49 protein-coding genes and 1 riboswitch (2 of these 50 running past the window's edge) are annotated in these 56,537 nt (G+C 67.6%); of the genes, 31 read left to right on the forward strand and 18 right to left on the reverse strand.

The window, feature by feature from the left end:
- Positions 1-191: the 3' portion of a peptide deformylase gene (def, locus tag ACSFA0_RS18570; protein ID WP_435451733.1), read on the forward strand. Its footprint begins 346 nt before the window's first position; only the last 191 of its 537 coding nucleotides appear in the window; its start codon lies beyond the left edge, outside the window; the stop codon is at positions 189-191.
- Between the two features lie 49 nt (positions 192-240).
- On the opposite strand, the gene ACSFA0_RS18575 is transcribed toward def, so the two are convergent.
- The 3 genes from ACSFA0_RS18575 to map all read right to left on the reverse strand — a co-directional run bounded on the left by ACSFA0_RS18575 (position 241) and on the right by map (position 4,174).
- Positions 241-645 carry a DoxX family protein gene (locus ACSFA0_RS18575; protein ID WP_435451734.1) on the reverse strand — a complete coding sequence of 135 codons (405 nt, stop codon included), beginning with the start codon at positions 643-645 and terminating at the stop codon, positions 241-243.
- A gap of 81 nt (positions 646-726) precedes the next feature.
- On the reverse strand, positions 727-3,333 hold the full coding sequence (locus ACSFA0_RS18580) for a [protein-PII] uridylyltransferase (protein WP_435451735.1): 2,607 nt from the start codon (positions 3,331-3,333) through the stop codon (positions 727-729).
- Positions 3,334-3,349: 16 nt separating this feature from the next.
- Entirely contained in the window at positions 3,350-4,174 is an 825-nt protein-coding gene (gene map / locus ACSFA0_RS18585; RefSeq protein WP_435451736.1) for a type I methionyl aminopeptidase, read from the reverse strand.
- A gap of 199 nt (positions 4,175-4,373) precedes the next feature.
- On the opposite strand from map, the gene purL reads away from it, so the two are divergent.
- Entirely contained in the window at positions 4,374-8,399 is a 4,026-nt protein-coding gene (gene purL, locus ACSFA0_RS18590; protein ID WP_435451737.1) for a phosphoribosylformylglycinamidine synthase, read from the forward strand.
- Positions 8,400-8,496: 97 nt separating this feature from the next.
- Positions 8,497-9,399 carry a 4,5-DOPA-extradiol-dioxygenase gene (gene ygiD, locus ACSFA0_RS18595; RefSeq protein ID WP_475539782.1) on the forward strand — a complete coding sequence of 301 codons (903 nt, stop codon included), beginning with the start codon at positions 8,497-8,499 and terminating at the stop codon, positions 9,397-9,399.
- A 57-nt stretch (positions 9,400-9,456) separates the two neighbouring features.
- Here ygiD and ACSFA0_RS18600 read toward each other — a convergent pair whose 3' ends face one another.
- The 6 genes from ACSFA0_RS18600 to ACSFA0_RS18625 all read right to left on the reverse strand — a co-directional run bounded on the left by ACSFA0_RS18600 (position 9,457) and on the right by ACSFA0_RS18625 (position 13,622).
- Positions 9,457-9,909 (reverse strand): hypothetical protein, encoded by a 453-nt coding sequence (locus ACSFA0_RS18600; RefSeq protein ID WP_435451738.1) that lies wholly within the window; start codon positions 9,907-9,909, stop codon positions 9,457-9,459.
- 73 nt (positions 9,910-9,982) lie between these two features.
- Positions 9,983-10,768: a foldase protein PrsA gene (locus tag ACSFA0_RS18605; RefSeq protein WP_435451739.1), complete on the reverse strand. Its 786-nt coding sequence runs from the start codon at positions 10,766-10,768 to the stop codon at positions 9,983-9,985.
- Between the two features lie 117 nt (positions 10,769-10,885).
- Entirely contained in the window at positions 10,886-11,149 is a 264-nt protein-coding gene (locus ACSFA0_RS18610) for a BolA family protein (RefSeq protein ID WP_435451740.1), read from the reverse strand.
- Entirely contained in the window at positions 11,146-11,688 is a 543-nt protein-coding gene (locus ACSFA0_RS18615) for a septation protein A (protein ID WP_435451741.1), read from the reverse strand. Before ACSFA0_RS18615 ends, ACSFA0_RS18610 begins: the two co-directional genes overlap by 4 nt.
- A gap of 24 nt (positions 11,689-11,712) precedes the next feature.
- Positions 11,713-12,141: a peptide-methionine (R)-S-oxide reductase MsrB gene (gene msrB / locus ACSFA0_RS18620; RefSeq protein ID WP_435451742.1), complete on the reverse strand. Its 429-nt coding sequence runs from the start codon at positions 12,139-12,141 to the stop codon at positions 11,713-11,715.
- Entirely contained in the window at positions 12,138-13,622 is a 1,485-nt protein-coding gene (locus ACSFA0_RS18625; protein WP_435451743.1) for a protein adenylyltransferase SelO, read from the reverse strand. Before ACSFA0_RS18625 ends, msrB begins: the two co-directional genes overlap by 4 nt.
- Before the next feature lie 161 nt (positions 13,623-13,783).
- On the opposite strand from ACSFA0_RS18625, the gene ACSFA0_RS18630 reads away from it, so the two are divergent.
- The 7 genes from ACSFA0_RS18630 to ACSFA0_RS18660 all read left to right on the forward strand — a co-directional run bounded on the left by ACSFA0_RS18630 (position 13,784) and on the right by ACSFA0_RS18660 (position 22,228).
- The gene (locus tag ACSFA0_RS18630; RefSeq protein ID WP_435451744.1) at positions 13,784-15,427 is read left to right on the forward strand and encodes a 3-(methylthio)propionyl-CoA ligase; all 1,644 of its coding nucleotides are present in this window, start codon (positions 13,784-13,786) and stop codon (positions 15,425-15,427) included.
- A 157-nt stretch (positions 15,428-15,584) separates the two neighbouring features.
- Positions 15,585-16,814 carry a branched-chain amino acid ABC transporter substrate-binding protein gene (locus ACSFA0_RS18635; protein WP_435451745.1) on the forward strand — a complete coding sequence of 410 codons (1,230 nt, stop codon included), beginning with the start codon at positions 15,585-15,587 and terminating at the stop codon, positions 16,812-16,814.
- Between the two features lie 200 nt (positions 16,815-17,014).
- Positions 17,015-18,244 carry a branched-chain amino acid ABC transporter substrate-binding protein gene (locus ACSFA0_RS18640; RefSeq protein ID WP_435451746.1) on the forward strand — a complete coding sequence of 410 codons (1,230 nt, stop codon included), beginning with the start codon at positions 17,015-17,017 and terminating at the stop codon, positions 18,242-18,244.
- 87 nt (positions 18,245-18,331) lie between these two features.
- Positions 18,332-19,285, forward strand: a complete 954-nt coding sequence (locus ACSFA0_RS18645) for a branched-chain amino acid ABC transporter permease (RefSeq protein WP_435451931.1) — start codon at positions 18,332-18,334, stop codon at positions 19,283-19,285.
- A gap of 153 nt (positions 19,286-19,438) precedes the next feature.
- Complete coding sequence (locus ACSFA0_RS18650; RefSeq protein ID WP_435451747.1) at positions 19,439-20,761, forward strand: branched-chain amino acid ABC transporter permease; 1,323 nt, start codon at positions 19,439-19,441, stop codon at positions 20,759-20,761.
- Positions 20,758-21,525 (forward strand): ABC transporter ATP-binding protein, encoded by a 768-nt coding sequence (locus tag ACSFA0_RS18655; protein ID WP_435451748.1) that lies wholly within the window; start codon positions 20,758-20,760, stop codon positions 21,523-21,525. Before ACSFA0_RS18650 ends, ACSFA0_RS18655 begins: the two co-directional genes overlap by 4 nt.
- 1 nt (position 21,526) lies before the next feature.
- Positions 21,527-22,228 carry an ABC transporter ATP-binding protein gene (locus tag ACSFA0_RS18660; RefSeq protein ID WP_435451749.1) on the forward strand — a complete coding sequence of 234 codons (702 nt, stop codon included), beginning with the start codon at positions 21,527-21,529 and terminating at the stop codon, positions 22,226-22,228.
- Between the two features lie 16 nt (positions 22,229-22,244).
- Here the strand turns inward: ACSFA0_RS18660 and ACSFA0_RS18665 are convergent, their stop codons facing one another.
- Complete coding sequence (locus ACSFA0_RS18665) at positions 22,245-23,018, reverse strand: TSUP family transporter (RefSeq protein ID WP_435451750.1); 774 nt, start codon at positions 23,016-23,018, stop codon at positions 22,245-22,247.
- Between the two features lie 268 nt (positions 23,019-23,286).
- Here ACSFA0_RS18665 and ACSFA0_RS18670 point away from each other — a divergent pair, with 268 nt between their 5' ends.
- The 13 genes from ACSFA0_RS18670 (at position 23,287) to ACSFA0_RS18730 (ending at position 37,468) form a co-directional block, all read left to right on the forward strand.
- Entirely contained in the window at positions 23,287-25,392 is a 2,106-nt protein-coding gene (locus tag ACSFA0_RS18670; protein WP_435451751.1) for a 3-hydroxyacyl-CoA dehydrogenase NAD-binding domain-containing protein, read from the forward strand.
- A 40-nt stretch (positions 25,393-25,432) separates the two neighbouring features.
- Positions 25,433-26,608 (forward strand): acetyl-CoA C-acyltransferase, encoded by a 1,176-nt coding sequence (locus ACSFA0_RS18675; protein WP_435451752.1) that lies wholly within the window; start codon positions 25,433-25,435, stop codon positions 26,606-26,608.
- A gap of 144 nt (positions 26,609-26,752) precedes the next feature.
- Entirely contained in the window at positions 26,753-28,585 is a 1,833-nt protein-coding gene (locus ACSFA0_RS18680) for an acyl-CoA dehydrogenase (protein WP_435451753.1), read from the forward strand.
- 19 nt (positions 28,586-28,604) lie between these two features.
- Positions 28,605-28,829, forward strand: coding sequence for a hypothetical protein (locus tag ACSFA0_RS18685; RefSeq protein ID WP_435451754.1), 225 nt, complete (start codon positions 28,605-28,607; stop codon positions 28,827-28,829).
- Positions 28,826-29,104 (forward strand): Dabb family protein, encoded by a 279-nt coding sequence (locus ACSFA0_RS18690; RefSeq protein WP_435451755.1) that lies wholly within the window; start codon positions 28,826-28,828, stop codon positions 29,102-29,104. The genes ACSFA0_RS18685 and ACSFA0_RS18690 overlap by 4 nt, the downstream gene beginning before the upstream one ends.
- A gap of 16 nt (positions 29,105-29,120) precedes the next feature.
- Complete coding sequence (locus ACSFA0_RS18695; protein WP_435451756.1) at positions 29,121-29,912, forward strand: SDR family oxidoreductase; 792 nt, start codon at positions 29,121-29,123, stop codon at positions 29,910-29,912.
- 11 nt (positions 29,913-29,923) lie between these two features.
- Positions 29,924-30,379, forward strand: coding sequence for a PaaI family thioesterase (locus tag ACSFA0_RS18700; protein ID WP_435451757.1), 456 nt, complete (start codon positions 29,924-29,926; stop codon positions 30,377-30,379).
- Positions 30,380-30,395: 16 nt separating this feature from the next.
- Positions 30,396-31,412, forward strand: a complete 1,017-nt coding sequence (locus ACSFA0_RS18705) for an NADP-dependent oxidoreductase (protein WP_435451758.1) — start codon at positions 30,396-30,398, stop codon at positions 31,410-31,412.
- Positions 31,413-31,435: 23 nt separating this feature from the next.
- The gene (locus ACSFA0_RS18710) at positions 31,436-33,076 is read left to right on the forward strand and encodes an isovaleryl-CoA dehydrogenase (RefSeq protein WP_435451759.1); all 1,641 of its coding nucleotides are present in this window, start codon (positions 31,436-31,438) and stop codon (positions 33,074-33,076) included.
- A 29-nt stretch (positions 33,077-33,105) separates the two neighbouring features.
- The gene (locus ACSFA0_RS18715; RefSeq protein ID WP_435451760.1) at positions 33,106-34,050 is read left to right on the forward strand and encodes a glutathione S-transferase family protein; all 945 of its coding nucleotides are present in this window, start codon (positions 33,106-33,108) and stop codon (positions 34,048-34,050) included.
- The gene (locus ACSFA0_RS18720) at positions 34,047-34,949 is read left to right on the forward strand and encodes an SDR family oxidoreductase (RefSeq protein ID WP_435451761.1); all 903 of its coding nucleotides are present in this window, start codon (positions 34,047-34,049) and stop codon (positions 34,947-34,949) included. The genes ACSFA0_RS18715 and ACSFA0_RS18720 overlap by 4 nt, the downstream gene beginning before the upstream one ends.
- A gap of 43 nt (positions 34,950-34,992) precedes the next feature.
- Positions 34,993-35,877 carry a hypothetical protein gene (locus tag ACSFA0_RS18725; RefSeq protein WP_435451762.1) on the forward strand — a complete coding sequence of 295 codons (885 nt, stop codon included), beginning with the start codon at positions 34,993-34,995 and terminating at the stop codon, positions 35,875-35,877.
- Between the two features lie 138 nt (positions 35,878-36,015).
- A riboswitch (glycine riboswitch) is annotated at positions 36,016-36,120 on the forward strand.
- Positions 36,121-36,169: 49 nt separating this feature from the next.
- Positions 36,170-37,468 carry a D-amino acid dehydrogenase gene (locus ACSFA0_RS18730; protein ID WP_435451763.1) on the forward strand — a complete coding sequence of 433 codons (1,299 nt, stop codon included), beginning with the start codon at positions 36,170-36,172 and terminating at the stop codon, positions 37,466-37,468.
- A gap of 47 nt (positions 37,469-37,515) precedes the next feature.
- On the opposite strand, the gene ACSFA0_RS18735 is transcribed toward ACSFA0_RS18730, so the two are convergent.
- The 3 genes from ACSFA0_RS18735 to ACSFA0_RS18745 all read right to left on the reverse strand — a co-directional run bounded on the left by ACSFA0_RS18735 (position 37,516) and on the right by ACSFA0_RS18745 (position 43,201).
- A complete protein-coding gene (locus ACSFA0_RS18735; protein ID WP_435451764.1) occupies positions 37,516-38,094 on the reverse strand; it encodes an OmpA family protein in 579 nt (192 codons plus the stop codon).
- Between the two features lie 44 nt (positions 38,095-38,138).
- Positions 38,139-42,644, reverse strand: a complete 4,506-nt coding sequence (locus ACSFA0_RS18740; protein ID WP_435451765.1) for an autotransporter outer membrane beta-barrel domain-containing protein — start codon at positions 42,642-42,644, stop codon at positions 38,139-38,141.
- Between the two features lie 206 nt (positions 42,645-42,850).
- Complete coding sequence (locus tag ACSFA0_RS18745) at positions 42,851-43,201, reverse strand: alpha/beta hydrolase (RefSeq protein WP_435451766.1); 351 nt, start codon at positions 43,199-43,201, stop codon at positions 42,851-42,853.
- A 218-nt stretch (positions 43,202-43,419) separates the two neighbouring features.
- Here ACSFA0_RS18745 and ACSFA0_RS18750 point away from each other — a divergent pair, with 218 nt between their 5' ends.
- From ACSFA0_RS18750 to ACSFA0_RS18780, 7 genes are all read left to right on the forward strand, one after another.
- Positions 43,420-44,637 (forward strand): multidrug effflux MFS transporter, encoded by a 1,218-nt coding sequence (locus tag ACSFA0_RS18750; RefSeq protein ID WP_435451767.1) that lies wholly within the window; start codon positions 43,420-43,422, stop codon positions 44,635-44,637.
- Positions 44,637-46,079, forward strand: a complete 1,443-nt coding sequence (locus ACSFA0_RS18755; RefSeq protein WP_435451768.1) for an MFS transporter — start codon at positions 44,637-44,639, stop codon at positions 46,077-46,079. Before ACSFA0_RS18750 ends, ACSFA0_RS18755 begins: the two co-directional genes overlap by 1 nt.
- An 11-nt stretch (positions 46,080-46,090) precedes the next feature.
- Complete coding sequence (locus ACSFA0_RS18760; protein WP_435451769.1) at positions 46,091-46,750, forward strand: paraquat-inducible protein A; 660 nt, start codon at positions 46,091-46,093, stop codon at positions 46,748-46,750.
- A complete protein-coding gene (locus tag ACSFA0_RS18765) occupies positions 46,747-47,394 on the forward strand; it encodes a paraquat-inducible protein A (protein ID WP_435451770.1) in 648 nt (215 codons plus the stop codon). The genes ACSFA0_RS18760 and ACSFA0_RS18765 overlap by 4 nt, the downstream gene beginning before the upstream one ends.
- Complete coding sequence (locus ACSFA0_RS18770; protein ID WP_435451771.1) at positions 47,391-49,034, forward strand: PqiB family protein; 1,644 nt, start codon at positions 47,391-47,393, stop codon at positions 49,032-49,034. The genes ACSFA0_RS18765 and ACSFA0_RS18770 overlap by 4 nt, the downstream gene beginning before the upstream one ends.
- On the forward strand, positions 49,034-49,657 hold the full coding sequence (locus ACSFA0_RS18775; protein ID WP_435451772.1) for a PqiC family protein: 624 nt from the start codon (positions 49,034-49,036) through the stop codon (positions 49,655-49,657). Before ACSFA0_RS18770 ends, ACSFA0_RS18775 begins: the two co-directional genes overlap by 1 nt.
- A gap of 419 nt (positions 49,658-50,076) precedes the next feature.
- Positions 50,077-50,475: a helicase SNF2 gene (locus ACSFA0_RS18780; RefSeq protein ID WP_435451773.1), complete on the forward strand. Its 399-nt coding sequence runs from the start codon at positions 50,077-50,079 to the stop codon at positions 50,473-50,475.
- Between the two features lie 57 nt (positions 50,476-50,532).
- On the opposite strand, the gene ACSFA0_RS18785 is transcribed toward ACSFA0_RS18780, so the two are convergent.
- From ACSFA0_RS18785 to mutL, 5 genes are all read right to left on the reverse strand, one after another.
- A complete protein-coding gene (locus ACSFA0_RS18785; RefSeq protein ID WP_435451774.1) occupies positions 50,533-51,195 on the reverse strand; it encodes an ABC transporter ATP-binding protein in 663 nt (220 codons plus the stop codon).
- Positions 51,192-52,136, reverse strand: a complete 945-nt coding sequence (gene miaA, locus ACSFA0_RS18790) for a tRNA (adenosine(37)-N6)-dimethylallyltransferase MiaA (protein ID WP_435451775.1) — start codon at positions 52,134-52,136, stop codon at positions 51,192-51,194. Before miaA ends, ACSFA0_RS18785 begins: the two co-directional genes overlap by 4 nt.
- The gene (locus ACSFA0_RS18795; protein ID WP_435451776.1) at positions 52,129-53,361 is read right to left on the reverse strand and encodes a multidrug effflux MFS transporter; all 1,233 of its coding nucleotides are present in this window, start codon (positions 53,359-53,361) and stop codon (positions 52,129-52,131) included. The genes miaA and ACSFA0_RS18795 overlap by 8 nt, the downstream gene beginning before the upstream one ends.
- A 47-nt stretch (positions 53,362-53,408) precedes the next feature.
- Positions 53,409-54,299, reverse strand: a complete 891-nt coding sequence (locus ACSFA0_RS18800) for an alpha/beta hydrolase (protein WP_435451777.1) — start codon at positions 54,297-54,299, stop codon at positions 53,409-53,411.
- Positions 54,300-54,406: 107 nt separating this feature from the next.
- Positions 54,407-56,284 (reverse strand): DNA mismatch repair endonuclease MutL, encoded by a 1,878-nt coding sequence (gene mutL, locus ACSFA0_RS18805; RefSeq protein WP_435451778.1) that lies wholly within the window; start codon positions 56,282-56,284, stop codon positions 54,407-54,409.
- 39 nt (positions 56,285-56,323) lie between these two features.
- On the opposite strand from mutL, the gene ACSFA0_RS18810 reads away from it, so the two are divergent.
- Positions 56,324-56,537, forward strand: partial view of a DedA family protein gene (locus ACSFA0_RS18810; RefSeq protein WP_435451779.1) — the 5' end (the start) only. The gene runs 455 nt beyond the window's last position; only the first 214 of its 669 coding nucleotides appear in the window; it begins with the start codon at positions 56,324-56,326; its stop codon lies beyond the right edge, outside the window.

Raw genomic sequence — 56,537 nt, forward strand, 5'->3', positions numbered from 1 at the left:
GCATCCGCTACACCGGCTTTGACCCGTACGGCGACCCGATCGACCGCACTGTCAGCGGCTTCCACGCACGGGTAGTCCAGCACGAAGTGGACCATTTGCTTGGCAAGCTCTACCCCATGCGGGTGCGCGACTTCACGCGTTTTGGCTTCACCGAGGTGCTCTTTCCCGGGCTCGACGCCGCAGACGACTGACGAAGCAAAGGCGCGCGAGCACGCCTCCTCAGTCTTGACGCTCGTGACGTCAGTTGTACTTGCCGCTGCTGCCGCCCACGCTCAAGCGGCCCGCGCCCAGCAGTGCGACGGCGATGGCCGCGAAGAGGAACATGCCTTGCAGTTCCAGCGCCCAGCCCCCGTTCTTGCCCAGCACCAACAGGTCCTTCATGTGGACCAGCCAGATGGCCACGACCATGTTGATCGCGATGATCCATGCGGCAGGGCGGGTGTAGAAGCCGATGATCACCAGCACGGGCGCCACGATCTCGCCGACGTAGACGAGGTACGCCAGTGCGCTGGGCAGGCCGTGCGAAGCCAGCATGCCGCCCACACCGCTGACGCCCGTACTGATCTTGGCGATGCCATGCAGCAGGATCATGATTCCCAGGGCCAGGCGGAGAATGAGTTTGCCGGTGTCGTCGGTGCGTGTCATGTAGAAGATCCTTTCAAACGAAAGGCCGGATTGTGGTGCATGTTTGAGACATTTCGCACACGCGTGTGCGCTGTCTGCGAATCAGGCTGACAACGCTTCGATCAGTTCGGTTTCGATGGCCAACTGCGCGCGCTGCCCCTGCAGCTCCGGGCCGCTGAGCAGGAAGGTGTCTTCCACCCGTTCGCCCAGGGTCGTGACCTTGGCGAGCTGCAGGTGGAGCCGATGTCGCGCCAGGACGCGGGCCACCGAATAGAGCAGGCCGGCGCGGTCGCTGGCCGAAATGCTCAGCAGCCAGCGCTGCGCCTTCTCGTCGGGCACGAGGTTGATGCGCGGCTGGATCGGGAAGCTGCGCACCCGGCGCGACACGCGGCCCTTGCTGGGCGGCGGTAGCGCACCGGCCTCGGCCAGCGTCTTCGCAAGCCCCGTCTCGACCATGCTGATCAGATCGCGGTAGTGCTCCGGCGTATAGGCCGTGACGATCTGGAAGGTGTCCAGCGCGTAGCCGTTGCTGGCCGTGTGCACCTTCGCATCGAGAATGCTGAAGGACGATTGATCGAAGTAGCCGCAGATCCGCGCGAACAGCTCCTGCTGGTCGGGCGTGTAGACGACGACCTGCAGGCCTTCGCCCACCGGGGACAGCCGCGCGCGCACGATGGGCGGCGCACGCGGGTCCACCGGCACGCCCTTGTGCGGCACATGCCGCGACAGCTGCTTGGCGTGCCAGGCGATTTCCGAAGCGTCGTGCCGCATGAAGTAGCCGACGTCGAGCGTTTCCCACAGCGCCTTGTGCACCTCGAAGGGCTGCGCGTGCAGGGCGAGCTGCACCAGCGCCTCGCGCTTGCGCGCTTCGATTTCCGCATCCGGGTCGGGCAGGTGGCCGCCGAGTGCGCGCGAGGTGTAGCGGTACAGGTCCTCGAGCAGCTTGCCCTTCCAGGCATTCCACACGCGCGGCGAGGTGCCCCGGATGTCGGCGATGGTCAGCAGGTACAGGGCAGTCAGGTAGCGCTCGCTGCCCACGCGCTTGGCAAAGGCAGCGATCACGTCGGGGTCGCTCAGGTCCTGCTTCTGCGCCACGGTGCTCATCGTCAAGTGCTCGGTCACCAGGAACTCGATGAGCTTGCTGTCTTCGCGCTCGACGTTGTGCTGCTGGCAGAAGCGGCGCACATCGCGCGCCCCCAGCGTCGAATGGTCGCCGCCGCGGCCCTTGGCGATGTCGTGGAACAGCGCGGCCACGTACAGCACCCACGGCTTGTCCCAGCCGGCCGCCAGCTGCGAGCAGAACGGGTATTCGTGCGCATGCTCTGCGATGAAGAAGCGCCGCACGTTGCGCAGCACCATCAGGATGTGCTGGTCGACCGTGTAGACGTGGAACAGGTCGTGCTGCATCTGCCCGACGATGCTGCGGAAGGGCCGCAGGTAGCGTCCGAGCACGGAGGTCTGGTTCATCAGCCGGAAGGCGTGGGTGATGCCGCGCGGCTCCAGCAGCATGCGCATGAAGGTGATGTGGTTCACCCGGTCGTTGCGGAATTTGCTGTCCATCACCGAGCGCGCGTTGTAGAGCGCGCGCAGCGTGCGAGCCGACAGGCCCTTCACGCCGATGGTCTTCTGGTAGAGCAGGAAGGTCTCGAGGACGGCGTGCGGGTCCTTCAGGTACAGGTCGTCGCTTGCCACCTCGATCATTCCGGCCTTCTCGAAGAAGCGGTCGTTGATACGGGTCGGTTCTTCGGCCTGTGGCTGCAGCCGCTCGGCGATGTTGAGCAGCAGGATCTGCGTGAGCTGCGTGACCGCCTTGGCGGCCCAGTAGTAGCGGCGCATGAGCGCCTCGCTGGCCTTGCGCTGCGACAGCGCTTCGTAGCCGAAGGTGGCGGCCACGGCGGTCTGCAGGTCGAACACCAGCCGGTCCTCGCGCCGATTGGCCGTGACGTGCAGGCGCGCGCGGATCAGGCTCAACAGCGCCTCGTTGCGCTTGATCTGCTGCACCTCGAAGGCGGTGGCCAGGCCGTTCTTGGCCAGGTCTTCCCAGCGCCGGCCGAAGCCGGCGGCCTTGGTCATCCACAGCACCGTCTGCAGGTCGCGCAGGCCGCCGGGCGATTCCTTGCAGTTGGGTTCGAGCGCGTAGGGCGTGTCGTCGAACTTGTGGTGCCGGTGCCGCATCTCCTGCGACTTGGCGGCGAAGAAGGCCTTCGGGTCGATGGCGGTGCAGAAGCGCTTGCGGAAGGCCGTGTACAGCTTCTTGTCACCGGTGATCAGGCGCGACTCGAGCAGCGAGGTCTGCACGGTGACGTCCTTGTCCGCTTCGTCCAGGCATTCGCCCAGGGTACGCACGCTCGATCCGATCTCGAGGCCCACGTCCCAGCAGCGGCCGATGAAGGCCTCGAGCCGCGCTGGCTCGATATTCGACGCATGCACCTCCGGCAACAGCAGCAGCACGTCGACGTCGGAGTAAGGGAAGAGCTCGCCTCGACCGAAACCGCCCACCGCAACCAGCGCCAGTTCGTTGCCGAAGCCCGCGTCGTTCCACAGCGTGGTCAGCGCCTCGTCCGCGAAGGCCGCGAACTGCCGCAACACATGGTGCACGCTGCGCGTGGGCGCGTTGCCGTGCCGCAGCGTGTCGAACAGCGCCATCTTCTGCGCGCGGTAGGCTTCGCGAAGCGACGACACGTCGACCGTGGTGGCGACTTCGATCACGCCAGCACTCCGGCGCTCAGGTGACCGTCGACGCGACGAAGGGCGGGGGCGGTGGGCTGCCGGCCGACAGGGTCAGCACCTCGTAGCCGGTCTCGGTCACCAGCACGCTGTGTTCCCACTGCGCCGACAGCGAATGGTCGCGCGTGACGATGGTCCAGCCGTCGTACTGGCCGCCTTTGGCGTCTTCCTTGATGTCGCGCTTGCCGGCATTGATCATCGGCTCGATCGTGAAGATCATGCCCGGCTCGAGCCGCTCGAGCGTGCCTGGCCGGCCGTAGTGCAGCACCTGCGGCTCCTCGTGGAACTTGCGACCCACGCCGTGGCCGCAGAACTCGCGCACCACCGAAAAGCCGTTGCCCTCGGCGAACTTCTGGATCGCGTGGCCCACGTCCCCCAGATGCGCGCCGGGGCGCACCTGCAGGATGCCGTGCCACATCGCCTCGTAGGTCACCTGGCACAGCCGCTTCGCGGCAATGGACGCGTCGCCGACGATGAACATGCGGCTGTTGTCGCCGAACCAGCCGTCCTTGATGACGGTGACATCGACGTTCAAGATGTCGCCCTTCTTCAGGGGCTTGTCGTTCGGGATGCCGTGGCAGACCACATGGTTGACCGAGGTGCAGAGCGACTTGGGAAAGGGCGTGCTGCTCGCGCCCAGGTAGCCCACCGTGGCCGAGGTGGTGCCTTGCTGGGCCATGTACTCGGCCGCCAGGCGGTCGATGTCGTTCGTGGTCACGCCGGGCTTCACGAAGGGGGTCAGGTAGTCCAGCACCTCCGAGCTCAAGCGGCCGACCGTGCGCATGGCGGCGATGCCGGCTGCGTCGTTCAGGGTAATACTCATCCCGCGATTATCCCATTCGGCACCCGCGCTGCCCGGCGGCGCGGCGCATGACCTCTGCGTGTCGCGGGGCGCCGGAGCGAGCGCCCCGGCCGGCCGCGGTCGCCTAAAATTCCGGGTTTCCACGGGCGGTCCCAGTCAGCGGCCGCCCAGCGTGTTTCTTCATTCCTCAGCCAGCCGGCCCCCGCCGGCCCATTCGACCGTGACGCAGCCATTCCACTCCGCCCAACCCGTCGTGACCGTGTTCGAGGGCGGCAGCGCGCTCAGCGACTTCCGGGCCCGCCAGCTCCTGCCGAAGCTGCAGGTGGTCGAGTCGAAGATCGAGGCGATCTCGGCCCGTTTCGTCCATCTCGTGGTGACCGACACAGCCCTCGATGCCACGGCCCGCGAGCGTTTCTCCGCGTTGCTGACCTATGGCGAGCCGTTCGCGGTACCCAAGGCGTCGACCGAGCTGGTGGTGACGCCACGCCTGGGCACGGTGTCGCCCTGGGCCTCCAAGGCGACCGACATCGCCCACAACTGCGGTCTGGCGTTGCGACGGGTCGAACGCGTGACGCAATTCCACTTGAGCCTGAAGGCGCCGCTGATCGGCAAGGCGCCGGTGCTCGACGGCGATAAGCGTCTGGCCGTCGCGGCCCTGCTGCACGACCGCATGACCGAATCGGTGCTGCCAGGCCTCGACGGCGCCGCGGCGCTCTTCGCCGAGCTTGAGGCCCAGCCGATGGCGCAGGTCGACGTGCTCACCGGCGGCCGCGCGGCGCTTGTGTCGGCCAACAGCACCTTCGGATTGGCGCTGGCCGAGGACGAGATCGACTACCTGGTCGACGCCTTTACCCGGCTCGGTCGCAACCCGAGCGACGTCGAGCTGATGATGTTTGCGCAGGCCAACAGCGAGCACTGCCGCCACAAGATCTTCAACGCCGACTTCGTGATTGACGGCGAGAAGCGGCCGATCAGCCTGTTCGGCATGATCCGCAACACCGAGAAGCTGAGCCCGCAGCACACCGTGGTCGCCTATGCCGACAACGCGTCGATCATGGAGGGCACGCAGATCGAGCGCTTCGTGGCGGCCGATGGCGCGGCCAGCGGTGCGTATGCCAAGGAAAGCGCGCTGAGCCACGTGCTGATGAAGGTCGAGACGCACAACCACCCGACGGCCATCTCCCCGTTCCCGGGTGCCTCGACCGGTGCGGGCGGCGAGATCCGCGACGAGGGCGCGACCGGCCGCGGCTCCAAGCCCAAAGCGGGCCTGACCGGCTTCACCGTGTCGAAGCTGTGGCCGGAAGAGGGCCACTACGGCAAGCCCGAACACATCGCCAGCCCGCTGCAGATCATGACCGAGGGCCCGCTGGGCGGCGCCGCTTTCAACAACGAGTTCGGCCGGCCCAACCTGCTGGGCTACTTCCGCGAGTACGAGCAGCCCATCGCCAGCGACGCCGATACGGTGCAGCGCGGCTACCACAAGCCCATCATGATCGCGGGCGGCCTCGGCAGCATCGACGCCGGCCAGACCAAGAAGATCCTCTTCCCCGCCGGCTCGTTGCTGATCCAGCTGGGCGGCCCCGGCATGCGCATCGGCATGGGCGGCAGCGCCGCGAGTTCGATGGCGACCGGCGCCAATGCGGCGGAGCTGGACTTCGACTCGGTGCAGCGCGGCAACCCCGAAATCGAACGGCGCGCGCAGGAGGTCATCAACCACTGCTGGCAGCAGGGCGCGGCCAACCCGATCCTCGCCATCCACGACGTGGGCGCCGGTGGTCTGTCGAATGCCTTCCCCGAGCTGACCAACGACGCAGGTCGCGGCGCGCGCTTCGACCTGCGCGGCGTGCCGCTCGAAGAGTCGGGCATGGCGCCCAAGGAAATCTGGTGCAACGAGAGCCAGGAGCGCTACGTGCTGGCCATCGCGCCGGAATCTTTGGGACAGTTCAAGTCCTTCTGCGAGCGCGAGCGCTGCCCGTTCGCGGTGGTCGGCGTGGCGACCGAAGAGCGCCAGTTGCGTCTGGTCGACGAGGGTGCTGAAGTGCAACCCGTCGACATGCCGATGGACGTCCTGCTCGGCAAGCCGCCGAAGATGCTGCGCGACGTGAAGACCATCGCGCGCCGATTCAATCCGCTCGACCTGACCGGCGTCGATCTGCAGAAGGCCGCCATCGACGTGCTGTCGCACCCGACCGTGGCGTCCAAGCGCTTCCTCATCACCATCGGCGACCGCACCGTCGGCGGCATGAGCCACCGCGACCAGATGGTCGGGCCGTGGCAGGTGCCGGTGGCCGATTGCGCCGTGACGCTGGCCGACTACAGCGGCTTCGCGGGCGAGGCGATGAGCATGGGCGAGCGCACTCCGCTGGCCGCGCTCGACGCGCCGGCTTCGGGCCGCATGGCGGTGGCCGAAGCCATCACCAACCTGCTGGCCGCGCCGATCGAGCTGTCGCGTGTCAAGCTGTCGGCCAACTGGATGGCCGCTTGCGGCGAACCCGGCGAGGACGCCGCGCTGTACGAGACGGTGAAGGCCGTCGGCCTCGAACTGTGCCCGGCGCTGGGCATCTCGATCCCGGTCGGCAAGGATTCGCTGTCGATGCGCACGCAATGGTCGGATGGCGACCAAAAGAAGAAGGTCACCTCACCGGTCAGCCTGATCGTCACCGCCTTCGCCACGCTGGCCGACGTGCGCGGCACGCTCACGCCGCAGCTCGACCGCGACGAGGCCGACACCACGCTGGTGCTCATCGACCTGGGCCGCGGCCAGCACCGCATGGCCGGCAGCATCCTGGCGCAGACGCTGGGGCAGAGCGGCGACCGCGTGCCCGACCTCGACCATCCGGAAGACCTCGTCAACCTGGTCAAGGCCGTGAACGCGCTGCGCGCCGACGGCAAGATCCTCGCGATGCACGACCGCAGCGACGGCGGGCTGTTCGCCACCGCCTGCGAGATGGCCTTCGCCGGCCACGTGGGCGTGGCGCTCAACGTCGACATGCTGGTCACCGAGGGCGACGGAATCTCCGACAGCCGCATGGAAACCGGCGACGCGAAGAACTGGGCGCAGCAGGTCAGCGCGCGTCGCGAAGAACTGACGCTCAAGGCACTGTTCAGCGAAGAGCTGGGCATGGTGCTGCAGGTGCGTACCGCGGAGCGCAACGACGTGATGCAGGTGCTGCGCGCGCATGGCCTCAGCGCGCACAGCCACTTCGTCGGCAAGACCCGGCCCGACGCTTCGACGATGGAGGTCGGCAAGGGCAAGCTGGAAGTCTGGCGCGACGCCAAGTCGGTGTTCAGCGCCAGCCTGCACGACCTGCACCAGGTGTGGGACTCGGTCAGCTGGAAGATCGCCCGTGAGCGCGACAACCCGGTCTGCGCCGATGCCGAACACGCCTCAGCCGGTGTGCCGCAGGACCCGGGGGCGCATGTGTCGCTCGCCGCGGACGCTGTCGACGCCTCGATGATCGCGCCCTTCCTGAATCTGGCGGCACGGCCCAAGGTCGCGATCTTGCGCGAGCAGGGCGTCAACTCCCACGTCGAGATGGCCTACGCCTTCACCGAGGCCGGCTTCGAGGCGCACGACGTCCACATGACCGACCTGCAGACAGGCCGCGCCGACCTCGCCGACTTCCAGGGCGTGGTCGCCTGCGGCGGCTTCAGCTACGGCGACACGCTGGGCGCCGGCATCGGCTGGGCGCGCAGCATCACCTTCAACCCCAAGCTGTCGGACCAATTCCAGGCCTTCTTCGGCCGTAGCGACACCTTCGGCCTGGGCGTGTGCAATGGCTGCCAGATGTTCGCCGAGCTGGCCGACATCATCCCCGGCGCCGAAGCCTGGCCGCGCTTCACCACCAACCAGAGCGAGCGCTTCGAGGCGCGGCTGTCGATGGTCGAGGTGCTCGCATCGCCGAGCATCTTCTTCGGCGGCCTGGCCGGTAGCCGCCTGCCGATCGCGGTCGCGCACGGCGAGGGCTATGCGAACTTCAAGCACCGCGGCGACGCCACGAAGGCCATCGCGGCCATGCGCTACGTCGACAACCACGGCCAGCCGACCGAGCAGTACCCGTTCAACCCGAACGGCAGCGCCGGCGGGCTCACGTCGGTGACCACGGCCGACGGCCGCTTCACGGCCGTCATGCCGCACCCGGAGCGGGTGTTCCGCAACATCCAGATGAGCTGGACCTCGGGCGACAAGAGCGACTTCAGCCCCTGGATGCAGATTTGGCGCAACGCGCGCAAATGGGTGGGTTGAGCCGGGCCCGGGTTTTTTCTGGTTTCGTGTGCGCTGGCGCACGTCTTTCGGTGACTGGGAGCGCTGTCGGCGGCGCGGTGTGTTCGATGATCGGGCCATGCTGAATCGTCGTGACTTCGTGGGTGCCTTGGGCGCCGTCCTTCCGCTGGTCGATGGGCTGGCAGCCGAACCTTTCCGAGCACTGAAGAAGTCGCCCCGCATGCCGGTGCTCTTTCTCGGCCACGGCAGTCCGATGAATGCCATCGGCGACAACGCCTACCGGCGCAGCTGGCAGGCGCTGGGTGCGGAGTTCGGCACGAAGTACCCGACACCGCAATTGATCTTGTGCGTGTCGGCCCACTGGCTCACGCGCGGCGGCTGGTTCCTCACCGGCATGGCGAAGCCGAAGACGATCCACGACTTCGGCGGGTTCCCGCAGGAACTGTTCGACCAGCAGTTCCCTGCGCCCGGCGCACCCGCTGCGGCGGCGGAGATTGCCCAGGCGGTGCGCCAACCCGTGAGCGGTGCGGCACTTGGCATCGATCAGGCGGAATGGGGTTTCGACCACGGTACCTGGTCGGTGCTCAAGCCGATGTTCCCAAAGGCGCAGATCCCGGTGGTGCAGCTCGGCATGGACTACAGCCGCCCTCCGGCCGAGCACGCGATGCTCGGCCAGCAGCTCAAGGCGCTGCGCGAACGCGGCGTGCTGATCGTCGGCAGCGGCAATCTGGTGCACAACCTTCGCGTGTCGCGTCGGGGCACAGCACCGAACCAGGCTTACGACTGGGCGCATGAATTCGATCGCGTGGTGACCGGCCAGTTGGAGAAGGGCGACCTCGCCGCCTTGCCGCGCTTCCAGTCCCTGGGTGCGTTGGCGCAGCAGGCCCACCCGACGCACGAGCACTACCTGCCGTTGCTCCACGCCGCCGGCGCCGTCGACGCCGGCAAGGAAATACCGCGCTTTTTTAACGCCGATTTCCAGTCGGCATCGATCTCGATGCGCTCGGTGGTCTGGGGCTGAAAAGTCAGGGCTTCAACCGTGGCGGCAGATCTGGCACAAGGCCAGGGCGTAGGCCAGCTAGTTTCTGCAGACCTGCGCGAAGAGGCCGCCTGCCAACGCGGGATGCGTCGTCATTTTCGGGTCCCATTTCCAGAGCGCCATGGTCCCCATGATGGCTGTGCGTTCCACGCCGCCGGCCTGGGCGTAGAGCCGGTCCTGCAGATTTTGCGCACGGCGACCTGGGCAATCGACTGCGATGGTGTGGACCATCGATCGGTAGCTCCCCAACATGCCGCTGTCGCGCTCGCGGGAAAAATCGACCAACACCAGCGCCACGGGGTAAGCGCGATCGTCGTCGGCGTTATGGTTCTCCACCTCGACCAGGCCCCGGCTGTCGAACTGGATGGCGCTCACGTCCTTGCCGAGCCGGGCCCCTGGCAACGGCACCCAGCGGGAAGGCTGTGCCATGGCAGCGGTGCACAGAACGAGCAGCGCGGCAATGCACGACGAACGGGCGGCGAAGAGGGGCATAGTCTTTTGAGCGTGGCGATGAAAAAAGCGGCCCGAAGGCCGCCTTTGAGTCTACGCAGCGCAAGACCGAGGCTTACTCCACCTTGGCCTTCGCGCGCAGCTCTTCCTGGTACTTTTGCAGCTTCTGCTGCTGCAGTTGCTGCGTGACCTGCGGCTTCACTTCTTCCAGCTTCGGCAGTTGTGCCTGGCGGATGTCGTCGACCCGGATGATGTGGTAGCCGAACTGCGACTTCACCGGTGCCGGCGTGGTTTCGCCCTTGTTCAGCTTAATCATGGCTTCCGAGAACTCGGGCACGAAGCTCGCCGGGTTGGCCCAGTCGAGGTCGCCGCCGTTGGCGCCCGATCCCGGGTCCTTGCTCTGCTTCTTGGCGATGTCCTCGAACTTGGCGCCCTTCTTTAGGTCGCCCATGATCTTCTTGGCCTGGTCTTCGGTCTCCACCAGGATGTGGCGCGCCTTGTATTCCTTGCCGCCGTTGGCCGCGACGAACTTATCGTACTCGGCCTGCACGTCGGCATCGGTCACCGGGTGGGTCTTGCGGTAGTTCTCGAACAGCGTGCGAATCAGGATGGCCTGGCGCGCCAGTTCGATCTGGCTGCGGTAATCGTCGCTCGCATCCAGGCCCTGCTTCTGGGCTTCCTGCATGAAGACTTCGCGCGCGATGACCTCCTCGCGCAGTTGCGGCTCCATCTCGGGGGTGACCGGACGACCGGCGCCGGCCAGTTGCTGGGCCAGCACGTCCATGCGGGCCTTGGGCACGGCCTTGCCGTTGACGATCGCGATGTTCTGCGCGAACGCGCCGACGGAGGCGGCGCTCAGCACGACGGCGACCGCCAGGGTCTTCAGGGGGTGTTGCTTCATGGGATTGGTCCTCAGGACTCGCAGGGTGATGGCGCGAAGAGCGCGGGGATGAAAGACGAAGTCGCGTGCCGCCGTGGGATCGGGGAGGGGGTAACTGCTGCGATCGGGAGGGAGGATTCAGCGCGTTTCGATGGCGATGGCGTGGACGCCTTCGGCGATGAAAAAGTGCAGCGCATCATACACAAGCCGGTGCCGCGCCACGCGCGACTGGCCCTCGAACAGGGGGGAGGCGACGCGCACCCGGAAATGGGTGCCGTAGCCCTCGGCGCCGGCGCCCGCGTGGCCCGCGTGCGCGGCGCTTTCGTCGATCACTTCGAGCGCGCTGGGCTGCAGCTTCTCGCGCAGCGTGGCCTCGAGATCGGCGGCGGTGTAGAGCGTCATGCCGCGGGCGTGTCTTCGGACTTGAGGTGGGGCGAGATGTACAGCCCCTGCGCGATCAGGAAGACGATCGGGAAGGCGTAGCCCCACAGCTTGAAGTTGACCCATGCCTCGGTGCTGAAATACAGCGCCACATAGGCATTGATGGCCGACATGAAGAGGCAGTAGCCGATCCACGCGATGGTCAGGTGCGTCCAGATGCGCGGGGGCAACTGCAATTGCGCGCCCAGCATGACCTGCAGGAAGTTCTTCCGGAAGCCCCACAGCGCCACCGCCAGCGCGACCGCCATGGCGCCGTACAGCACGGTCGGCTTCCATTTGATGAAGCGGTCGTCGTGCAACACCAGCGTGAGCGTGCCGAACAGCAGGATCAGCGCCAGCGTCGCCTTCTGCATGGTCGGCAGCTTGCGGTCGATCGCGTAGATGATCGCCGACTGCAGCACGGTGGCGCCCATCAGCACGGCGGTTGCCGTGTAGATGTCGGCGAGTTTGTACGCGCCGAAGAACAGCAGGATGGGGAAGAAGTCGAGGATCAGTTTCATGCGGGGCGGGCGCGAGGGGGCGGGTCAGTCCTTGCTGGGTTCGAAGCTCAGCGAGGCCGAATTCATGCAGTAGCGTAACCCGGTCGGCGTGGGGCCGTCCGGGAAGACATGGCCCAGGTGCGCGCCGCAATTCGTGCAGACGTTCTCGGTGCGCGTCATGCCGTGCGAACGGTCGACGATATTGGTGATGGCACCGGGCACCGCCTCCTCGGAAAAACTCGGCCAGCCGCAGCCCGCGTCGAACTTGGTGCCCGACTCGAAGAGCTTGGCGCCGCAGCACACGCAGTGGTAGCTGCCGTCGTCCCAATGGGCTTCGTACTTGCCGGTGAAAGGGCGCTCGGTGGCGGCATGGCGCGTGACCTGGAAGGCGACCGGTTCGGCGCCTTTCTCGGCCAGCTCGGCCTTCCATTCGGCCTCGGTCTTCTGGATCTTGGGGGTGAAAGCGGACGTCATGAGGAGCAGCTGATTTCGATGGTGGACGCCCAGTCGGGCGGAAAACCGGCGTAAGCCTCGAAGCCGGTGTGTTCCTCACATGGGGATGCGAGCAGCGTCAGCAAGGTTGCAACGCCGGAGAAGTCCTTTTGCTGGGCCGATTCGATCGCCTGCTGGCCCAGGTGGTTCCGCAGCACGTATTTGGGGTTGACCGCGCGCATCGTAGCGGCGGACTCGGCCGTTGGTATCGCGCTGCGTTGCGCGTCGTACAGCGGCAGCCACGCGTCGATGCCGGCTTGGTCGATGAACAGGTCGCGCACCGGGGTGAAATCGCCGTTGCCCACGGCGTCGGACAGGCGGCGCCAGAAGATCGTCCAGTCGGTGCGCTCGGCGGCCAGCAGGCGCAGCACGCCGTCGAGAAGGTCGCGGTCGAGCGCAACGCCGGCCGGCAGGCCGAGCTTGCGCGCCATGCGCTGGTCGAATTCGCGCGGGAATGCTGTCTTGTACGACTCGAGGGCGGCGATGGCGATGTCCTGCTCACCGATCAGCGGCAGCAGCGCCTGCGCCAGGCAAAAGAGATTCCAGTACGCCACGTTCGGCTGCTGATTGAAGGCGTAGCGGCCACCGGTGTCGCTGTGGTTGCAGATATGCGCCGGATCGAACCCGTCGAGAAACTGGAAGGGGCCGTAGTCGATGGTGAGCCCGAGGATGCTCATGTTGTCGGTGTTCATCACGCCGTGGCAGAACCCCACCGCCTGCCATTGCGCAAGCAGCGCTGCCGTGCGCTCGCTCACGGCTTCCAGGAAGGCCGCGTAGGCATTGCCGCCGAAGCGCGTGGTCTGTCGGCAGGCCGGGTAGTAGCGCTCGATCACGTAGTCGGCCAGCTGGCGCAGCTCCTCGATCCGGTCGTTGGCCGCGAAGTGCTCGAAATGGCCGAAGCGAATGAAGCTCGGTGCCACGCGGGTCACGACGGCGGCGGTCTCGAGTTCCTCGCGGCGCACGCGCTGGTCGGAGCCGGTCACGGCCAGTGCGCGCGTGGTCGGGATGCCCAGCCCGTGCATCGCCTCGCTGCAGAGGAACTCGCGGATGCTCGAGCGCAGCACGGCGCGCCCGTCGCCGCCGCGGGAGTAGGGCGTTCGCCCGGCGCCCTTCAGTTGCACTTCGAGGCCGCGGTCGATTTCGCCGAGCAGGATGGCCCGGCCATCGCCGAGCTGCCCGGCCCACACACCGAACTGGTGCCCGCTGTAGACGCTCGCCATCGGCGCCATCCCCGGCAGCAGTGCATTGCCGGTGAAGACGTTCAGCGCCTCGTCGGAGGCGAGCCAGTCGGCATCGAGCCCGAGCTGCCGTGCCACGTCGTCGCTGCGGCCCACCCAGTACGGCGCCGGCAGCGGCGTCGGCTGCAGCGCGGTGAAGAAGACCGGCCCCAGGCTCCGAAAACCGTCGGTCCAGCGCAGGCCGGAAGGGGTGGCGGTGAGGCTGTCCTCGACGAGCAGATTCATCGCCTGATTGTCCCGCAGCCCCCGAAACCCCGTTTCCGGAAGGCCATGGAGGGTTGCTGCCCCCCGCGCGACAGCGCTACGGGCATTCCCGCATCGGGGCCATGCTGCGGTGCGCAATACTCGCCCATCTTTTTGCGCACAGTGATGAAGGAGCCGCACCGATGCTGGGTTTGATGCAAGACCAACCGCTACTGATCTCGTCCCTGATCGAGTTCGCCGAGCGCCACCACGGCGACGGCGAGATCGTGTCGCGACGGGTCGAAGGCGACATCCACCGCTACACCTGGGCCGACGTGGCGCGCCGCGCGCGCCAGGTGGCCAATGCGCTCGAAGGCGAGGACCTGCTCTTCAGCGACCGCGTCGCGACGCTGGCGTGGAACGGCTACCGGCACCTCGAGTTGTATTACGGCGTCTCGGGCTCGGGCCGGGTGCTGCACACGATCAACCCGCGCCTGCACCCGGACCAGATCGCGTGGATCGCCAACCATGCCGAAGACCAGATCCTGTGCTTCGACCTCAACTTCCTGCCGCTGGTGCAGGCCGTGCATGCGCGCTGCCCCACGGTCAAGCGCTGGATCGCGCTGTGCGACGCCGACAAATTGCCGGCCGACAGCGGAATCCCCGGTCTGATGAGCTACGAGGCCTGGATGGGCGACCGGTCCACCGATTTCGCGTGGCCACGCTTCGACGAGAACTCCGCGTCGAGCATGTGCTACACGAGCGGCACCACCGGCAATCCGAAGGCCGCGCTCTACAGCCACCGCTCGACCCTGTTGCACGCCTACGCGGCCGCGCTGCCCGACGTGATGGGCATCTCGGCGCGCGATTCGGTGTTGCCGGTCGTGCCCATGTTCCACGTCAACGCCTGGGGCATCCCGTACTCGGCCGCGCTCACAGGCTGCAAAGTCGTGTTCCCCGGTCCGGCGCTCGACGGCAAGTCGGTGTACGAACTGATCGAGGCCGAAGGCGTGACCTTCGCCGCCGGAGTGCCGACCGTCTGGCAGATGCTGCTGACCCACATGAAGCCCGGCGGCCTGCGCTTCTCGACGCTCAAGCGCACGGTGATCGGCGGCTCGGCCTGCCCGCCGGCCATGATCCATGCCTTCCAGCAGGACTATGGCGTGGACGTGCTCCACGCCTGGGGCATGACCGAGATGAGCCCGCTCGGCACGCTGTGCACCTTGAAGAACAAGCATCTCACGATGCCGGCCGACGCGCAGGACGTGATCCGCCAGAAGCAGGGTCGCGCCATCTTCGGCGTCGACATGAAGATCGTCGACGGCAACGGCGCGGAGCTGCCATGGGACGGCAAGGCCTACGGCGACCTGCTGGTCAAGGGGCCGTGGATCGTCAAGGAGTACTTCAAGGGCGAGGGCGGCGACCCGCTGGTGCCCGACGCCCAGGGCCATGGCTGGTTCCCGACCGGCGACGTCGCGACCATCGATGCCGACGGCTTCCTGCAGATCACCGACCGCAGCAAGGACGTGATCAAGTCCGGCGGCGAATGGATCAGCTCCATCGACATCGAGAACATCGCGGTCGCGCACCCAGCCGTGCTGATGGCGGCCTGCATCGGCGTGGCCCACCCGAAATGGGACGAGCGCCCGGTGGTGGCCGTGGTCAAGCGCCCGGGCGCCGAGGTCACGCGCGAGGAGCTGCTGAAGTTCTACGAGGGCAAGACGGCCAAGTGGCAGATCCCGGACGACGTGCTGTTCGTCGAGGCGATCCCGCTCGGCGCCACCGGCAAGATCCTGAAGACCAAGCTGCGCGAGCAGTTCAAGGACTACCGGCTGCCCGGCCTGTGAGCGTCGCTACCGCGGGGTAGATCGCGACTGCCTCGCACGCGACAGGTCAGGGCGCTGAGGCGCCGGTGTTGCGGGCATTCCCTGAGGGTCGTGCGTCTGAAGACTTGTACGCTGGGTCGCGCTCGACACACCGACCCATCGATCCAGGAGACATGCCATGCGATTCCCCGTGAAATTTCTCGTTGCCTCGCTCATCGCCGCCAGTGCTTCCGGCGCGTGGGCGCAAAAAGGCGAAACCGTGAAGATCGCCTGGCTCGATCCGCTGTCGGGCCTCATGGCCGCGGTGGGCACGAACCAGCTCAAGACCACGCAGTTCTTCGCCGAGGAGTTCAACCGCAAGAATCTCTCGGGCGTGAAGTTCGAGGTGATCGGCATCGACAACAAGCTGAGCCCTCAGGAAACCACGAGCGCGCTGCGCTCGGCGCAGGACCAGGGCGCGCGCTACGTCCTGCAGGGCAACGGCTCCGGCCCGGCGTTGGCGATCATCGATGCGATCGAGAAGAACAACGCGCGCAACCCGGGCAAGGAGATGCTGTACATGAACTACGCGGCGGTCGACCCCGACCTGACCAACAGCAAGTGCAGCTACTGGCATTTCCGGCTCGATGCCGACACCTCGATGAAGATGGAAGCGCTCACCACCTTCATGAAGGACCGGCCCGAGATCAAGAAGGTCTACATCCTCGGTCAGAACTACGCCCATGGCGTTCAGGTGTCGAAGTACGCCAAGGAAGACCTCAAGGCCAAGCGCCCCGACATTCAGATCGTCGGCGACGACCTGCACCCGCTGGCCCAGGTGCGCGACTTCTCGCCTTACATCGCGAAGATCAAGCAGTCGGGCGCCGACACCGTGATCACCGGCAACTGGGGCTCCGACCTGTCGCTGCTGCTGAAGGCTGCCAACGACGCCGGGCTCGACGTGCGCTTCCTGACCTACTACGCCTATGGTGCCGGCGCGCCCACCGCGATGGGCAGCGCGTCGGACGGCAAGGTGTACGCGATCGGCTACGGCCACTACAACATGGGCGGCGAGATCCAGAAAAGCATCGACGGCTTCAAGAAAAAGATGAACGACGACCTGACGCAGGCTTCGATCTATCACGCCTTCGCGCTGCTTGACAACGCCTTCGCCCAGACCAAATCGACCGACCCGGTGAAGGTGGCTGCAGCGCTCGAAGGCATGAAGATCAAGAGCTTCAACGGCGAGGTCGAGATGCGCAAGGCCGACCACCAACTGCAGCAGGGACTGTTCATCACGCGCTGGGAAAAGAAGAGCGCGAAGTACCCCTATGACGGCGAGAACACCGGCTACACGCTGGCGCCGGTGAAGTACTTCGAGCCCTACGTGGCCAGCACGCCGACCTCCTGCCAGATGAAGCGGCCCTGACCGCCGCATGCCGCCGAGCGCCACGTCGGGGCGCGATGGCTGTCTTGCTACCGCAGGGTAGTTTTCTGGGGTGCGGCGTGTCGCGCCGGCGATAGAAAAGGTCGCTTGCAAGCACCGTGTTGCGGGCAATCCCTGAGGGGTGCGCCTGCAAACGCTTGTAATCTCGGTCGCGGTCGGACCACCGATTCAGGAGACACACCATGAGATTCCCCGTGAAGTTCCTCGTCGCCTCGCTCCTCGCCGCCAATGCGGTCGGCGCCTGGGCGCAAAAAGGCGAAACCGTGAAGATCGCCTGGCTCGACCCGCTGTCGGGTCTCATGGCCGCGGTGGGCACCAACCAGCTCAAGACCTTCCAGTTCCTGGCGGAGGAATTCAACAAGAAGAATGCCGCCGACGTGAAATTCGAGATCATCGGCATCGACAACAAGCTGAGCCCGCAGGAAACCACCAGCGCGCTGCGCTCGGCCATGGACCAAGGCGCGCGTTACGTGGTGCAGGGCAACGGCTCTGGCCCGGCGCTGGCCATCATCGATGCGCTCGAGAAGCACAATGCCCGCAACCCGGGCAAGGAAGTGCTCTACATCAACTACGCGGCGGTCGACCCCGACCTGACCAACAGCAAGTGCAGCTACTGGCATTTCCGGCTCGACGCCGACACGTCGATGAAGATGGAGGCGCTGACGACCTTCATGAAGGAGCAGGCCGACATCAAGAAGGTGTACCTGATCAACCAGAACTACTCGCACGGCCAGCAGGTGTCGAAGTTCGCCAAGGAGAACCTCAAGACCAAGCGGCCCGACGTGGAGATCGTGGGCGACGACCTGCACCCGCTGGCCCAGGTGCGCGACTTCGCGCCCTATATCGCGAAGATCAAGCAGTCGGGCGCCGACACGGTGATCACCGGCAACTGGGGTTCCGACCTGGCGCTGCTCATCAAGGCGTCGAACGATTCGGGCCTGAACGTCAAGTTCTACACCTACTACGCGGTGACCACCGGCACGCCGACCGCCATGGGCGCGGCGTCGGACGGCAAGGTCTACCAGGTGGGTTACAGCCACTACAACGCACCGGGCGTGATGGTGCCGCTGATGACCGAGTACAAGAAGCGCTTCAACGACGACATGTACACGACCAACATCTACACGGTGTACGCGATGCTCAGCGAGGCGTTCGTGCGCACCAAGTCGACCGAGCCGCTGAAGGTGGCTGCGGCGATGGAGGGCATGAAGTTCAAGAGCTTCAACGGCGACGTCGAGATGCGCAAGGCCGACCACCAGCTGCAACAGGGTCTGTACATCACGCGCTGGCAGAAGACCGACGCGAAGAACCCCTACAGTCCGGAGAACACCGGCTACACGCTGGCGCCGGTCAAGTACTACGAGGCCTACGTCGCCAGCACGCCGACGACCTGCCAGATGAAGCGTCCCTGACGCGCAAGTGCGCAGGAGCGCGAAGGCCCGCCATCGCGACGCGGGCTTTTTTGTTTTCAACCCCGCGCAGGGAACGATCGAGCATCTATCAACGTGGAATTCTTCGTCATCTCGCTGCTCAACGGCGTCAGCTACGGGCTGCTGCTGTTCATGCTCAGCTCAGGCCTCACGCTGATCTTCAGCATGATGGGTGTGCTGAATTTCGCGCACACCAGCTTCTACATGCTGGGGGCGTACCTCGCATTCACCATTTCCGGTCTGGTCGGCTTCTGGCCTGCGCTGGTGCTCGCCCCGCTGGCGGTCTTCGTGATGGGGGCGGCCTTCGAGCGCTACAGCCTGCGGCGGGTGCACAAGTTCGGCCACGTGCCGGAACTGCTCGTCACCTTCGGGCTGTCGTACCTGATCCTGGAAGTCGTGCAGCTGCTGTGGGGCCGCTCGACGGTGCCCTACGGGCTGCCGACGCAGCTGCAGGGGCCGCTCTTCACCCTCTACGGCACACAGTTCCCCAAGTCGCGCTCCTTCATCATGGCCGTCGCGCTGGTGATGCTGCTCGCCGTGTGGCTGCTGCTCACGCGCACGCGCATCGGTCTCGTGATCCAGGCGGCGCTCAAGCACCCCGAGATGGTCGAAGCGCTGGGCCACAACGTGCCGCGCGTCTTCATGCTGGTGTTCGGCGGCGGTGCTGCGTTGGCCGGGCTGGCCGGTGTGATCGGCGGCAACACCTACATCACCGAGCCCGCCATGGCGGCGTCGGTCGGCTCGATCATCTTCGTGGTGGTGGTGGTGGGCGGCATGGGCTCGCTCGCTGGTGCCTTTCTGGCGTCGCTGCTCATCGGCATCATCCAGACCTTCGCCGTGGCCATGGACTATTCGCTGGCGACGGCGCTTCAGGGCCTGGGTGTGGCCGTCACCGACCAGACCTTCGGCTACGAGCTGATGAAGCTCACCGTCTCGCAGGTGGCGCCCATCCTGCCGTACCTGTTCCTCGTGCTGATCCTCATCTTCCGCCCCAAGGGCCTATTGGGCACCCGTGAAGACTAAGGATGAAGCACCACCCCCGAAGCGCCTGCGGCGCCTCCCCCTCGAGGGGGCGATACCAGCGGCCCGGCAAAGCCGGTTCCGCGGTATCCCTGGTCTTTGGCCGCGCCAGGTTTATGTGTTGTGTGCCACGCGATGGCGTGGTGGAAAACTGAGATGAATGCTCTTGCACCTGCGTCGACGCCGACACGCTACTACCGCTTCGCGCCCTGGAACATCGGCCGCTGGCTGATCTGGTCGCTGTTCGCTGTCGCGCTCATCGTGGCGCCGATGCTGTTCCGCAGCAGCCTGGCGCTGACCATGCTCTCGCAGATCGGCTACCTCATCATCATCTGCCTGAGCTACAACATGCTGCTGGGGCAGGGCGGCATGCTCAGTTTCGGGCATGCGGTCTACACCGGGCTGGGCTCCTTCATCGCCATCCACGCGATGAACCTCGCGGCAAAGGGCAGCCTGCCGATGCCACTGGTGCTGATCCCGCTGGTCGGCGGGCTGGGCGGCATGTTCTTCGCCATCCTCTTCGGCTATGTGACGACCAAGAAGGCGGGGACGACCTTTGCCATGATCACGCTGGGCATCGGCGAGCTGGTGGCGTCGATGGCGTTGATGTTCCCGACCTTCTTCGGCGGGGAGGGCGGCATCACCACCAACCGCGTTTACGGCGCGCCGTTCCTGGGCCTGACCTTCGGCCCGCAGATCCAGGTGTACTACCTGATCGCCGCGTACTGCTTCGTCTGCACCGCGCTCATGTACGCCTTCACCGGCACGCCGCTCGGCCGCATCCTGAACGCGGTGCGCGACAACCCCGAGCGGGTGGAATTCATCGGCTACAACACGCAGCGCGTGCGCTACACCGCCTTCATCATCGCGGGCTTCTTCGCGGGCGTCGGCGGCGGGCTGGCGTCGATCAACTTCGAGATCGTGAACGCGGCCGACAGCCTGAACGGCATCCGCTCGGGCGGCTACCTGCTCTTCACTTTCCTGGGCGGCGCGACTTTCTTCTTCGGCCCCATCATCGGTGCGGTGCTGCTGGTGTTCGCGTCGATCCTGCTGTCGGAGCTCAGCAAGGCCTGGCTGCTGTACCTGGGCCTGGTCTTCCTCTTCATGGTGATGTTCGCGCCGGGCGGCGTGGCCAGCCTGATCATGATGAACCTGCGGGTCGCGAAGTTCGGCAAGTTCAAGCCCTTCTGGTCGCTGTACGCGGGCTTGATCGCCACGGGCGCATTGCTGGTCGCAGGCGTGGCCGGCGTGGTCGAGATGATCTATCACATGCAGCTCAATGCCGCGCTCGGGCCGACGCTGCAGTTCTTCGGGTTGACGCTCGACACGTCGAGCCCGACGAGCTGGATGATCTCCATCGGGCTGATGGTGGTCGGCGGTGGCCTGCTCGAGGTCGTGCGTCGCCGCTTCGTGCGCGCCTGGGGGCATGCGCAGGAAGAGATCGAGCGCGAGATCAAGCGCCGGGAGCTCGTGGCATGACCTATGCACTCGAACTCAAGGACCTGCGCAAGAACTTCGGCAAGACCGAGATCATCCGCGGCGCCAATCTGGCGGTGAAGGCGGGCGAGCGCATCGCCATCATCGGGCCGAACGGTGCCGGCAAGTCGACGCTGTTCAACCTCATGAGCGGGCGGCTCGCGCCGACCAGCGGCGAGGTGCTGCTCAACGGCAAGTCGGTGAACGGGCTTCGGCCGTACGAGATCAACCGACTGGGCCTGTCGCGCAGCTTCCAGATCACCAACATCTTTCCCAAGCTCAGCGTCTTCGAGAACCTGCGCTGCGGCGTGCTGTGGAGCCTGGGCTACCGCTACACCTTCCTGCGTTTCCTGTCGAAGCTGGACGACGCGAACGAGCGCACCGAACAGCTCATCCGCCAGGTCGGGTTGGAGCGCAAGCGCGACGTGCTGGCGGTGAACCTCACCTACGCCGAGCAGCGCGCGCTGGAGATCGGCGTGACCATCGCCGGCGGCGCGAGCGTCATCCTGCTCGACGAGCCGACCGCGGGCATGAGCAAGACCGAGACCGCGCACTTCATCGCGCTCATCAAGGAGGTCACGGTGGGCCGCACGCTGCTGACGGTGGAGCACGACATGGGCGTGGTGTTCGGCCTGGCCGACCGGATCGCGGTGGTGGTGTACGGCGAGGTGATCGCCTTCGACACGCCGGACGCGGTCCGCGCCAATCCGCGGGTGCAAGAGGCGTACCTCGGCTCCGCGGTCGCCGACGCTCAGGGAGGCCACTGACATGCTGAAACTTCAAGACCTGCACGCCTACTACGGCAAGAGCCATGTGCTGCATGGCGTGTCTTTCGAGGTGGGCGCGGGCGAGATCGTCGCGCTGCTCGGGCGCAACGGCTCGGGCCGCTCGACCACCGCCAAGGCCATCATGGGGCTGGTGCATGCCGAAGGCGCCCTGCACTGGAAGGGCCAGGACATCCTGCGCCGCAAGGCCTACGAGATTGCGCATCTGGGCATCGGCTATGTGCCGGAGAACCGCGAGATCTTCCCCAAGCTCACCGTGCATCAGAACCTGCTGCTCGGCCAGAAGGGCAAGGCCGCCGCGAAGAACAGTCGCTGGTCCTTCGACGACATGTACACCATGTTCCCGCGGCTCAAGGAGCGGCAGCACAACGAGGCCGGGGTACTGTCGGGCGGCGAGCAGCAGATGCTCACGCTGTGTCGCACGCTGATGGGCGATCCCGACCTGATCATCATCGACGAGCCGACCGAGGGCCTTGCACCGAAGATCGTCGAGCTGGTCGGCGAGTACCTCAAGCGGCTCAAGGACCGCGGCGTGTCGGTGCTGCTGATCGAGCAGAAGCTCACCATCGCGATGGCGATCTCCGACCGCGCGCTGGTCATGGGCCACGGCAGCATCGTCTTCGACGGCACGCCCGACAGCCTGCGTGCCGACGCGGCCACGCGCAAGGAATGGCTGGAGGTCTGACCTCCGCGCCGAATCGTCAGGCGATGGCGTGCCAGGCCGTGACGACCAGTGCGGCACCCGCCGCGGCCAGCAGTGCGGCGACCAGTCGCTTGAGCGTGGTGGGGCCCAGCCGGTTCGGCAGCCGGTGATGAAGCCGCGTCACCGCGTAGACGACCGGAACGGCGCACGCCGCCAGCCATGCCGACCGCCACGAAAACTGACCAGTGGGCACCACCACCGCGATGCGCACCAGGGAGTTGAACGCGAACATCAGCAACAGCCCCCGTCGCACGAGCTCACGATCGATCGGCTGACGGTAGAGGTGGTAGACGATCGGCGGCCCGGAGCTCGAGAACAACCCGCCGAGCACGCCCGACAACGCCCCGATCAGTGCGAAGCTCCTACCGCTCGACACCACCTGCCGCGGGTGGCCCTGCAGCACCAGCAGCAGGGCGCACAGCAGGATCGACACGCCCAGCAATCCGCGCAGCCATGCGACCGCGCCGCCGCTGAGCCAGGCCAGCAGCATCAGCCCCGACAGCACGCCGACGGTGCTGCCGTTGAGCGCCGGTTTCATCAGCTTCCACGGCACGGTGCCCGGCCGCGCACGGAAATAGGTCCATGCGTTGATCAGGGTCAGCACCATGGCGGCGTTCGCGGTCTCGCTCACACTCGCGATGTGGAAGAGCGACACCAGCCCGAGCAGGATCAGGCTGAAGGCGAAGCCGGTGAGGTTCTGTGCGTAGGTGGCGAGCGCGACGCAGGCCATGAAAGCCAGCAGCTGGCTGGCATCGACGGGGAAGGCAGGCATCTAGGGGTGGGCGGCGGTGGGGAGCATCGTCAGGGTCATCGGGGTCGATTGTCGTGCGTGTCGTCGCGCGGCTCTGCAGACCCGGCGCAGGCTTGTCCCTCCAGCGACTGGGCGACGTTGTCCGGTCGCCGGAAATGCCTAGAATTCCCGAAGAAAAATAGAACACTCGTTCTTTTCGGAGACAAGACGCAAGGCCTTCCTGCCGTGCCGCGCGTGTCGTGCTCCGCCGCTCTTCCTCTTCCCAACTTTTCACTCGAAGGAACGCAGCATGACGGCTGAATACAAAGTGCTCGGCGAGATCGCCGTGATCACGCTGGCCAACCCGCCGGTCAATGGCCTCGGCTACGCCACGCGGCTCGGCGTCACCGACGGGCTCGCCAAGGCGAACGCCGACGAGGCCGTCAAGGCGATCGTTCTCACCGGTGCAGGAAAGGCCTTCTCGGGCGGCGCCGACATCAAGGAATTCGGCACACCCAAGGCGTTGCAGGACCCGAACCTGCTGAGCGTCATCCTGGCGCTGGAAGCCTCGCCCAAGCCGATCGTCGCCGCCATCCATTCGGTGTGCATGGGCGGCGGGCTCGAGCTGGCCCTGGGCTGCCACTATCGCGTGGCCGCACCGGGCACCAGCGTCGCGCTGCCCGAGGTCAAGCTGGGCCTGTTGCCCGGCGCCGGTGGCACGCAGCGCCTGCCGCGCGTGCTGGGTGTGGAGACGGCGCTCAACATGATCGTCAGCGGCGAAGCGGTCAAGAGCGAGGTCCTCGCGTCGCTACCGGGCCAGAAGCTGTTCGACCACCTCGCGGCTTCTGCCGAGTCGTTGTTCGATGAAGCGATGATCTATGCCAAGTCGGTGACCGGCAAGACCGGCGACGCGCTGCCGCTGGTGCGCAACCTGCCCTGCAAGCACCCGCAGGGCGACGCCTACTTCCAGTTCGCGCGCAACATGGTCGGTGGCATGTCGAAGAACTACCCGGCACCGCTGAAGTGCGTCGATGCGGTCGAGGCCGCCACCAAGCTGAAGTTCGACGACGGCATGGCCGAGGAGCGCCGCCTGTTCACCGCGCTGATGTTCACCCCCGAATCGCTGGCGCTGCGTCACCTCTTCATGGCCGAACGGGCGGCCAGCAAGATCCCCGATGTGCCCGACGACACGCCCAAGCGCGACATCCAGTCGGTCGCGGTGATCGGCGCCGGCACCATGGGCGGTGGCATCGCGATGAACTTCCTGAACGCAGGCATCCCGGTGAAGATCCTCGAGATGAAGCAGGAGGCGCTCGACCGCGGCATCGCCACGATCAAGAAGAACTACGAGGCACAGGTCAAGAAGGGCAAGCTCAAGCAAGACAAGTACGAGCAGCGCATGGCCCTGCTCACGACCACGCTGAGCTATGCCGACCTAAAGGACGCCGACCTGATCATCGAGGCGGTGTTCGAAGAACTGGGCGTGAAGGAGCAGGTCTTCAAGCAGCTCGACGAAGTGGCCAAGACCGGCGCCATCCTGGCGTCGAACACCTCCACGCTCGACGTCGACAAGATCGCCGCCTTCACGAAGCGCCCGCAGGACGTGGTCGGTATGCACTTCTTCAGCCCGGCCAACGTGATGAAGCTGCTGGAAATGGTGCGCGGCGCCAAGACCGGCAAGGACGTGCTCGCCACCGTGATGGGCGTGGCCAAGAAGATCAAGAAGACGGCCGTGGTGTCGGGCGTGTGCGACGGCTTCATCGGCAACCGCATGATCGAGCAGTACAGCCGCCAGGCCGGCTTTCTGCTGGACGAAGGCGCGACGCCGCAGCAGGTCGACAAGGCCATGGAGAAGTTCGGCTTCGCGATGGGCCCGTTCCGCATGGGTGACCTGGCCGGCAACGACATCGGCTGGGCCATTCGCAAGCGCCGCGCCACCGAGCGCGCCGAGATGAAGTACAGCAAGACGGCCGACAAGCTGTGCGAGCTGGGCCGCTTCGGTCAGAAGACCGGTGCCGGCTGGTACGACTACCAGGCCGGCAAGCGCGACGCGATTCCGAGCCAAGTCGTGCTCGACCTGATCGAGCAGCACCGCAAGGACGAGGGCATCGTGCCGCGAAAGATCAGCGACGAGGAGATCGTGCAGCGGCTCGTCTACGCGCTGGTGAACGAAGGGGCGCACATCCTGGAAGACGGCATCGCCAGCAAGTCGGGCGATATCGACATGGTTTACCTCACGGGCTACGGCTTCCCGATCTGGCGCGGCGGCCCGATGCACTACGCCGGTCAGGTCGGCCTGTACAACGTGGCCGAAGCCATGAAGCGCTTCGCGAAGAACCCGCGCGACGACGGCAAGTTCTGGGAGCCCGCGCCGCTGATCCAGAAGCTGGTCGCCGAAGGCAAGCAGTTCAGCTGAGCCCGGCCGCATCGTCACTCTCATTCAGGACACCATCACCATGACTTCTGCCGTCATCGTCTCCACCGCCCGCACCCCGCTCGCCAAGAGCTGGAAGGGCGCCTTCAACATGACCCACGGTGCCACCCTCGGCGGCCACGCGGTGCAGCACGCCGTGCAGCGTGCCGGCATCGACGGCGCCGAGGTCGACGACGTGATCATGGGCTGTGCCACGCCGGAAGGTGCGACCGGCTCGAACATCGCGCGCCAGATCGCGCTGCGCGCCGGCCTGCCCATCACCACCTCGGGCATGACCATCAACCGCTTCTGCTCGTCGGGCCTGCAGACCATCGCGACCGCGGCGCAACGCATCATCGCGGGCGAGGGCGACGTGTATGTCGCCGGCGGCGTCGAGAGCATCTCGTGCGTGCAGAACGAGGCCAACCGCCACATGATCCACGACCCCTGGCTGGTCAAGCACAAGCCCGAGATCTACTGGAACATGCTGCAGACCGCCGAACAGGTGGCCAAGCGCTACCACATCGGCCGCGACGCGATGGACGAGTACGGCGCTTCGAGCCAGCAGAAGGCCACGGCCGCCCTCGAGGCCGGCCGGTTCAAGGATGAGATCGCACCGATCACCGTGCTGGCCGGCGTGGCCGACCCGGTGATGGGCCTGCGCACGAAGGAAGTCACCGTCGAGAACGACGAAGGCATCCGCGCCGGCACCACCAAGGAAGGCATCAGCGGCATCCGCCCGGCGATTCCGGGTGGGCTGATTTCGGCGGGCAACGCCAGCCAGTTCTCCGACGGTGGCGGCGCCTGCGTGCTGGTCGACGAGCGCTACGCCGAGCGCAAGGGCCTCAAGCCGATCGGCCGTTTCCTCGGCTTCGCGGTGGCGGGCTGCGAGCCCGACGAGATGGGCATCGGCCCGGTGTTCGCGATCCCGAAGGTGTTGAAGAAGCTCGGCCTGACGGTCGCCGACATCGATCTGTGGGAACTGAATGAGGCCTTCGCGGTGCAGGTGATCTACTGCCGCGACAAGCTGGGCATTCCGGGCGACCGATTGAACGTCGACGGCGGTGCCATCGCCGTGGGCCATCCCTACGGCGTGAGCGGCCAGCGCCTCACTGGCCATGCGCTCATCGAAGGCAAGCGCCGTGGCGCGAAGAAAGTCGTCGTCACGATGTGCATTGGCGGCGGCATGGGCGCGGCGGGTGTCTTTGAAATAATCTGACTCTCCCCCGAAGGCGAAGGCGCGCTGCGTGTCGCCTCCGCCCACCCCCTTCCGGGGGCAACGCCAGCGGCCCGGCGAAGCCGGTTCCGCGGCGTTTCAAGAAGTTGCCAGTGATATCTCTGGCCTTTACGTTTCGAGAGCGTCATGAGCCTGCGTCCCACACTCGATTTCCTGCTCTACGACTGGCTCGACGCCGCCGCGCTGAATGGTCGCGCGCGCTTCGCCGATCATTCGCGCGAGACCTTCGACGCGGTGCTCGACACCTGCGAGCGCATCGCCCGCGAGAAGTACGCGCCGCACAACCGCACCGTCGACACGCAAGAGCCGCATTTCGATGGCGAGAAGGTCGTGCTGCCGCAGGCCACGCACGATGCGCATGCGGCCTTCGTCGAATCGGGCATGCTCGCGGCGGCACAGGATTACGACATCGGCGGTATGCAGCTCCCCTACACGGTGCAGGCGGCCGCCAATGCCTTCTTCGCGAAGGCGTCGGTCAGCATCGGCTCGAACATGCTCACCAGCGGCAATGCGAACTTGCTGATGGTGCATGGCACCGATGTGCAGAAAGAGGTGTTCGCGCTCAACGAATTCTCGGGGCGCTGGGCCGGCACCATGTGCCTGTCGGAGCCGCAGGCGGGCTCGTCGCTGAGCGACGTGGCCACGCGTGCCGTCCCCGATGGGGCCGACTTCCAGGATGATCCGCTCGGCCCGCGCTACCGCCTGACGGGCAACAAGATGTGGATCTCGTCAGGCGACCACGAGTTGACCGAGAACATCGTGCACATCGTGCTCGCCAAGATCCCCGATGCCGAGGGCAAGCTGGTGCCAGGCACCCGCGGCATTTCACTGTTCATCGTGCCCAAGCGCATGGTCGACACGCAGGGGCAGCTCACCGGCGAGCGCAACGACGTGGCGCTGGCGGGCCTCAACCACAAGCTGGGCTGGCGCGGCACCACCAACACGCTGTTGAACTTCGGCGAAGGCAAGTACCCGGTGGGCGGCCGATCCGGTGCGGTCGGCTATCTGGTCGGGCAGCCCGGCAAGGGTCTGCACTGCATGTTCCACATGATGAACGAGGCGCGCATCGCCATCGGCATGGCGGCGACGATGCTGGGGATGGCGGGCTACGAAGCGTCCCTGGCCTATGCGAAGCAGCGACCTCAAGGGCGGCCCGCGGGCCCGGCCGGCAAGGACGCGGCGAAACCCCAGGTGCGCATCATCGAACACGCCGACGTGCGCCGCATGCTGCTGGCGCAGAAGTCGTATTGCGAAGGCTCGCTGGCGCTGCAGCTGTACTGCGCGCGCCTGGTCGACACGCAGAAGACGGCCGACGGCGAGACCGCCGACGACGCGCGCCTGCTGCTGGAGGTGCTCACGCCCATCGCCAAGAGCTGGCCCAGCGAGTGGTGCCTGGAGGCGAACTCGCTGGCGATCCAGGTGCATGGCGGCTACGGCTACACGCGCGATTTTCCGGTGGAGCAGTACTGGCGCGACAACCGCCTGAACATGATCCACGAGGGCACGCACGGCATCCAGGCGGCCGACCTGCTGGGCCGCAAGGTCCTGATGGAGGATGGCCGCGGCCTCACGCTGCTGGCTGCGCGCATCACCGAAACGGCCCGCCGTGCAGAGGGCGTGCCGTCGCTCGCCGCCCACGCGCGAGCGCTGGACGGGGCGCTTTCACAGGTGGCCGCCGCCACGAAGGCCGCCTGGTCGACGGGTGATCCGCAAGAGGCCCTCGCGAACGCGGTACCCTATATGCAGGCTTTCGGCCACACCGTGCTGGCGTGGATCTGGCTCGATGTCGCGTGTCGCACCTTGCAGGGCGACCCCGCGGCGGCGACGCCGGCCACTGTCGGACGGCTGGCGGCCGCGAGTTACTTCTTTCATTACGAACTGCCCAAAATCGGCGCCTGGCTCCACGTGGTCGAGACACGCGACCCGATTTGCGCCCAACTGCCCGAGGAGGCATTCTGAAATGCACAGCGGAAGCTACATGCCCAAATTTCGTTCGACGGACCCCAGCAAGCCCCATGCGCGGCTGGAGAAATGGATCTGGATCCTGATCTATGGTGGCCTGTTCGCCTTTGCCCTCGGCTTTGCCACGGCGCGCATCGATGCCGTGCTGGGCTGGAGCATCGCCACGCCTGGCGCCATCGCCGCGGTGGCGGGCGTGGTGCTCATCTACGTGCGCTCGCGCTTGAAGGACGACAAGAAATGATCAAGCACATCGTGATGTGGACGCTGGCGGACGCGACCGAGGCGCCGCGTTTCAAGACGATTCTCGACACGTGCAAGGGCATCGTGCCGGGCATGCGCGAATTCGAGGTGGCCGTGCGCGCCGAAGGCCTGGAGGCCAGCCACGACGTGGCGTTGTATTCGGTGTTCGACGACATGGCCTCGCTGCAGGCCTACATCGTCCACCCGCGCCACCAGGAAGTGGTGGCCACGCTGCCCGCGCGCGCGTCACGCAGCGTTTTCGACTATGCCGTCTGACCAAGGAAGCGAGCCCATGAGCCCACGTACCGTCCATCAACTTTTCGACCTCAAGGGCAAGACCGCGCTGGTCACCGGCGGCTCGCGCGGCCTGGGCCTGCAGATGGCCCACGCGCTCGGCGAAGCGGGAGCGCGCATCATGCTGAGTTCGCGCAAGGCCGACGACCTGGAGCAGGCCACCGGCGACCTGCAGGCCGCGGGCATCGACGCCCGCTGGATCGCCGCCGACTGCTCGAAGGAAGAAGACACCCGCCGCCTGGCCGACCAGACGCTCGAGCGCATGGGCGCCATCGACATCCTGGTGAACAACGCCGGTGCCAGCTGGGGCGCGTCGGCCGAGTCGCACCCGGTCGAGGCCTGGGACAAGGTGATGAACCTCAACGTGCGGGGCTATTTCATCCTGTCGCAGCAGGTCGCCAACAAGTACATGATCCCGAAGAAGACCGGACGCATCATCAACATCGCCTCGATCGCCGGCCTGAACGGCAACCCGCCCGACATCCAGACGCTGGCCTACAACACGTCGAAGACCGCCGTGATCGGCTTCACCAAGACGCTGGCTGCGGAATGGGGCAAGTACAACATCAACGTCAATGCGATCTGCCCGGGCTTCTTCATGACGAAGATGGCGACCAAGCTGATCCAGAACATCGGCGAAGAGAAGATGACCGCCACCGTGCCGCTCGGCCGCCTCGGGGACGACGAAGACCTCAAGGGCCTGACCGTGCTCTATGCCAGCGATGCCGGCAAGCACATCACCGGCCAGTGGATGGCGGTGGACGGCGGCGTGAGCGTGGTGCTGGCGTGACGGAGGCGTCTGTGGTCACGTCCGACGTCAACATTCGCTCGTACACCAGCCAGATCCCGTTCGCGCAGCACCTGGGCTTCGAGCTGACGAAGTTCGAGGGCGGCGAGTCGGAGATCCTCTACACCGCCAAGCCCGAGCACCTGAACACCTTCGACGTGACGCACGGCGGCGCCTGCATGACGCTGCTCGACATCGCGATGGCGTCGGCAGCGCGCAGCGTGTCGCCCGAGTCCGGCGTGGTCACCATCGAGATGAAGACCAGCTTCATGCGGCCTTCCGTCGGGCCGCTGCACGCGCGCGGCCGGCTGATGCACCGCACCGCCACCCTGGCCTTCGTCGAGGCGACGATCTACGACGAGAAGGAGCAGGCCTGTGCGCATTCGACCGGCACCTTCAAATACGTGACGCGCCGCCTTCCTACCGGGCCCGCCAGCGCCAACGCGCAACGCCCGCCCTCGACAGACTGAACCCCGGAGACACCTTATGCCCACCAATCGCCAGCAACACCTCGACAACCGCCCCGAGGGCGAGGCCACCGCCAGCAACTTCAAGCTGGTGACCACCGAGACGCCACCGCTGCAGGACAACCAGGTCCTCGTGCGCCACCACTACCTGAGCCTCGACCCGTACATGCGCGGGCGCATGAACGATTCGAAGAGCTATGCGCAACCGCAGCCGCTGGGCGAGGTGATGCAGGGCGGTACCGTGGGTGAAGTCGTCGAGAGCAAGCACCCGAAATACGCCGTGGGCGACAAGGTGGTCGGCTTCGGCGGCTGGCAGGAATACAGCGTGGTCGACGGCTCGCAGGTCGGCGCGCTGCGCAAGGTCGACACCACGCACGTGCCGCTGTCGCATTACCTCGGCGCGGTCGGCATGCCGGGCGTGACCGCCTGGTACGGCCTGGTGAAGATCATCGCGCCGAAGGAAGGCGACACAGTCGTGATCACGGCTGCGAGCGGTGCGGTCGGCAGCGCCTTCGGCGCGCTGGCCAAGGCGCGCGGCTGCCGCGTGGTCGGTATCGCGGGTGGCCCGGAAAAGTGCCGCTACGTGACAGAGGAGCTGGGCTTCGATGCCTGCATCGACTACCGCGCGCACCCGGACATCAAGACCATGAGCAAGGCGCTCAAGGAAGCTTGCCCGGACGGCATCGACGGTTATTTCGAGAACGTCGGCGGCTACATCTTCGACGCGGTGCTGCTGCGCACCAACGCCTTCGCGCGGGTCGCGCTGTGCGGGATGATCGCCGGCTACGACGGCGCGCCCATGCCGCTCGCGAACCCGGCGCTGATCCTCATCAATCGCCTCAAGGTGGAGGGCTTCATCGTCAGCGAGCACATGGAGGTGTGGCCCGAGGCGCTGAAGGAACTGGGTGGCCTGGTCGCCAGCGGCAAGCTGCGCCCGCGCGAGTCGATGGCTGAAGGCATCGAGTCGGCACCGGAGGCCTTCCTCGGTTTGTTGAAGGGCAAGAACTTCGGCAAGCAACTGGTCAAGCTGGTCTAGCCGACGACGACCGGAGGCCCGCGATGGACGCGACGCACGAGGTCTTCAACCAGCCTGCGCCGCTCGCGGGCTACAACCTGTACCGCACGAACCAGGCGTTGCGTGACGCGTTGGCCTTCAACGCGCCGCAGCTCGAGCCGGGTCCGCTCGACGCCTTGGGCGCGGCCATCGGTACGGCCGAGATGCAGGCGCACGCGCGGCTCGCGAACACGAACGCGCCGGTGCTGCGCACGCACGACCGCTTCGGTCGGCGCATCGACGAGGTCGAGTTTCATCCGAGCTACCACGTGCTCATGACGGCGGCAGTCGGTGCGGGTCTGAGTGGCGCGCCGTGGGCCGGTGGCGGTGCTTCGCCGCATGTGCGGCGTGCCGCCGGCTTCATGCTCTTTACCGAGCTCGAACCGTCCATCCTGTGCCCGATCTCGATGACCTACGCCGCAACGCCGGCGCTGCGTGCCAATGCGGCGGTCTTCGCCGATTGGGGTCCGAAGCTCACGAGCCTCTCGTACGACGCCGCGCTAAAGTCATTTAAGGACAAGCCCGGCGTGACCATGGGCATGGGCATGACCGAGAAGCAGGGCGGCTCCGACGTGCGGGCCAACACCACGCAGGCGGCGCGCGACGGCAGCGACGCATGGGGCGATCGCTATGTGCTCACCGGCCACAAGTGGTTCTTCTCGGCACCGATGTGCGATGCCTTCCTGGTGCTGGCGCAGGCGCCCGCCGGGCTCAGCTGTTTCTTCCTGCCACGCGTCTTGCCCGATGGCACACGCAACGTCATCCGCATCCAGCGCCTGAAGGACAAGCTGGGCAACAAGGCCAATGCGAGTTCGGAAGTCGAGTTCCATGGCGCCAGTGCCTGGCTGGTTGGCGAGGAGGGCCGCGGCGTGCCGCAGATCCTCGAGATGGGCACGATGACGCGCCTCGACTGCGCGCTCGGCACCAGCGGGTCGATGCGTCAGGCGTTGGCGCTGGCGTTGCACCACACGGCGCAGCGCAGCGCCTTCGGCAAGCTATTGATCGCGCAGCCGCTGATGAAGAACGTGCTGGCCGACCTGGCGCTCGAGAGCGAAGCGGCCACCGCGCTCGCCATTCGCCTGGCCCGTGCCTTCGACCACCCCGACGACGCGCACGAGCGCCTCATGGCGCGCCTGCTCACGCCGGTCGCCAAGTTTTGGATCTGCAAGCGCGGCAGCCATTTTGCGCAGGAGGCGATGGAATGCCTGGGCGGCAACGGCTACGTGGAGGAGGGCGGCGAAGGCGTGATGGCCCGCATCTACCGCGAGATGCCGCTCAACTCGATCTGGGAGGGCGCCGGCAACATCATGGCGCTCGACCTGCTGCGCGCCACGCGCAAGGGCGACGTGGTCGCCGCGCTCGCGCACGAACTGGCGCCCGCTCGCGGCACACACGCCGCGCTCGACCGGCTGGCCGACGCGCTGCCGTCCCGCATCGACGCCATGGCCACGGAGCCCGAGGCGCGCCGCCTCGCGCAAGACGTGGCGCTGGCGGTGCAGGCCGCGCTGCTGGCGCAGACTGCGCCGCCCGCCGTGGTCGACGCCTTCTGCGCGTCGCGCCTGGGCGGCGACTGGGGCCATGCCTTCGGCACGCTCGGCGTCGGTGCCGACCTCGATTCGATCATCGCCCGCGCGATGCCACGCTGAACCTGAAGAACACCCTGAGAAAGCCCACGATGCCCGACCTGATCCTGCACCACTACGCCACTTCGCCCTTCTCGGAAAAGATCCGGCTGGTGCTTGGCTACAAGAAGCTCGCCTGGCGCTCCGTCATCGTGCCGCAGATCATGCCCAAGCCCGACGTGCTGCCGCTCACTGGCGGCTACCGCAAGACGCCCTTCCTGCAGGTCGGCGCCGACATCTACTGCGACACCGCGCTCATCTGCGACGTGCTGGAGCACCTGCAGCCGGAGCCCTCGATCTACCCTGAGCCCAGCAAGGGCCTCGCCCGCACCCTGGCGCAGTGGGCCGACAGCACCTTGTTCTGGGCCGCGATGGCGCACAACTTCAGCCCCAAGGGCGCGGCCGATCTGTTCGCGAAGGCGCCACCCGAAGCGGCCAAGGCCTTCTCGGACGATCGCCGCGCCATGAGCACGAACATGCTGCGCCTGCGTCCGGCCGATGCCACCGGCGCCTACAAGTCGTACCTGCGCCGCCTGTCGGACATGCTCGACGACGGTCCTTATCTGATGGGCGAGGTGCCGACCATCGCTGACTTCGCCTGCTACCACCCGTTGTGGTTCACCCGCAAGCGCACGCCGTCGATGAGCGGCGTATTGCAGCTCGCGCCCGCGGTGCTCGACTGGATGGACCGCATGGCCGCCATCGGCCACGGCACGATGGAAGCCACCGACGCCGAGACCGCCATCGCGCACGCCGCCGCATCGGTGCCGCACACGTTGTTGACCGACAGCACCTTCCAGGACGAGCACGGCATTCCGCTGGGCAGCCGCGTCACCATCGGCGCCGAGAGCTTCGGCCCCGAGACGACCGAAGGCGAACTGGTGGCCGCCACCCGCACCCACTACACGCTGCGCCGCACCGACGCACGTGCCGGCACGCTGCACGTGCACTTCCCGCGCATCGGCTACATCCTCAAAACAGCAGAGACAACGACATGATTCAAGACTTTCAAGGCAAGACGGCGGTACTCACCGGGGCGGGCTCCGGCTTCGGCCTCGAATGCGCGCGCATCGGCGCGGCGCGCGGCATGAACCTGGTGCTGGTTGATGTGCAGCAGGACGCGCTCGACCGCGCCCGGGCCGAGATGGAAGCCGCCGGCGCACAGGTGCTGGCGCGCCGCGTCGACGTGTCGAAGGCCGACGAGATGGAGGCGCTGGCCGAAGCGGTGCAGCAGCGCTTCGGCGCCCCGCACTTCGTCTTCAACAACGCAGGCGTCGGCGCCGGTGGTCTGGTGTGGGAGAACACCGTGGCCGACTGGGAATGGGTGCTGGGCGTCAACGTGTGGGGCGTGGTGCACGGCGTGCGCCTGTTCACGCCGATGATGCTGGCCGCTGCCGCAAAGGACCCGAGCTACCGCGGACACATCGTCAACACGGCCAGCATGGCCGGCCTGCTGACGCCGCCGAACATGGGCGTCTACAACGTCAGCAAGCATGCGGTGGTCAGCTTGACGGAGACGCTGTACCAGGACCTGGCACTGGTGACCGACCAGATCGGCGCCAGCCTGCTGTGCCCGTACTTCGTCGCGACCGGCATCCACAGCAGCGAACGCAACCGCCCGGGCACGTTGCCGGCCGCCGAACTCACCAAGAGCCAGCTGATCGGCCAGGCCATGACGGCCAAGGCGGTGAACAGCGGCAAGGTGAGCGCGGCCGACGTGGCGGGCAAGGTATTCGACGCGATCGCCGCGAACCAGTTCTACGTTTTCAGCCATCCGAAGGCACTGGGCAACGTGAAGAGCCGGATGGACAGCATCGTGTCGATCACCAACCCGGCCGATCCTTTCCTCGAACGCCCCGACATCGGCCAGCAGCTGCGCGCGCAACTGCGGTCCTGAACTACAGGCACCGGTGGTGCCGGCGTGCTAACTTGGCCACACCATGCTGTCCTTTCACGCCATCTTCCGCCGTCTTCCTCTTCTGCTGCTCACGCCGCTCATGGCATGGGCGCTGGCCGGGCCTGCCGCTGCGCAGGACGGCAACGCGCTGAAGGCGAAGTACACGGCCCTCGCGTCGCGGCTGGCCGACAACCCGTTCCAGCGTCCGCTGGTGCTCGATTCGGCCGAGAAGCCCGATCGGCTGAGCGGCGACATCTACGCGGTGGTCGACCATCCCTTCGCCGACATCGGTGCGCTCGGCAAGCCGGGGAACTGGTGCGAGGTGCTGATGCTGCACCTCAACACCAAGCATTGCGTGGTGAAGGGCGAGGGCGGCGGGGCCGTGCTGGACGTGGCGGTCGGTCGCAAGTTCGATCAGCCGCTGGACCAGGCGCAGCGCGTGCAATTCGCGTGGAAGCCGATCGCCAGCGGCGCCGACTACGTGGCGGTACAGCTGTCGGCCGACGAGGGGCCGTTGTCCACGCGCGACTACCGCATCGTGTTCGAGGCTGCGCCGATCGCGTCGGGCAAGAGCTTCGTGCACCTCTCGTATTCCTACGCCTATGGCACGGCCGCTCGGCTCGCCATGAAGGCCTACCTCGGCACGCTCGGCAGCGGCAAGGTCGGCTTCACCGTGACCGGCCGCGACGCGCAGGGCACCCCCGAGCAGATCGGCGGCGTGCGCGGCGTGGTCGAGCGCAACACCATGCGCTACTACTTGGCCATCGACGCCTTTCTCGACGCGCCGAAGCCGGAGCAGCTCGATCGCCGGCTGGCGGCCTGGTTCGACGGCACCGAGCGCTATGCGCGGCAGTTGCACGAAGTCGAGCGCGCCGATTACCTCGCGATGAAGCAGAGCGAGTACAAGCGGCTCAAAGGCGGCGGTTGAAGAGCGGCGGCTGAAGCAAGGCTCGCCCGATCGGGCCTGCGCCGGTAGAATCCGCCATCTGCAGGAGAGTGCCGGGCCCCGTCCCGGCCACCGAAGGCGCAATCTCCCATGAACGCTCAGGTCCCGTACTGCACACCACCATCGCCGTCTGGAGAGCCGTCACGACCGTGACGCACCGAAGGAGCAAGGCCCGGCCGAAAGCCGCGGCTGAATCTCTCAGGTACCAAGGACAGGGGGAGCGGCACCACGCATGACACGCGTCATGCGTGCCATCGTTCCTCTGGAGTTCCCCATGAAAGTGGTTGTCCTCGGCGCCGGCCTGCTCGGCGTCACCTCTGCGTATTTCCTTCGTCAACTCGGTCACGACGTGACCGTGATCGACCGGCAGGCCTCGCCAGCCGCCGAGACCAGCTTCGCCAACGGCGGGCAGATCTCGGTCAGCCATGCCGAACCGTGGGCCAATCCGAGCGCGCCGCTGAAGGTGCTCAAGTGGCTGGGCAAGGAAGATGCACCGCTGCTCTTCCGCATCCGCGCCGACATGCGCCAGTGGCTCTGGGGCCTGCAGTTCCTGCGCGAATGCACGCCCGCGCGCACCCAGCACAACATCGAGCAGATCGTGCGCCTGGGCACCTACAGCCGCGACACGCTGCAGGCGCTGCGGCGCGACATCGGCATCGAATACGACCAGCGCACGCAGGGCATCCTGCATTTCTACACGAGCCAGAAGGAGTTCGACGGCGCCGAGGGGCCGGCCGCGCAGATGCGCGCTCTGGGCTGCGACCGGCGCGTGATCTCGGCGGACGAGGCGGTGCGCATCGAGCCGGCCTTGCGGCACATCCGGCCGCAGCTCGCCGGCGCCACCTACACCGCCGAAGACGAGTCGGGCGACGCGAACAGCTTCGCGCGCGAGCTGGTCGCACGCTGCCGCGCCGACGGCGTGCAGTTCCTGATGAGCCACACCGTGACGGCGCTGCGGGAGGCCGGCGGCCAGATCGACCACGTCGAGGCCACCGATGCCGATGGCCGCTTCCAGCGTGTGCGTGGCGATGCCTACGTGCTCGCGATGGGCAGCCTGAGCCCGCTCTACGCGGCGCCGCTGGGCATCCGCCTGCCGATCTATCCCGCCAAGGGCTACTCGGTGACGCTGCCCGTGAAGGACGCGTCGATGGCGCACCAGGTGTCGCTCACGGATGACGAGTACAAGCTCGTGTTCTCGCGCCTGGGCGACCGGCTGCGCATCGCCGGCACGGCCGAACTCAACGGCTACGACCGCGACCTTAACCGCGTGCGTTGCGAAGCGATCGTGCGCCGCACCGAAGAGCTCTTCCCTGGCGCGGGCGACCTCGAGCAGGCGCAGTTCTGGACCGGTCTGCGCCCGGCGACGCCGTCGAACGTGCCGATCATCGGCCGCTCGAAGCTGCCGAACCTGTTCCTGAACACGGGCCACGGCACGCTGGGGTGGACGCATTCCTGCGGTTCCGGCAAGAGCATCGCGCAGATCGTGAGCGGGCTCGCGCCGGAGGTCGACTTCGCGTTCGCAGGCATGCCGGAGCGGACCCGACCGAGCGTCACGAAGAGCGCCACGGCTTAGGCCGGCATGACGGCCAGAGACCGGCGGATCAGCGCCCGGCCGCGTGGTCAGGGCACGTTTGTCATGCCGAGGATGTCGACCGACACGCGCCGGTCGGGTTGCAGACAAGCGATGAGCGCTGCGGTACGCACCTCCCCCTTGCAGCCGGTCGTGACGGGCTCGCGCTCGCCTTTGGCCTGGATTTGCATCGGCACGGCCACGCCCTGCGTCTTGAGGTAGGCGGCGACCGTGCTCGCGCGGTGCTGCGACAGCGCCTCGTTGTAGGCCTCGGTGCCGAGCCGGTCGGTATGGCCGGTGATCGTCAGGCTTTGTACCTTCACGTCCCGGCGGCGCAAGGCACGCGCCAGCGCGTCGAGCTCCGCCTTGCCCTTGGGCAGCATGTCCTGCAGGCCGGAGCGGTCGAAGGCGAAGAGCGCGTCGGCGTTGAGGTTGACGCGGCGGATGGTCGCTGCCGGCGGGGGCGCCGGTCGCGCCGGCGCGTCGGCGGCAGGCGTCACGACCTGCGCGATCGCGCAGTTCTGCCCTTGGCACCAGTGATAGCGTTCATCGTGCAGGCTGCTGCAGCCGGCAAGGGCGACCAGCGCGAGTGAGGCGCCGAGGGTCTGGAATCGGTGGCGGGTCTGCATGGTGAATTCCTTCCTGTTCATTCGTTGTCGTTCTCGCGCTTCGCTCACCACGCGACCCGCACGCCGACCTGGCCGGAGACGCCTGTGCGACTGCGGTCACCCAGCGAGCGCTGGTACTGCAGGCCACCGTAGAGGTAGGTCGACTTGCTCAGCGGGAGTTGCGCACCCACGCCCAGCTCGGCCCAGGTTTTCTTGGCCCAGTCCTCGCGCACCGAGGTGCCACCGATGGTCACCGCATGCGGGTCCATGAACTCGTGCAGCAGGTTGGCCGTCACATAGAAGGTGTTGGTGCGGGTGAGCTTGTCGGCGCGGTCGGCCTTGTCGTTCCAGGCCAGGCGCCCGCCCAGGCGCGCCCGCAGGCTCTGGCCGGTGAAGCCGTCCACCGAGGACACGTCGTCCGAGAAGCCCCGGTAGCGCGTGGCCTGGTAGCTCAACTGCGCCTGCGGCTCGACGAGCCACTGGCTCTCGCCGATCTGCCAGGGCCGGCCAACTTCTGCGCTCAATCCGAGGCCCGCGCCTTTCTGGGTGCCTTCGCCGCCGTATTTGTCGGTGTACTTGTTGTGCACCGCATGCAACTGCCCGACCAGATCGAGGTAGCTGCCGTTGTCGGCATAGCGTGTGTGGTACGCCCCGAGCGTGGCCATCTGGCCCTTCATCTTGCCGGTGTCGTCACCCATGCCGGCATCGCCGCGGCGGCGGTCGCCGAAGTCGGTGGTGCTGCGGCCGTAGCCGATGCTCAGGCCGGTGTGCGTGCGCGACTTGTCGCCCGGATCGCCGCTGTAGGCGATCGACAGGTCCTTGCCGAACTGCACGAACTGCAGGTCCTGTTCGGCGCCGAACTGGCGCTTGCCGTCGATGTCCAGGCGCTGCGCGTGCAGGCGGCCCCAGACCTGGTCGGCCGGCGCCTTGTCGTCGCAGCCGCAATGGTCCCATTTGAAGGTCTGCTGCTCGCCCACGCGCTTGTGCAGGCTGCCAAGCAGGCCGAGGCCCAGTTCGCTGCTGGCGATCTGGCCCAGCACGTAGCCGGGAACGGCCGGGCGAAGCACTTCCGGCGCAGGCGCAGGCGCCGGTGCGGGCGAAGGCGGAATGACCCCCGGCGTCGGTGGCGGGACATACACGCTGCTCAGGTAGAAGCTGTTGGCGTCGCCGTCCGTGCGGCCGCCGCGGTGCAGGCCGTACTCGAAGGCACCGGCCTGAACCGGTGAGGCCAGGGCGAAGTTGCCATCGCTCGACGTGCCCGTCACCTGCACCACCTGGATGCCGTTGACCGTGGCCGCGCCAGCGCCGCCCGCATTGGTTACCTGCAGCCGTGTGGTGCCGCTGGTGTTGCCGTTGACCACCAGCCTGTCGGTGGCGCTGGCGTCGTTGCCAAGCGCGGTGTTGATCCTCACCAGCCCGTTGCTCCCGGCGTAATTGCCATTGACCGTGAGTGCGTTGCCGGGCGTGCCCGACGGGCTGCGCAGGTCGACGACGCCGGCGTTGTGCACGTCGCCGGTGATGGCGAAGGTGCTCGCACCCATGGTCACGGTGCTCGTCGGGTTGATGAGGAGGCCGAGCGGCGTGCCGCCGGCGTCGAGCCCGGAACCCACGACCAGCGGGGCGCCTGCGAGCGTCAGGCGGGTGTTGTCCAGCGTGATGGACTCCCAGTTGAGCAACTGCGCGCCACCTGCCGTGGCCGTGACGCCCTGCAGCGTCAGCCGGTCGACCCAGCCGTCTGCGATGGCGACGTCGTCGCCGCCGTCCAGGATCTGGCTGCCGTTGTAGCCGGTCGCCGAGACCAGCGCGGTGTCTGAGCCGTTCTGCCCATAGAAGCCGCCGGTGAGCGTGCCGCCGGTCCAGCCGAAGCTGTCGTTGCCGTCGTTGGCGCTGGCCACGCGGTCATCGCCGTAGAGGTTGCCCGTGAAGCTGCCGCCGGTGAGCGCCAGCCTGTCGTTGCCCAGGCCGAGGACGGCGTCGCCGGTGACGGTGCCGGCGGTGGCGACGACGGCGTTGCCGCCCACGGCATCGGTGCCGCTGCCGGTGGCGTCGCCGTCGCGGATCGCGAGGCCGGACGCCGCACCGTCGACCACGGCGGCCGAGCCGATGTCGATGGTGCCGCCCGCTGCCGCGAGCGTGTGGATGGCCGCGCCGGCGCCGCTGCCGCCGGTGGCGCTGCCGCCCGTCATGGCGACAGCGTAAGTGCCCCGATCGCTCCGGGCGCGCATGCCGTCGGCATCGGCGCCGCTGGCCGTCGCCGTGCCGCCGCTCATCTGGACCGAAGCCAGGCCGGTGCCGACCGTCGATGCGTAGACCGCGTGCGACAGGTCGCCGGAAGTGGCGACACGGCCGCTCTGCACGTCGACGGTGCTCGCCGACGCACTCGTCGCACTGCTGATCTCCGAGAGCACACCGACGGCGGTGTCGCCCGAGGTCGTCACGACGCCGCCGTCGAGCGTCGTGCTCGCCGCGCCAAGGCCGTTGTGGCGGGCGTACAGCCCGACGCCGGAAGCGCCGGTGGTCGTGATGGTGCCGCCTGAACTCGTGGCGGAGGCCGTGGTCGTGTTGGCCGCACCCGCCGCCCAGCCATAGACGCCCACACCGCCTAAGCCGGCGGTGCGGATGTCCCCTGCGGTCTGTACAGCGGTCGCTGAACCCAGACCCCCGGCATACGCCATGACACCGCGTGCGCTGGTGCCCACGACGGCGATCGTGCCGCCCGACATCGTGGCCGCCATGGCCCCCGTGTTGGCCGCGTTGTAGGTCGTGGCACTGATCCCGCTGGCGGCGGCGCCCGTGGTCTCGATCGTGCCGGCCGACTGGGCGGCGGACGCGTCTCCCAGGCCTGCGGTGAAGGCATAGACGCCGACGGCGCTGCTGCCGTTCGTCCGCACAGACCCGCCCGTCATGCGGGCGGACGTGGCCGCCGTGCTGCTGCCGTTGGAGACCCGTGCGAGCACGCCCCCGGCATTGGCCACGATGCTGCCGTTGGCCAGCGACGCCGCGGCGCTTCCCCGGCCACCGTTGTCGGCATAGAGCCCCTGGGATCCGGCACCGCCGGCCGTGATCGAGCCGCCCGACATGGTGGCCGTGGCTGCGCCCGTGCCCGTGCCGCCGTTGACGAAGGCCATCGTGGCGTGGGCATTGGGCCCGCTGGTGGTGATGTCGCCGTTCGTGACGGTCACGACCGCTGCGCCGAGGCCGTTGGTCTGGCTCAGCAGACCCAGGGACGCATTGCCGGTGGTCGTGACCGTGCCGCCCTGAAGTGTGGTGCTGACCGTTGCGCTGCTGGCCGTGTTGTTGATCGTCGTCCAGAGCGCCGTGGCACTGTCGCCCGTGGTCGAGATGCCGCCGCCGCTGACCTGCGCGGCGACATCGCCGACGCCGATGGTTCGGGTGCTCACCCCCAGCGCGCCTGCGCCCTGCGTGGACACGTTGCCGCCCGTCATGGTGAAGCCGACCGTGCCCGCGCCGGCGACGTTGTTGCCGTACACATCGACACCGTGGGCACTCGCGCCGCTCGTGGCGACGCTGCCGCCGTTGATGGTCCCCTGGCTGCTGCCCGTCCCGTTGTTCTGCACCACCAGCCCCTTGCTGCCAGCCCCCGACGTCGCGATGGCCCCACCGGTCATCGTGACGCGGCCGGTCGCCGTGCTGCTCGTGTTGGCGACGGTGCTGTACGCCCCGTAGCCGAAGTTGCCGGTGGTGGTGACGCTGCCGTTCACGATGTCGATGTTGGCGAGGCCCCGTCCGAAATTGACGGCGCGCAGGCCGAAGCCCTGCGTGCCGCTGGTCGTCACCGCACCGCCTTCCATGGCAACGTTCGCGCTGCCGGTGCCCGCCAGGTTGCTGACGTAGCCATACAGGCCGTACGCATCCACGCCGGTGGTGGCGACGGTGCCGCCCGTGATGCGCGCCGTGGCGTCGCCTGTGCCGGCGTTCGCGGCAGCGACGCCGTTGCCCTTGTAGGCAGTGGTGTTGATCGTGCCGCCGTTGAGTGTCGCGTTCGCCGATGCCGAACTGCCCGCGTTGCCGACAGCGGCGAACAGCCCGTTCGTCTCGCTGCCGACCGCGGCGGCCGGGTTGCCATACGAGACGCTCACGGTGCCGGCGTCCATCGTGGCGGTCGCATCCCCGGCGCTGCCCAGGCTGCGGACCACCACGGCATGCTGTGCGGCCCCCGTCGACGTGATCGTGCCTGCACTCTGCACGTTGACGGCCATGGCGTTGGTGTTAGTGCCGGACGATTGCACCGAGACGCCTGGCGTCGCGACCGGGCCGACCACCATGGCGGCGTTGGCGAGGTTCAGCGTCAGTCCGTCGGACCCGGTGTAGGCGATGCCGCCCGGGTACGCCGCCGCCGCACAGGTCACCGTGTCGGCACCGGCGATGTCGGCGCCGCACTCGTTGGCGGCCCAGGCGGAAAAGGTGGCGCCGAAGGTGCCGAGCAGCAGCAGCGCCGCGGCCAGCGTGGCACCGCCCGATTGTCTTTTGCCGCCCGTGCGGCTGAGTTCGCTGGCGGCCACCCAGGCGCCGAGCGCGTCGTTGTAGACGCTTCGATACGAAGTGTTCATGTGAGCTCCCTGTTGAATGCGATTCGGCCGGGGCTGCATGCGAGGCGCCCGGGTCACGAAACGGGAAGCATCTTCTTCGGAATGACTTTACAAACGTGAGGAACTCGTTAACGAACCCGCGCAAAAAAGCAGAAAGCCCGCACGGGGCGGGCTCTGGGTGGCAGGTCGGATGCCTTGGGTGACCGAGGCGGGACGGCGCTGCAGTCTCAGTTCGCGGCCTGGCGCGTGAACGACACGCCGGCCTTCTTGTACTCGGCCGGGATTTGATCGCGGTAGTACGACTTGGCGTTCAGGCTCTGCAGCGGGTCGTGTGCGGCGGCCACTGCCTGGCTGCGCACGGCACTGCGGTCGGCCGTGGTGTTCACGGTCTGCACGCCGCTGGCATAGCCTTCGCCGAAGACGTCGCCGGCACGGGCGGCCGCGACGGCCTGGCCTTGCACGGCGGCACGGGTGACCGAAGGCGTGATGGTCAGCACGCCGTCGTAGGTTTCGGCGTGCGCGCCGGCTGCAGCAAGGAGGGAGAGCGCGGCGGCGGCGAGGATGTTGCGGGTGTTCATGTCAGTGTCCTTCAGGTTGTTTGTCGATGAAAGGAAGTTTGCGCCGGCAACGGGCCTCGCAACGTCTCTCGAAGGAATCACGGCGTTCGGGCATTGGAAACAATGGCGGCTGCATCTTGGGGTGCAGCGGCGTACCCGCCACACGAGGCAGCACGGGCTAACACAAGCCTGCGAACGGTGCTTGCCGCCGCCATTGCAGGCTTGACGACAATCACCCCATGACTTCTTCCCGTTTCTTCCGGATCGCGCTCGTGCTTGGTCTGCTCTCGGCCATCGGCCCGTTCGCCATCGACATGTACCTGCCGGCGCTGCCGGCCATCGGCACCAGCCTGCGTGCCGACATCGGCTCGGTGCAGATGAGCCTCACCGTTTTCTTTCTGGCGCTGGCAGCCGGCCAGCCGTTCTACGGCCCGGTGTCGGACATGGTCGGGCGCAAGCCGCCGCTGTACTTCGGCCTCGTGCTCTTCGCCATCGCCAGCGTGGGCTGTGCGCTGGCCGAGAACATCGAGACGCTGATCGTGCTGCGCTTCCTGCAGGGCCTGGGTGCAGCGGCCGGCATGGCGATCCCGCGGGCGGTGGTGCGCGACCTGCACACCGGCAACGATGCGGCGCGGCTGATGTCGTTGCTCATGCTGGTCTTCAGCATCTCGCCCATCCTCGCGCCGCTGGTGGGCAGCGGCGTGATCGCGGTGGCGGGGTGGCGCGGCGTGTTCTGGGCGGTGACGATCGCCGCCATCGCGGGGCTGGTGCTGATCGCCACGTCACTCACCGAAACGCGCACCGCCGACCAGCGCGTGGAGAGCAGCCTGCGCAGCGCGCTGAGCGCCTATGGCGTGCTGCTGCGCGACGGGCACTACCTGGGCCTGGTCTTCATCGGCAGTTTCGCGATGGCCGGCTTCTTCACCTACCTCGCGAACTCGTCCTTCGTGCTGATCGACCATTACGGCCTGTCGCCGACGGTCTACAGCATCGCCTTCGGCGTGAACGCCGCTGCCTTTTTCGCCGCGGCGCAGTTCAACGGGCCGCTGGGGGAGCGTTTCGGCCTGGTGCATGTCGTCAAGGGCGCGGTCGCGGCCTGCGGTGCGGTGATGGTGGCGATGTTCGTGTACTTCCTGATGGGCGGCGATTCGATGTGGGTGCTGCTGGTGCTGTACTTCATCGCCAGCGGCCTGATGGGGCTGGTGATCCCGACCACGTCGGTGCTCGCGCTCGAGAAGCACGGCGCCATCGCCGGCACCGCGTCGGCGTTGCTGGGCACGCTGCAGATGCTGACCGGTGCGGTGGTCATGGCCATCGTCGGCCTGTTCACCGACGGGCGGCCGTTGCCGATGGTGGCGGGCATGGCCGGCGGCGCGTTGGTGGCGGTGCTGCTGACCTGGCTGACGCTCGGGGGTAGCGCCTCGCAAACCTACGCGTCCGCTCGTCGGAGCGCGTGATGACGACCGTCCTGCCGGCCACAACGAACGTGACCGATGCCGCCGCCGTGCCCGACGGCCTGCCTTCGCCGCAGCGCGGGCGTGCGATGGCCGTCATCATCCTCGGCATCGCGGTCGCGGTGCTCGACGGCACGATCATGAACCTCGCGCTTCCCAGCATCGCGCGCGAGCTGGGCGCGAGCGCGTCGCACGCGATCTGGGTGGTCAACGCCTACCAGATCGCGATCCTGGTCATGCTGCTGCCGCTCGCGTCGCTGGGCGACCTGTTCGGCTATCGCCGCATCTACCTGCTCGGCATGGCGCTGTTCACTGTGTCCTCGCTCGCGGCCGTGCTGTCGAATTCGATGGGGACGCTGATCGCGGCGCGCACGCTGCAGGGCCTGGGCGCCGCCGGCATCATGAGCGTGAACGCGGCGCTGGTGCGGCTCATCTACCCATCGTCGCAACTGGGGCGCGGCATGGCGATCAATTCGATGGTGGTGGCCACGGCGTCCGTCGCCGGCCCGTCGGTGGCGGCCTCGATCCTGTCGGTGGCTTCGTGGCCCTGGCTCTTCGCGTTGAACGTGCCGCTCGGTCTCGTGGTGCTGGCGATCGGCCTGCGCGCGCTGCCGTCGAACCCGCGCGCCGCCACCGCCTCGGGCACGCGTTTCTCGGCCGTCGACGTGCTGCTCAACATCGCGATGTTCGCGCTTGTCTTCCTGGGCGTCGACCGCCTGAGCGTGCGCCAAGATGGCGCCACAGGCACGACGCCCATGGCCTGGGCGCTGCTGGGCGCCGGGCTGCTCGTCGGCTTCGTCTACCTGCGCCGCCAACGCACGATGGCGCTGCCGCTGTTCCCGGTCGACCTGCTGCGAATTCCGGTCTTCGCGCTGTCGATGGGCACCTCGGTGGCCGCTTTTACTGCGCAGATGCTGTCGTACATCGCGCTGCCTTTCCTGCTGCTCGACGTGTACGGGCGCACGCACCTCCAGGCGGGCCTGCTGATCACGGCCTGGCCGCTGGCCATCGTCGTGATGGCGCCGATCGTCGGGCGGCTGATCGGCCGCTACCCCGACGGGCTGCTCGGCGGCATCGGGCTGGGCCTGCTGGCCTGCGGGCTGGCGCTGCTCGCGGCGCTGCCGGCGCAGCCGGGCGACCTGGACATCGCCTGGCGCATGGCGCTGTGCGGCATCGGGTTCGGCTTGTTCCAGTCTCCCAACAACCACACCATCGTCACCTCGGCGCCGCGGCATCGCAGCGGCGCGGCCAGCGGCATGCTGGGGACCGCGCGCCTGACCGGCCAGACCCTCGGTGCGGTCATCATCGCGGCCGTGTTCAGCGTCTGGACACCCCAGGAAGGCCGAGGACCGATCATCGCGCTGGTGTTGGCCGCGAGCTGCGCGGCATTGGCTGGCATCTGCAGCAGCCTTCGTCTGAGGGTGTCTCCGTCCTCAGGCCATTAAGCTCGCGCCAAATGAAGGAAATTCCCGAGGCGATCGTTTGCGAGGGCTGCGACGCAGTCTATGGCCGCGCGTCGCTGCGGGAGCGCGAAGTCGCCCGGTGCCCGGTCTGCGGCACCGAGTTGGAGCGTCACCTGGGCGGCCAGAAGGAGCGAATCCTGCCCCTCGCCGTGGCCGGACTGATCATGTTCGGCGTGGCCAACCTGTTCCCGATTGTCGAGATCGAGCTGCGTGGGTTGCGCAGCCAGACCACGCTGGCCGGCGCCGTGGTGGCGCTGGCGGGCGAGGGCATGTCGATGGTGGCACTGCTGGTGCTGGCCACGACCATCCTTTTTCCGCTGCTGCAGCTGCTGATTCTGCTGTGGCTGCTGGTGCCCTTGCGCCGGCAGGATCGCGTGGTGGCCGGCTTCGCCTGGCTGGTGCGCACCATGCAGTCGCTGCGGCCCTGGGGAATGATCGAAGTCTTCCTGCTGGGCGTGCTGGTGGCGCTGGTCAAGCTCTCGAGCATGGCGACGGTGCTGCCCGGCCCGGCGCTCTATGCCTTCATGGCGCTGACGGTGCTGCTCACGGCGGTGCTGGCCTTCGACCCGCGGGGCTTCTGGGAGATGGCCGAGGGCGCGATGGGCAAGGATGCCTCCGAGGCCGGTGCCCTCGGGCGCGAGGAATCCGCGTGACGCCGCCGCCGGCGCGGGCCATCGACAGCGGCCTGATCGGCTGCCGCCACTGCGGCACGGTGTGGCAGGACGCCGAAGACGGCGCGCGCTGCGGCCGCTGCGGCACGCCGCTGCACATCCGCAAGACCGACAGCCTCAATCGCACCTGGGCCCTCCTGATCGCGGCCTGCGTGATGTACCTGCCGGCCAACCTGCTGCCGGTGATGATCACCCGCACGCTGTTCGGCACGAGCGACGACACCATCATGAGCGGCGTCATCTATTTTTGGGTGACCGGTGCCTACGGGCTGGCCGCCATCGTCTTCGTCGCCAGCTTCCTGGTGCCGCTCTTCAAGCTGGCAGCCCTGTTCGTGCTGGTGGTGAGCGCGCAGCGGCGCAGCAACTGGCGGCGCGCCGAGCGGGCCAAGCTTTATCACGTGATCGAGATCATCGGCCGCTGGTCGATGCTCGACGTGTTCGTGGTCGCGCTGCTGGCCGGGCTGGTGCGCATCCAGGGCTTCGCCGAAATCACGGCAGGTGTCGGCATTGCGGCCTTCGGCGCGGTGGTGGTGCTCACGATGCTCGCGTCGTTGAGCTTCGACCCCAAGCTCACTTGGGACGGCGCGACCGATGACGATGAACACACAAGGGAAGTACGCACATGAGTGAAAACGATCCACGTCCCGCGCCGGCGGATTCGGGCAGGCTGCCGCCGCCGCGCGTGGCCCGGCGCCGCGACTGGATGCCTTCGCTGATCTGGCTGATTCCGGTGGTGGCCGCGCTGGTCGGCATCTTCCTGGTGGCGCGCATCCTGATCGATCGCGGGCCCGAGGTGGTGCTGACATTCAGGACCGCCGAAGGCCTGGAGGCCGGCAAGACCGCGGTGAAGTACAAGGACGTGCAGATCGGCGTGGTGCAGAGCCTGCGACTGTCGAGCGACCGTTCGCATGTGCGCGTGACGCTGCAGCTGAACAAAGACACGGAGGCCTTCACAGCGCAGGACACGCGCTACTGGGTGGTGCGGCCGCGCCTCGACACCTCGGGCATTTCCGGCTTGAGCACGCTGCTGTCCGGCGCGTACATCGGCGTGGATGCCGGCACCTCGGAAGAGAGCGCCAAGGAATTCACCGGTCTGGAGGTGCCGCCCATCGTGACGCGTGACGCGTCGGGCAAGCAGTTCCTGCTGCGCGCGCCGGATATCGGCTCGCTCGACGTCGGCTCGCCCGTGTACTACCGCCGCATCAAGGTCGGCCAGGTCGCGGCCTACGAGCTGAACGAAGACGGGCGCGGTGTGACGCTGCGCATATTCGTCAACGCGCCGTACGACAAGTTCGTCGGCGGCAACTCGCGCTTCTGGCAGGCCAGCGGGCTCGACATGCGGCTCAACGCCAGCGGCATCACGCTTCGCACGCAGTCGCTCGCCACCATCCTGCTCGGGGGCATCGCCTTCGGCGCGCCGGAAAGCGAGAACGGACCCGTCGCCGGCGAGAACACCGCCTTCGCGCTGGCCGAAGACGAGGGCGCTGCGATGAAGCCACCGGACGGTCCGGCGCAGACCATGCTGCTGTACTTCAACCAGTCGCTGCGTGGCCTTTCGCCGGGCGCGCCGCTCGACTTCCGCGGCGTGGTCATCGGTGAGGTCAAGTCGATCGGCATCCGCTTCGACCGCACCGAGCGCGAGTTCCGCATGCCCGTGCTGGTCACGGTGTACCCGGACCGGCTGCACACCCGTGCCACCGGCGAGCCCGAGGAGTCGCGCTTCTCGCAGCAGCAGCGTTTGCGGTTCCTCATCAGCAAGGGGCTGCGCGCGCAGATGCGCACGGGCAATCTCCTGACGGGGCAGAACTACATCGCGCTCGACTTCTTCCCCAAGGCGCCCAAGGTGGTGGTCGACGTCGAGAAGAACCCGCTCGAGATGCCGACCCTGCCCAACAGCCTCGACGAGCTGCAGTCGCAGGTGCAGGAGATCGCGACCAAGCTGAACAAGATTCCGTTCGAGCAGATCGGCACCGACGTGCGCGCAGCGCTCGCCACGCTCAACAAGACGCTGGTGAGCGCCGAGCAGCTCGCGCGCACGCTCAACAACGACGTGTCGCCCGAGATCACGGCGGCGATGAAGGACGCGCGCAAGACGATCAATTCGGCCGAGCGCACGCTCGCGCAGGATTCGCCGCTGCAGCAGGACATGCGCCAAACGCTGCAGGAGCTGACACGGGCCGCAGGCTCCGTGCGCGTGCTGACCGACTACCTCGAGCGCCATCCCGAATCGCTGCTGCGCGGCAAACCGGAAGACACGAAGAAATGATGCGACATCCGACCTCTCTCGCCGGCGTGTGCCTCGCGGCCGCCGTGCTCATCGCAGGCTGTGCCAGCGCGCCAGACCGCTACTACACGCTGGCTGCGCCCGGTGCATCGTCGAGCGCGGCGCCCGCGGCGGGCACGCCGGTGTTCATCGAGTTGGCGCCGGTTGCGGTGCCCGAGCGGCTGGCCCGGCCGCAGATGGTCGTGCACCCCGCCGGTGGCCGCAGCGCCGAGGTGTCATTGCTCGAGCAGCATCGCTGGTCGTCCTCCTTCGAGAACGAGTTGCGCGATGCGCTGTCGAGCGGCATCGCGGCGCGGCTGGGTGCCATCGACGTGACGAAGGGTGGCCGCCAGCCGAGCACGCCGGCGTGGCGCATCGCGGTGCAGGTGCAGCAGTTCGACGCGGTGGAGAACACGCGCGTCGATGCAGCCTTGAGCTGGACCGTGCGCCGCTCCGATGCCGACCTCAGCGCGACCTGCCAGTGGCGCACCGCCGAGCCTGTCGGCAACGGCATCGATGCGCTGGCGCAAGGCGCGCAGCGCGTCGCATCGAAGGCGTCGGACGCCATCGCCCGGCACGTCGCGCAGTTGCAGCAGAACCCTGGCGCGACCTGCGCGACGCCCTGACGTCGCCCACGTCAGAACAGTCGGGACAAAAGGATCACGGCGCCCGACAGCGAGACGGCGCTGCCGACCCAGAGACGAAGTGTTTTCATGGCATTTCTCCTTGCCGCCATGATGGCCCGGCAAGACTTGCCCCGGGGTTGAAGATCTTCATGAGCCGGATAGCCAGGGCCCCTCCGCAAGGCCGATGGCAACGCATCCTCGGCCGCGATTGTTTCGTTCCGGCGAACACCGTGGTTCTTTTCGGGCCGTGTCGGCGAGCGATACCCGCCGGACAATTCATTCCAACAGAGCAGCAGACATCGAGCGATGGAAAGCTGATCTGGGTGAGCTAGGCACCGAGCGTGGTGGCCGCCCCCATCAAGAGGACGGCGCCCCCCGATACCGGTTCGAAATTCATCCCAACTCCTGAAGGAATCATCATGAAGACCTCGCAAACGAAGACCTCGCAATTTCTCGGCGCTGTCGTTCTCTCTCTCCTCGGCGTGTCTGGCGGCGTGCAGGCCGAAACGTACCAGGGCGTGCAGACCGTCCATTCGACCGTGAGCCGTGCCGAGGTCGCCGGCCAGGCGCGTGTCGTTGCCCGCGAAGGCGATGTGTTTGGCGACGCCGCGTCCGGCGGAGTCACGCCGCTGATGAACTCGACCCTGGACCGCGCCACCGTGCGCAGCCAGGCCAGCCAGGCGGCACGTCAAGGGGACATCTACAGCGATGCTGCGTTGTATGGCTTCCCGGCACCGACCGTCGGCCAGGTCGACCGTGCGACGGTCCGTGCCGAGGCCCGTGACGCCGCGCGCAACACCACGGGCGCATCGCTCTGAGTCCGTCGCCGCTGCGTCGGCATGAACGAAGCCGCTGTCGAAAGGCAGCGGCTTTTTCTATGGGTTCGACGCGGTGCCGCGGATGCCTTGCGTCGTCAGATGCAGCACCCGGTCGGCGCGCGCCGCAGCCGCTTCCGAATGCGTGACGAGCACCAGCGACGCGCCATGCTCGCGCGTTTGCGCGAGCAGCACGTCCATCACCTTGGCCGCCGTCGTCGGGTCGAGGTTGCCGGTCGGCTCGTCGGCCAGCAGCAGGGCGGGGCGGTGCACCAGCGCGCGGGCGATCGCGACGCGCTGCAACTGGCCGCCGCTCAACTGCTGCGGCAGCCGCGCGCCGAAGCCGGCCAGGCCGACCACCTCGAGCATGCGGGCCACGCGCGCGTCGTCGCGCTGCTTCAGCAACATCAGCGGCAGCGCCACGTTCTGCGCCACGTCGAGGTGCGGCAGCACGTGGAAGGCCTGGAACACGAAGCCGACGTGGCTGCGGCGCCAGAGCGCACAGGCCTCGGCGTCGAGCGCGCCGATGTCGGTGCCGTTGTGCACGATGCGGCCGGCGTCCCAGTGGTCGAGGCCGGCCATGCAGTTGAGCAGCGTCGACTTGCCGACGCCCGATTCGCCGACGATGGCGACGAACTCGCCGGGCGCCACGTCGAGCGAGACGTTGGCGAAAACGGTCGCGTCGCCGTAGCGCTTGGCCAGGCCTTCGACATGCAGGGTCATTGAACTTCCAGGATGCGGTCGACCACCTGCGCGGTGGCGTCGGGTGCCTCGGCGGTGATGACGTGGCGTTGCGGCATGCTGCGCAACCAGGTGATCTGGCGCTTGGCGAGCTGGCGCGTGGCCGCGATGCCGCGCTCGCGCAGTTCGGCCATGGGGAAATCGCCGTCGAGCGCTTCCCAGGCCTGGCGGTAGCCCACGCAGCGCATCGACGGCAGGTCGGGGTCGAGATCGCCGCGCGCGCGCAGGGACTGCACTTCGGCCACGAAGCCGCCGGCCAGCATGGCGTCGAAACGTTCGGCGATGCGGCCATGCAGCCAGGCGCGCTCGGTGGGTTCGAGGGTGACCAGCAGCGCGCACACCGGTCGATCGGTGGCCGATGCGGCCTTGCCGGCCGCATGAAAGTGCGACAGCGGCTGGCCGCTCGTGTGCCAGACCTCCAGCGCGCGCTGGATGCGCTGGCTGTCGTTGGGCGCGAGCCGTGCGGCCGTCACCGGGTCGACCTCCGCGAGGCGCGCATGCATCGCGGGCCAGCCGTGCAGGGCAGCATCGGCCTCGATCGTGGCGCGCACGGCCGGGTCGGCCGCGGGCATCGCGTCGATGCCATCGGCCAGCGCCTTGAAGTACAGCATCGTGCCGCCGACCAGCAGCGGCAGGTGGCCGCGTGCCGTGATCTCGCCGATGAGGCGCGTCGCATCGGCCACGAAGGCCGCGGCGCTGTAGACCTCGCGCGGGTCGCGGATGTCGATCAGGTGGTGCGGCACCGCGGCGCGCTCGGCCGGCGTGGGCTTGGCGGTGCCGATGTCCATGCCGCGGTAGACCAGCGCCGAGTCGACGCTGACGATCTCGACCGGCCGGCGCGTCGCCACGGCCAGTGCGGCGGCGGTCTTGCCCGACGCGGTCGGGCCGGCGATGGCGGCGTAGCGCAGGGCGCGTTCAACCATGCTTCTGCACCACCGTCCACGCCAGCAGCGCCACGCAGACGCTCCAGAACCCCATCCCGTAGGTCAGCGGGAACACCGTGCCGTCCAGGTGCGTGCCCAGCCAGCCGCCGACGCCGAAGGCGGCCAGCATCATGACGAAGCCGTTGAGTGCAGAGGCCGCCCCCGCCGCCTGCGGAAACGGGCCGAGCGCGCCGCTCTGGCCGCAGGGCTGGTGCACGCCATGGCCCAGCATGATGAGCGTGAGCGGACCGACGATCGCCGCCGTCGAGTGGACGCCCGCGAAGGCCAGCCCGGCCATCAGCAAGCCGCCCGACAGCGTGAGCACCGCGCCGCGCGCCACGCTGCGGCGCACGCCATGGCGCGCCAGCCAGTGGCGGCAGACGAAGGTGCCGCCGATGTACGCGAGTGAATTCCACAGCATCACCAGGCCGTATTGCGTCTTCGTCAGGCCCAGCACCTGGATGAACACGAAGGACGAGGCGGCCAGAAAGGTGAAGAGCAGGGCGTACGACGCAGTCGTGAGCGCGCAGAAGGCCAGGAAGGTCGGGTGGCGCAGCACCGTCGCCCAGGTGCGGACCAGCATGGCGGGCTGAAGCGCCTGCGGGTCGCGGCGGGCCAGCGATTCGTCGAAGCGCCAGGCGACCAGCGCGAGCGCCACAGCGCCGAACAGCGCCGGCACGAGCAGCGCGACGCGCCAGCCGGCCAGGTCGGAGACCAGCCCGCCGATCGGGGCGCAAAGACACGCGATCACGCCCAGGCCCGTGAGGGCCCGGGACATCACGCGCGCGCCATCGACCGGTTGGTACAGGTCGCGCACGATGGCGCGGGCCGCCATCACCGACGCGCCCATGGCCGCGCCCTGCAGCGTGCGCCAGCCGATCAACAGCGCCATCGACGGGGCCAGCGCGGCGCCGACGGCCGCCAGCACATAAGCCGCCAGGCCCCACAGCAACACCGGCCGGCGGCCGAAGCGGTCGGACAGCGGCCCGAACAGCAGTTGGGAGCAGCCGAACGCCAGCAGCAGCGCGGTCAGCGTGAGTTGCGCATCCGCCACCGGCGCGCCGAAGCCGCTGGTCAGCGCCGGCAGCGCGGGCAGGTAGAGATCGGTGGTGACGGGCTGGATGCCCAGCAGCAGGGCCAGCGTGACGACCAGCAATGCCGGCGACATGCCGAGGGTCGGCCGCGCGGAGGGTGAGGCGGCCGGTGCAGGCGAAGAGGGCGGCATGCGCCCGAGGGTAACAAATGAGAAGCGGCGAAGACCGCAGCCGCCACTCAGATGGCGCTGGCGTTGTGGCCGGCCACGTCGGTAGCGCCTGGCGGCTTCATGCGGAACAGCTGCGACAGCGCCGCCCGGTACTGCGCCGCGCCGACCGAGTTGGTGTTGTGGTGCGAGCCGCCTTCGACCAGCACGAACATCTTGGGGACCGTGGCCGCCTCGTAGAGCTTGCGGCCGAGCGTCGGGTTGATCAGGCTGTCGGCGGTGCCGTGCACCACCAGCAGCGGCGCACCGATGTCCTGGACCTTGCTGATTGCCTCGAAGCGCTGGGTGATCAGCGCGCTGAAGGGCAGCCAGCCCCATTTGAAGCTGCTCACCACGTCGGCGATGGAGGTGAAGGTGCTCTCGACAATGGTGCCGCTCTCGTCCTTCACGCTGGCGGCCAGGTCGATGCCGATGGCGCCACCGAGCGAGTGGCCGAAGATGTAGCGATGCTGCTTCGGGTGGTGCGCGGCCAGCCAGGTCCAGGCGGCGCGGGCGTCCTCGCGTGCCGTGGCTTCGGAGGGCAGGCCGGCCGAACTCTTGCCGAAGCCGCGGTAGTCGATGGCCAGCACCGAGAAGCCCAGGTCATGCATTCGCCGCATACGCGGCGCCGAACCGGCCACGTTGTAGCGGGCGCCGTGCAGGTACAGCAGGACGGGGGTGTCGGCCGATTGCGGTGCACCGCCCAGCCAGAGGCCATGCAGCCGCGCCGGCTCACCGGTGACGCTGGACTTGAAATCGATCCAGACATGGTCCATGCCCTCGGTCATGGACTCGGCATTGCCCCAGCTGCGGTCGCTAGGCTGGAAGATCCACTCGCGCTGGCGCTCGTCGAGCGTCGAGCAACCGCCGGCCAACAAGGCGAGGGCCGCAGTGGCCGTGGCGAACAGAGACCAGTGTTTCATGCGTGGCAGACAGACAGGCGACGACGTCGGAAAGTTCCGACAGGGAGCCTATGCAACGTGCGTGCCCGCCGGGCCGATGACGATCGGAAACCCTGAGGTGACTTTTGTTACCGACCGCGCAAAAAAAGCCCGTCCAGCTCCCGCACGGAGAGCTGGCGCCACGTGGGACGGCCATGGTTGCACTGGTCGGACCGCTCGGTTTCCTCCATCTGGCGCAGCAAGGCATTCATCTCGTCCAAGGTCAGCTTGCGGTTGGCGCGCACCGCGCCGTGGCAGGCCATGGTGCCGAGCAGCTCGTTCTGGGCGCGCTGCACCACGGTGCTGGCGTCGTGCTGGGCCAGTTCGGCCAGCACGCTGCGCGCCAGCTCGACTGGGTCGCCGTCGGCGAGCGTGCCCGGCACGGCGCGCACCGCCAGGGTGCGTGGCGAGAACGGTGTGATCTCCAGTCCAAGCGTGGGCAGTACAGCGGCGCAGGCCTCCGCGGTGGCGACTTCCTGGGGCGTGGCCGCAAAAGTTGCGGGAATCAGCAAGGGCTGGCTGCTGATCGCCGCACCGTCGAGCTGGGTTTTGAGCCGCTCGTAGACGATCCGCTCATGCGCGGCGTGCATGTCGACGATGACCAGACCCTGGGCGTTCTCGGCCAGGATGTAGATACCGTGCAGCTGCGCCAAGGCGCGGCCCAGCGGCCAGATCGGCGCCGTGTCCGGGTCGGGCACGGGTGCCATCGGCGCACTGGTTGCCGGTCCGCCGGGCAGGATGTCGGCCCAGGTTCGTGGGGTGACCGGGGCTGCAGCGGGTGCACCAGGCCACATCGCGGCGGCGTCGCCGATGCCGCGCTCGGCGGCGAAATGCATGCGCGGCTGGGTCCAGGCGGGGGCGCCCGGTGCGAGGGCGGCGGCAGGGGCTGCCGGGAACAGCGGCGCGGCGGCTGGCGTTTCGGCCTCGCCGGCACGCGGCGCCGCCAGCGCCTTCTCGACCGCCTGGCGCACCGCCTGGTGCACCTCGCGGCCGTCGCGGAAGCGCACCTCGATCTTGGTCGGGTGCACGTTGACGTCGACCCGCGCCGGGTCGATGGTCAGGTAGAGCGCATACACCGGCTGGCGCTGGCCGTGCAGCACGTCCTCGTAGGCGCTGCGCACGGCATGGTTGAGCACCTTGTCGCGCACGAAGCGGCCGTTGACGTAGAAGAACTGCTGATCGCCGCGCGCGCGGGCCGCATCGGGAATGCCGGCGCGGCCTTCGACCCGCACGGCGCCCAGCCCATGCTCGACCGCGACGCTGCGCGAGACGAAGTCGTCGCTCAGCGCATCGGCCAGGCGCGGGTCGCGCTCGGTCGTCGCGCGCCATTGCTCGACCAGCTTGCCCTCGTGCCACACGGCGAAGCCGACATCGGGCCGCGCCAGCGCATGCCGACGCACGGCCTCGACGCAGTGCGCGAGCTCGGTGGCATCGGTCTTGAGGAACTTGCGCCGGGCCGGCGTGGCGTAGAACAGTTCGCGCACTTCGACCGTGCTGCCGACCGAGCGCGCGACCTGGCGCAGTTCGCCCGTGCGGCCATCGAGCGCATAGGCCGCATCGGCATCGCGCGCGCGCGAGTGCAGCGTGAGTTCGGCGATCGAATTGACGGCGGCCAGCGCCTCGCCGCGGAAGCCCATGGTGCCGACGGTCTCGAGGTCGCCCAGGCTGGCGATCTTGCTGGTGGCGTGGCGGCGCAGGGCGACCGAGAGTTCGTCGCGCGGGATGCCGTGGCCGTCGTCTTCCACCGAGATCAGACGCACGCCGCCGGCCGACAGCCGCACCGTGACCTGCGTGGCGCCCGCGTCGAGTGCGTTGTCGACCAGCTCGCGCACCACCGAGGCGGGGCGCTCCACCACTTCGCCCGCGGCGATCTGGCTGATCAGCTCGTCGGGCAGCTCGCGGATGGGCCGGCGGGAGGGGGCGTCGGCGCCGGAGGAAATGGGCAGAGAGGAAGGAAGGGCACTCACCGGGGCATTCTAGAAGTGGGCATCGGGATAATGCGCGCCATGGACATCGTGCACTTTCTTCTGGATTTCATTCTCCGCATCGACAAACACCTCGAGGCCTTCGTGATCGCCTACGGGCCCTGGGTGTATGCGCTGCTCTTCGCCATCGTGTTCGTCGAAACGGGTGTGGTGGTCATGCCCTTCCTCCCGGGCGATTCGTTGCTCTTCATCGTCGGCGCCCTGTGCGGCATCGGGTTGATGAGCTTTCCGATCG

This window comes from Variovorax restrictus, assembly GCF_051216715.1.
In the GTDB taxonomy this organism is placed as follows: Bacteria; Pseudomonadota; Gammaproteobacteria; order Burkholderiales; family Burkholderiaceae_C; genus Variovorax.

What these genes read in the sequence shown, in the direction of transcription:
- ACSFA0_RS18575 (WP_435451734.1), bottom strand. Translation starts at nt 645, where the DNA reads ATGACACGCACCGACGACACCGGCAAACTCATTCTCCGCCTGGCCCTG.
- map (WP_435451736.1), bottom strand. Translation starts at nt 4,174, where the DNA reads ATGAGTATTACCCTGAACGACGCAGCCGGCATCGCCGCCATGCGCACG.
- ygiD (WP_475539782.1), top strand. Translation starts at nt 8,497, where the DNA reads ATGCTGAATCGTCGTGACTTCGTGGGTGCCTTGGGCGCCGTCCTTCCG.
- ACSFA0_RS18600 (WP_435451738.1), bottom strand. Translation starts at nt 9,909, where the DNA reads ATGCCCCTCTTCGCCGCCCGTTCGTCGTGCATTGCCGCGCTGCTCGTT.
- ACSFA0_RS18605 (WP_435451739.1), bottom strand. Translation starts at nt 10,768, where the DNA reads ATGAAGCAACACCCCCTGAAGACCCTGGCGGTCGCCGTCGTGCTGAGC.
- ACSFA0_RS18610 (WP_435451740.1), bottom strand. Translation starts at nt 11,149, where the DNA reads ATGACGCTCTACACCGCCGCCGATCTCGAGGCCACGCTGCGCGAGAAG.
- ACSFA0_RS18615 (WP_435451741.1), bottom strand. Translation starts at nt 11,688, where the DNA reads ATGAAACTGATCCTCGACTTCTTCCCCATCCTGCTGTTCTTCGGCGCG.
- msrB (WP_435451742.1), bottom strand. Translation starts at nt 12,141, where the DNA reads ATGACGTCCGCTTTCACCCCCAAGATCCAGAAGACCGAGGCCGAATGG.
- ACSFA0_RS18625 (WP_435451743.1), bottom strand. Translation starts at nt 13,622, where the DNA reads ATGAATCTGCTCGTCGAGGACAGCCTCACCGCCACCCCTTCCGGCCTG.
- ACSFA0_RS18630 (WP_435451744.1), top strand. Translation starts at nt 13,784, where the DNA reads ATGCTGGGTTTGATGCAAGACCAACCGCTACTGATCTCGTCCCTGATC.
- ACSFA0_RS18635 (WP_435451745.1), top strand. Translation starts at nt 15,585, where the DNA reads ATGCGATTCCCCGTGAAATTTCTCGTTGCCTCGCTCATCGCCGCCAGT.
- ACSFA0_RS18640 (WP_435451746.1), top strand. Translation starts at nt 17,015, where the DNA reads ATGAGATTCCCCGTGAAGTTCCTCGTCGCCTCGCTCCTCGCCGCCAAT.
- ACSFA0_RS18650 (WP_435451747.1), top strand. Translation starts at nt 19,439, where the DNA reads ATGAATGCTCTTGCACCTGCGTCGACGCCGACACGCTACTACCGCTTC.
- ACSFA0_RS18655 (WP_435451748.1), top strand. Translation starts at nt 20,758, where the DNA reads ATGACCTATGCACTCGAACTCAAGGACCTGCGCAAGAACTTCGGCAAG.
- ACSFA0_RS18660 (WP_435451749.1), top strand. Translation starts at nt 21,527, where the DNA reads ATGCTGAAACTTCAAGACCTGCACGCCTACTACGGCAAGAGCCATGTG.
- ACSFA0_RS18665 (WP_435451750.1), bottom strand. Translation starts at nt 23,018, where the DNA reads ATGCCTGCCTTCCCCGTCGATGCCAGCCAGCTGCTGGCTTTCATGGCC.
- ACSFA0_RS18670 (WP_435451751.1), top strand. Translation starts at nt 23,287, where the DNA reads ATGACGGCTGAATACAAAGTGCTCGGCGAGATCGCCGTGATCACGCTG.
- ACSFA0_RS18675 (WP_435451752.1), top strand. Translation starts at nt 25,433, where the DNA reads ATGACTTCTGCCGTCATCGTCTCCACCGCCCGCACCCCGCTCGCCAAG.
- ACSFA0_RS18680 (WP_435451753.1), top strand. Translation starts at nt 26,753, where the DNA reads ATGAGCCTGCGTCCCACACTCGATTTCCTGCTCTACGACTGGCTCGAC.
- ACSFA0_RS18685 (WP_435451754.1), top strand. Translation starts at nt 28,605, where the DNA reads ATGCCCAAATTTCGTTCGACGGACCCCAGCAAGCCCCATGCGCGGCTG.
- ACSFA0_RS18690 (WP_435451755.1), top strand. Translation starts at nt 28,826, where the DNA reads ATGATCAAGCACATCGTGATGTGGACGCTGGCGGACGCGACCGAGGCG.
- ACSFA0_RS18695 (WP_435451756.1), top strand. Translation starts at nt 29,121, where the DNA reads ATGAGCCCACGTACCGTCCATCAACTTTTCGACCTCAAGGGCAAGACC.
- ACSFA0_RS18705 (WP_435451758.1), top strand. Translation starts at nt 30,396, where the DNA reads ATGCCCACCAATCGCCAGCAACACCTCGACAACCGCCCCGAGGGCGAG.
- ACSFA0_RS18710 (WP_435451759.1), top strand. Translation starts at nt 31,436, where the DNA reads ATGGACGCGACGCACGAGGTCTTCAACCAGCCTGCGCCGCTCGCGGGC.
- ACSFA0_RS18715 (WP_435451760.1), top strand. Translation starts at nt 33,106, where the DNA reads ATGCCCGACCTGATCCTGCACCACTACGCCACTTCGCCCTTCTCGGAA.
- ACSFA0_RS18720 (WP_435451761.1), top strand. Translation starts at nt 34,047, where the DNA reads ATGATTCAAGACTTTCAAGGCAAGACGGCGGTACTCACCGGGGCGGGC.
- ACSFA0_RS18725 (WP_435451762.1), top strand. Translation starts at nt 34,993, where the DNA reads ATGCTGTCCTTTCACGCCATCTTCCGCCGTCTTCCTCTTCTGCTGCTC.
- ACSFA0_RS18730 (WP_435451763.1), top strand. Translation starts at nt 36,170, where the DNA reads ATGAAAGTGGTTGTCCTCGGCGCCGGCCTGCTCGGCGTCACCTCTGCG.
- ACSFA0_RS18735 (WP_435451764.1), bottom strand. Translation starts at nt 38,094, where the DNA reads ATGCAGACCCGCCACCGATTCCAGACCCTCGGCGCCTCACTCGCGCTG.
- ACSFA0_RS18740 (WP_435451765.1), bottom strand. Translation starts at nt 42,644, where the DNA reads ATGAACACTTCGTATCGAAGCGTCTACAACGACGCGCTCGGCGCCTGG.
- ACSFA0_RS18745 (WP_435451766.1), bottom strand. Translation starts at nt 43,201, where the DNA reads ATGAACACCCGCAACATCCTCGCCGCCGCCGCGCTCTCCCTCCTTGCT.
- ACSFA0_RS18750 (WP_435451767.1), top strand. Translation starts at nt 43,420, where the DNA reads ATGACTTCTTCCCGTTTCTTCCGGATCGCGCTCGTGCTTGGTCTGCTC.
- ACSFA0_RS18755 (WP_435451768.1), top strand. Translation starts at nt 44,637, where the DNA reads ATGACGACCGTCCTGCCGGCCACAACGAACGTGACCGATGCCGCCGCC.
- ACSFA0_RS18760 (WP_435451769.1), top strand. Translation starts at nt 46,091, where the DNA reads ATGAAGGAAATTCCCGAGGCGATCGTTTGCGAGGGCTGCGACGCAGTC.
- ACSFA0_RS18770 (WP_435451771.1), top strand. Translation starts at nt 47,391, where the DNA reads ATGAGTGAAAACGATCCACGTCCCGCGCCGGCGGATTCGGGCAGGCTG.
- ACSFA0_RS18775 (WP_435451772.1), top strand. Translation starts at nt 49,034, where the DNA reads ATGCGACATCCGACCTCTCTCGCCGGCGTGTGCCTCGCGGCCGCCGTG.
- ACSFA0_RS18780 (WP_435451773.1), top strand. Translation starts at nt 50,077, where the DNA reads ATGAAGACCTCGCAAACGAAGACCTCGCAATTTCTCGGCGCTGTCGTT.
- ACSFA0_RS18785 (WP_435451774.1), bottom strand. Translation starts at nt 51,195, where the DNA reads ATGACCCTGCATGTCGAAGGCCTGGCCAAGCGCTACGGCGACGCGACC.
- miaA (WP_435451775.1), bottom strand. Translation starts at nt 52,136, where the DNA reads ATGGTTGAACGCGCCCTGCGCTACGCCGCCATCGCCGGCCCGACCGCG.
- ACSFA0_RS18795 (WP_435451776.1), bottom strand. Translation starts at nt 53,361, where the DNA reads ATGCCGCCCTCTTCGCCTGCACCGGCCGCCTCACCCTCCGCGCGGCCG.
- ACSFA0_RS18800 (WP_435451777.1), bottom strand. Translation starts at nt 54,299, where the DNA reads ATGAAACACTGGTCTCTGTTCGCCACGGCCACTGCGGCCCTCGCCTTG.